The sequence below is a fragment of the Pseudarthrobacter phenanthrenivorans Sphe3 genome (assembly GCF_000189535.1).
Classification (GTDB): domain Bacteria; phylum Actinomycetota; class Actinomycetes; order Actinomycetales; family Micrococcaceae; genus Arthrobacter; species Arthrobacter phenanthrenivorans.
The window spans coordinates 394,961-450,996 of the sequence record NC_015145.1 but is presented as its reverse complement, the minus strand read 5'-3'; the positions used below and the strand labels follow the sequence as shown (position 1 = coordinate 450,996).

Genomic DNA, 56,036 nt, shown 5'->3' with positions numbered 1-56,036 from the left:
TAGTGGACTTGGCCGCGCTGGACTTGGCCGCCGCGGCTTTGCCTGTGCCGGTATCACTGTCGCTGGACTTCGTTGCCGTGGACTTGGTGGTTTTTGCAGCGCCGGACTTGCTGGCGGTGGACTTGGCTGCTGCGGATTTGGCTTCCGTCGAAGTACCGCCGTCAGCTTTGCTGGCGGTGGAACGGCTGGCCGCAGGCCTCTTGCGCGCCGGCTTGGCGGCTTCTTCGCTATCCTCATCACCGGAGTCCGTGCCGCCTTCCTCCGAACTTCCCTCCGCAGCGGCGGCAGCCGGCCCGCCTCCGCGTTTGCGGTCGAGGCTCCGCTTCAAGGCCTCCATCAGGTCGATCACCTCACCCTTGCTGCCTTCGCCGGCCTCCACGCCGAACGTTTCTTCGGTGTCCAGGGCGTCTCCCTGCTCCAGCTTGGCTTCGATGAGCTGGCGGAGCTGCACCTGGTAATCGTCAGTGAAGGCGGCGGGATCAAAGTCCGCGGCCATCGACTCCACCAGGGCGGCGGACATGTCGCGTTCCTGCGGGGAGATCTTGATGGAGGTTTCAAGGGACGGGAAGTCCGCCTCGCGTACCTCGTCCGGCCACAGCAGCGCCTGGAGCACCAGGACATCGTCCTTGATCCGCAGGGCTCCGAGCCGGGTCTTATCGCGCAGTGCGAACTGGACGATGGCCACCCGGTCCGTGTCCTCCAGCGCGCTGCGCAGCAGCACGTAGGCTTTGGGCGACTTGGAGTCCGGTTCCAGGTAGTAGCTCTTTTCGAACATCATGGGCTCAAGCTGCTCGGAGGGGACGAACTGCACCACTTCGATCTCGTGGCTGTTTTCGGCCGGAATCGCCTTCAGCTCGTCCTTGGACAGGATCACCGTCCGGCCGTCCTCCTCGTAGGCCTTCTCGATGTCCGAATAGTCAATGACCTGGCTGCAGACCTCGCACCGCCGCTGGTAGCGGATCCTCCCGCCGTCGGCATTGTGGACCTGGTGCAGACTGATGTCATGATCCTCAGTGGCGCTGTAGACCTTTACGGGCACGTTGACCAGGCCGAACGCGATGGCACCTTTCCAGATGGCTCTCATTCCTCAAGTCAACAGCACGCAGCCCCGGAGGTGAAGACCCGTGCCCGCTGCTAAGGAGCGTGTCCGGGTTGGCGGGAGGGAATTGACCCTCACCAACCTGGACAAAGTGATCTACCCGGAGACCGGAACCACCAAGGCCGATGTCCTGGCCTACTACGCGGCAGTGGGACACGTCCTGATCCCGGCGGCGGCCAACCGGCCGGCCACGAGGAAGCGCTGGGTGAACGGGGTTGGGACGGCAGACAAACCCGGAGAGGTGTTCTTCCAGAAGAACCTCGAGGACTCCGCGCCCGGCTGGCTCCCCCGGGCAGCCATCACGCACAAAGACCGCACCATCTACTACCCCATGGTCAACGATCCCGCCACGCTAGCCTGGTTCGGCCAGATCAACTCCCTGGAAATCCACGTGCCGCAGTGGCAGGTGGATTCCCACGGCAACCAGCTGAACCCTGACCGGCTGGTCCTGGACCTGGATCCCGGCGAGGGCGCGGGAATCGAGGAATGCGTGGAGGTGGCGCTCCTGGCCCGCTCAATCCTTGAGGATGTTGGCCTGGATCCCGTCCCCGTGACCAGCGGCAGCAAAGGCATCCACCTTTACGCCGCCCTGGACCGGAGCCAGACCTCGGACCAGATCTCCGCCTTCGCCCGTGAGCTCGCCCGCGCCCTCGAGTCGGACCATCCCGACCTCGCCGTCAGCGACATGAAAAAGACCCTCCGCAAGGGAAAAGTCCTGGTGGACTGGAGCCAGAACAACGCAGCCAAGACCACCATCGTCCCGTACTCCCTGCGCGGCCGCCCCACCCCCATGGTGGCTGCGCCCCGGACTTGGGAGGAGATCGGTTCCCCCGGCCTCACCCACCTGGACTATCACGAGGTCATGCGGCGGGTGAGGGAGGGCATTGACCCGTTTGCCGCCGTCGTCCGTGCGTCGGGACATTCTGCCGACGACGTGGCGGCACACCGGGAAGACAGCCACGACGGCAACCCCCGCCTGGCCAAGTACCGTTCCATGCGTGATCCCCAAGCCACCCCGGAGCCCTTCAGCGGCGCTGCCGGCAGCGGGGACGCATTCGTAATCCAGGAGCACCATGCCAGCCGCCTCCACTTTGACCTGCGGCTGGAGCACGAAGGCGTCCTGGTGTCCTGGGCCCTGCCCAAGGGCGTCCCGGAGTCCAGCGGAAAGAACCACCTGGCCGTGCAGACCGAGGACCACCCGATGGACTACCTCACCTTCCAGGGGACGATCCCCAAAGGGGAATATGGTGCCGGCGAGATGACCATCTGGGATCACGGCACCTATGACCTGCACAAGTGGATCAACGGCAAGGAGGTCATCGTTACCCTGAAGGGGTCCGAGGGCGGCGGCCTGGGCGGCACCCGGAAATTCGCCCTCATCCACACCGGCCGCGGACAGGGCAAGGAATCTGAAGGGCAATGGCTCATCCACCTCATGGACCCGGAGCATCGTGGCGGCAGGCGGAGGCACGCGTCCCCGCGGGGGGAGCAGGAGGAAGCGGGGCAGCCGGAGGCGGCCGGGGAGCCGCTGCAGGACGAGGCGCCGAAGAACCCGGTGACGACGAAAACAGCGCCGGCAAAGACGGCAACGACGGCGGATGACTCCTCTGCAGTGGCAGCGGCGGGCGCGGCGCCCTCCCCGGAGGACTACCGGCCCATGATGGCAACCTCCGGGGACGCAGCCGACCTACAGGGCAGCAACTGGCAGTTTGAACTCAAGTGGGACGGAGTCCGCGCCATCGTCCTGGGTGACGGCGGCGCAGTACGGATCTTCAGCCGCAACGGCATCGACGTGTCCAGGACCTACCCGGAGTTCACGGACCGGAGCTGCTGGCCGGAGCGGCCGTTCGTGGCGGACGGCGAGATCGTCGCCGTCGGACCTGCAGGACGGCCTGACTTCGGCCTCCTCCAGGGCAGGATGAAGCTCACCCGGCCGGCCGACGTCGAACGGGCCCGGAAAGCCATCCCCGTGCAGCTGATGCTCTTCGACCTCCTGCACGACGACGGCACGGACCTTCGGAGGCTGCCTCTCGCAAAGCGCCGGCAACGGCTGGAGGACTTCTTTACCCCTGCGGGCTGCCCGGCCCAGCTTTCCCCCGTCCTGGAGGAGCAGGTGGAGGACATCCTGGACAGCGCCCGGGAACTTGGGCTGGAAGGGGTGATGGCCAAGCGCACGGACAGCCGCTACGTGAGCGGCCAGCGGACCCGGACCTGGATCAAGCTGAAGGTGGAGCAGACACAGGAGGTGGTGGTGGGCGGCTGGCGGCCGGGCAAGGGCGGCCGGGAGGACACCGTGGGATCACTGCTGGTGGGCATCCCGGACGGAAAGAAGCTGCAGTACGCGGGCCGGGTGGGGAGCGGCTTCAGCGGCCGGGAGCTCGCCGAGCTGCGGCAGACGGTGGACCGCCTGGCCCGGAAGACGTCGCCGTTCCTGGACGTCCCGCGGCCGGATGCCGCGGACGCCCACTGGGTAGCGCCGGAACTGGTGGGCGAGGTGACCTACAGCGAGTGGACCGGAACGGGGCGGTTGCGACACCCGGTGTGGCGGGGGTGGCGGCTGGACAAGGACCCGGCAGAGGTGGTCCGGGAGGGCTGAGATGTCTCGCGGCGCGTGAGTGGTTCCGCGGCACGTGAGTACGTTGGGGCAAAGAAGAACGTGGCGGCACCGGAAGACCGGTGCCGCCACGTTTAGGGTGCGGGTCCTATGCGCGTCCCGGGCAGGCCCTGCTTAGGACGAGTGCGGCATCTGCGGGCGGCTGGTGCGGTGGATCGCGGTCACCGCGGCTCCCTGGCCCATCCGGCCATGGGCTGCACCGCGTTCCTTCGGGTGCCGCCGTTTTCCATTGCCATCCGGCCAGGTGCGTTGGCCGCCCGCTCCCATGGGGGAAAGCGGGGCCGCCGCGCCCGGCAGGTCGGGCGTGTTCATTGCTGCGGCGAGGTGGTCCGCAACCTCGGGGTTGATGGCGGATTTGCGTTTTTCGTCAGCCATTTGTTCTTCCTTTCCACGGTGAAATGAAGGGTCGCCGGCATCGGCCGAGAGGCCTGGGGCCCGCAGGACCTGCCAGCGAATATCTGGGGTTCGGAGCATGCCGTTACCGGCATCCGTTAGACGGGGGACCGTATGCTGCGGCGGAAAGTGCCAGGCCGCAGGCGTGCGCTACAAGAAAGAGTGTGTTCCCATGGCATAACCATAGGCATCGGGGACGCCCCTGTGAACCCCTTGGACCGGTCCGGTCTCCGGCGCGGCAGGTGAGGGGGCAGCTTATGTGCCCGGGAAGGGCACGACGGCGGCTTCCGCAGTCCGGAGGGATGGTTGCGGAGGCGTGGGCGGAGTCACTTTTCCGGCCCGATACCGGCGTAAATGGTGTCCGTGGCGGCCGGAACAGAAAAAGATTCGGTAACAATGGGCGCGATCCCGGTGCATCCCAGTAATGGCGCGGGAAAAACCGGGAAAAGAATTCCTCCAACCCGGCCAATAACGCGCCCAAAAAGCTCGATCCTACGGCATGAAGCGCTCATGCGCCATGGCTTTCGCGTAAAATTGAAGGCCTGCCCGGAGCGGGGCAGCTACAAGTCGCAAGCAAATGACCTCCCCAGGAGTGGCCCAAATGCCCACAGACCGAAGCGTGACCGACTCTTCCACAGGCGTTAACACCGCCTCCGGAACCAACCCAGCTACACCACCAGGCGCACCGGCGCCGGCCCTTGGCAAGGGCCAGCGGAAGCCGAATATCCTTAAGCGCCGCCGGCTCAAGGAGTCGGATGTCAACGTTGTTGACCAGCCCATGCTGAAGAAGGCCCTCGGCGGAACAATCGTGGGCAACACCATGGAATGGTATGACGTGGGCGTCTTCGGCTACCTCATCACCACCATGGGTCCTGTGTTCCTGCCGGAATCCGACCCCACTACCCAGACCCTGTTCCTGCTGGGTACCTTCGCCGCCACATTCATCGCCCGCCCCCTGGGCGGCGTGATCTTCGGCTGGCTGGGTGACAAGATGGGCCGGCAGAAGGTCCTTGCCGCCACGCTGATGCTGATGGCCGCAAGCACGTTCGCCATCGGCCTCCTGCCCGGATACGCGCAGATCGGACTATGGGCCGCCGGGCTCCTGGTGCTCCTTAAGATCATCCAGGGCTTCTCCACCGGCGGTGAGTACGCCGGCGCCACAACATTCGTCAGCGAGTACTCTCCCGACAAACGCCGCGGCTTCTTTGCCAGCTTCCTGGACCTGGGCAGCTACATGGGCTTCGCCATCGGCGCCGCCCTGGTCTCGGCCCTGCAGCTGACGCTTGGCCAGGAAACCATGGAGGAATGGGGCTGGCGGATTCCCTTCCTGATCGCCGGTCCGCTGGGCCTGATCGCCGTTTACTTCCGGAGCAAGATCGAGGAATCCCCGCAGTTCCAGGCCACCCTGGATGCCCAGGAGGACCTTGCGAAGAATGCTGCCGCTTCTGACCAGGCAACGGCCAAGGGGCCGGTGGGAATCGTCAAGGCCTACTGGCGCTCCATCATTGTTGCCATGGTCCTGGTGGCCGCAGCCAACACGGCCGGCTATGCACTCACCTCGTACATGCCTACCTACCTCACCGAGTCCAAGGGCTACGATCCGGTCCATGGCACCCTGCTGACCATTCCCGTCCTGGTGGTCATGAGCCTTTGCATCCCACTGACGGGGAAGCTGTCCGACAAGATCGGCCGCAGGCCCGTCCTGTGGATCGGGGCAGTCAGCACGGTGGTCCTGGCTATTCCGGCCTTCATGCTGATCGGCGTCGGTGAGATCTGGTCCACGCTTGCCGGCCTGGCGCTGATTGCGTTCCCCGTGACCTTCTACGTTGCCAACCTGGCCTCGGCCCTCCCGGCGCAGTTCCCCACCTCCAGCCGGTACGGAGCCATGGGCATCGCGTACAACTTCTCGGTGGCGATCTTTGGCGGCACCACGCCGTTCATCGTCGCAGCCCTCATCGGCGCCACGGGGAACGACATGATGCCCGCGTACTACCTGATGGCAACCTCGCTGGTGGGTGCTGTGGCAATTTACTTCCTGAAGGAGTCGGCCCAGCGTCCGCTGCCTGGATCCATGCCCAGCGTGGACACCCAGGCCGAGGCCCGCGAACTTGTTGCCACGCAGGATGAGAACCCGCTGCTCAACCTGGACGAACTCCCGTTCGACGAACAGGACATCACCGATTCACGCGACGCCGACAAGGTCCCTGCCGGCGCCTAGCGTCCCGCAGGCAGCACTGCGTCCGCTCCCGGTCGCCTTGTAGCCGTTATTGGCCGGCCCGCTCAGAAGGCCCGTCCCGCGTGTTTCCTTGGGGGAACACGCAGGGCGGGCCTTTGGCGTGCCGGTCACAATGACGTTCCATGTCCTGCGGACCCTGGTGGAAATGACCGTCCCCGCCACCCGGTGATAACTTCCAGAAGGCCGGTACGGACAGCAGCAAGGGATGGTGGGCATGGAACGCATCCTCCTGCAGGTCCGCGCGCTGCACCGGCTGGAGCCGGCCAACAACGACCACCTCGCTGCAATGCGGGTGGCCCTCAGCGTTGCGGTTCCGTCGCTGCTCCTCCTGGCAGCGGGCCGCACCGATCTCATCATCTACGCCGTATTCGGCGCGCTCACGGGAATGTACGGGCGGTCGGAGCCGCACCAGCTGAGGCTCCGGCACCAGTCCCAGGCCGCCGTCGTCCTGCTCGGGGGCGTGGCCGTCGGCGTCTTCCTCTCCGTCAACCACCTCCACTCGTGGTGGCTGGTGGGTATGGAAGCGGTCCTCGCGGCTGTGGGATCAGTCTTTGCCGACCGCGTGCGGCTCAGGCCCAACGGGCCGTTCTTTGGAATCCTGGCACTGGGCGCCTGTGCCTCCGTTCCTACCGTGGTGCCGTGGCACGCTGCCATGCTCATCGCGGCCGGGTCCGCCGCGTTCTCCATGCTGGTGGGATTCGGGGGCTGGATCCGCAGCAGGTCCTGGCAGCGCGGCGCCTCGCGGGGGCTTCCTGCCACGCTTGGCGCCGGCGGGCGGGAACAACTGGTCCACGCGGTCCGCTACATGGCGGCCGTAGGTGCCGCGGGCGGCATCGGGGTCCTCAGCGGAAGCGGCCACCCGCACTGGGCCATGGCCGCCGCCGCGGTGCCCCTTGCCGGCGCTGACCTCCCCAGCAGCGTGCGCCGTGGAATCCATCGCATTGTGGGTACTTTCGTGGGCCTGGTGGTGACCGCTGCCGTTATCCTTCCGGTTCCATGGTCCCTGGCGGGGTTGTTCCCTGGAAGGCAGGCTGTGGTGCTGGCGCTCCTGGTGATCGTATTCCAGTTCACCACCGAACTGTTCATGACCCGCCACTACGGCCTGGCCATGGTGTCCTTTACCCCGGTAATCCTGTTAATGACCCAGCTCGCGCACCCCAGCGACCCCGGAGTACTGATCCTGGAGCGCGCCGTGGAGACCCTGGTGGGTGCGCTGGTGGGGATCCTCGTGGTGGTGGCGGTCCGCAGGGCGGGAACCCGCTCCACCGCAGCACTGCTTGGCGTGGGCCCGCTGCTGACGCTATCTTCCTTGCGTCGGTTTCCGGGGCGGTCCCGCCACTAGCCGTGCCGGGGCCACCCTCGCAACAGCGGCCACCACCTTGTACCGCTTGGACGGGATGGACACCGGCTTGCCCCGCTCATTGTCCGCCAGGCCCTCCCGCACCACCCGCTCCGCGTGCAGCCAAGCCCACGACGGCGCCACCGACTTGTCCATGCCCATCCGGTCGTGGAATTCCGTGTGGGTAAACCCCGGGCATACGGCCGTGACCTTGACGCCCTGCTTCCCGTACGCCAGGTTAGCCCAGCGGCTGAAACTCACCAGCCAGGCTTTGGCCGCGGAGTAGGTGCCGCGGGGCAGGAACGCCGCGATGCTGGCCACATTGATGATCCTGCCGCTGCCGCGCTCCAGCATCCCTTTCAAGGCCGCATGGGTCAGCTCCATGGCAGTTTCCCCGTGCAGCTTCAGGTGCTTTTTCTCCTCCGAGATGTGGTTGTCCTCGAAATTGTGCAGCAGCCCGATTCCGGCATTGTTGACGAGGATCCCCACCGGCCGTTGCGGATCGGACAGGCGTCCGACGACGGCGGCCACGCCTGCGTCCTCCGTCAGGTCAGCCGGGAGTACTTCAGCCGTGATCCCGTATCGCCGTTCCAGCGCCGCCGCATTGTCCTCGAGGCGGGCGCGGTTCCGTGCCACCAGGACCAGGTTGCAGCCGGCGGCGGCGAGCTGGCGGGCGAACTCGGACCCGAGGCCTGCGCTGGCCCCGGTGATGAGGGCTGTTGTTCCGGAGATATCGGCAGTCATGCTGCAAGCCTAGCCACCTGCCGCCGCTACCTTCCTGCAAACCGTGCCAGCGGATTCGCCAGCCGCCCGGCCATCTGCAGCCCGCCGGAGGGGTCCGCCAGGTCCAGCATCTGCTGGTTGTTGCGCAGCTGGAGCCGGTTCAGGCAGGACAGGTCAAAATCCTCGGCGAACAGGTCGTGGCGGGTGAACTGCGCCGCGAGGTCCGGGTGCTGGGCCTGGTAGTCCTTGATGGCGCCGGCGACGGTGCGCCAGAACGCCTCCTGGCTGAGTTTGCCGTCCTCATCCAGCAGTGCGGCCAGGAAGCGGAAGATGCAGTCGAAGATGTCCGTGAAGACGGCCAGCGGCTTCTCCCCGTCCGGAATGTCCACCTTGATGCGTAGGACCTCTTCCGGAAGGCTGACCTTGTCCCCCATCACCACGATTTCCTCGGCAATGTCCTTCATGATGGCCCGGACAGGGACCCCGTCCTCAAGGACGAGGATCACGTTCTCGCCGTGCGGCATGAACGCCAGCTCGTACCGGAACAGGCAGTGCACCAGCGGAACCAGGTAGGCCTCGAGGTACCGCCGCAGCCACTCCGCCGGGGCCAGTCCGGACCGCTCGATGAAGGCGGAAACCATGGGCTTACCGGCGGCATCCACGTGCAGGAGCGACGCCATGGTGGCCAGCTGCTGCCCATCCTGCAGCAGTGGCAGCGGGCTTTCGCGCCACAGGGCCGAGAGCATCTTCCGGTAGGGCGAGCCCTTGGCGGAGGCGGCCTCGTAGTAGCTGTTGTGGTAGCCGATTGCGGCACGTTCACCGATCATGGCGAAGCCGCGGCGCTGGAGTGCGGCGTCGGATTCGATCAGCTTCCGCAGCCAGTCATTAATGGCGGGGGTGGCTTTCATGTAGTCCGGCGACAGTCCCCGCATGAAGCCCATGTTCAGCACGGACATGGCGGTCTTGACGTAGTGCCGGGCCGGCGCGCTGGTGTTGAAGAAGGTCCGGATGGACTGCTGCGCCTGGTAGCTGTCCATCCCCGTGCCCAGGTGCACGATTCGCTGCCCGGCGATTTCGGCCGCGAACGTGACCGTGAGCTTGTTCTCCCACTGCCAGGGGTGCACGGGCATCAGGAAGTACTGTTCCGGGATGAGGCCCCGCAGCTGCAGCCGGGCTTCGAAATCATCCAGCAACGGCCCAAGTTCGGTGTTCAGGTGCGCCCGGTAGTCCAGGCCGTGGGTGGCAGTGAAGACGGCGTGGCTGCGGTGCACGGCGATCCATTCCAGTTGCACGGGGGCAGCGCTTTCGGGGGCGAAGGCGTGGTAGTCGCTGATGCCGAAGCCCAGGCGCCCGTTGTTGGCCACGAAGCAGGGGTGGCCTTCGGTCATGCTCCGTTCGATGGCCTGGAAGTCAACGGCCGGGTCCAGTCCGCCGGTAATTCCGGCCGCAAGTTCCGCTGATGAAGGATGCCCCGCCCACTGCTTGTACGCATGGCTGGCCAGGGTGCTGCTGACCTCTTCGAGGTAGACGGGGAGCATCTGGAGGTTGATCCCCAGGGTCTCGTGGAACGCCGTGATGAACTCGAGCACGTCCAACGGGACGCCTGAACCGTCCCTGAAGCACTGGATGGAGGCAGCGTCGATGGACCAGTGGTCCAGTTCCAGGACTTTGGCGTTGAAGCGGTATTCGAGGACGCCGTCGCTGCTGCGGAGCCGGTAGGAGGCGTGTCCGGAAGCGGGCAGTTCCGGAAGGTCCACGGGCTCCGGGGCAGCCACGGGTTCGGGGGCGAGTATCCGTTCGTGGGAGAACTCGGCGAGCGCCTTCCGGAGCAGGTGCCGGTTTGCGTTGTCCCACCGGTCACGGGTGAGGTACGGGGCGGGGGCAGTGGGGACGGACAGGGCAGGATCGAACTGGATGGTCACAGTGAGGCTCCATGTGGTGCGGGGGTTCTGGTGGATTCGAGGCTGGCGGATTCGAGGCCGGTGAAGTGCAGTGCTGCGCGGGCGGCAGCGTAGCCGGTGCGGGTGCAGAAACTCAGGAGCGCCTCCTTGTCCGGAAGCGCCACCACCCCGGCAGGCTGGAAGCCCAGCCGTTCATTCAGGGCGTGGATCTTCGTGTTCCGCACGTCGGGTTCCACCACGATCCGGTCCACGCCGGGCTTGGCGAACAGCCGCTCCAGGACGGCGTCCATCACCGCCGTGGTGTAGCCGGGTTCGGGAGTGTCCCGCGGCGGCGCCACCAGCAGGTGCATTCCCAGGTCTCCGGGGAGGACCGGGTACACCGCGCCCAGCGGCGAGGACGCCGGCAGGTACTCCTCCATCAGGAAGGCGGGGACGCCGCCGTCGAGCCCCAGCAGGGCGTGATGATGGCTGCTGGCCTGGATCCTTGCGTATTCAGCCACCACGTCAGGCACGGTGGCGGACAGCATGCCCCAGAACGAGGCGTAGGGTTGCGTCACCCAGCTGTGGAGGAGCGGGGCGTCGGCCCGGGCGTCCAGGCAGCGGAAGGTGAACCTCATGCCGGCACCCCTGCCACGGCATCGGCCTGCTCTCCACGGCAGCCGGCTTTCCCGGGCTGCTGTCCATAGCCGGGGGCCCCGAACTGCTGGAACGCGATGCTCCGCTCCACCTGGTACACCTCGCGCCCCAGGATTGCCCGCAGGATGCGGGAGTTGCGGTAGGCGCCCATGCCCAGGTCCGGGGTGGCGAAGCCGTGCGTGTGCAGCTCCGCGTTCTGGACGAAGATTTCCCCAGGTTCCACGCCTGTGCTGTAGTCCCGGTCCACGGCGAACCTGCCTGCACTGTCCCGGGCGATGCGGTCCTGGATGCCTGCCAGGAAGTCCGGCTCCTGGTAGGCGTAGCCGGTGGCGAGCACCACGGCCTCGCTGTCCAGGGTGTAGTTGGATCCCTGCTCGCCGTGCGCCAGGTGCAGGGTATGGGTTCCAGCCTCGGCATTCCATGCAGCCGCGGTCAGGGTCGAGTGGGTCAGCAGTTGGGTGTCCACCAGGCCGGAGATGCTCTTGGCATAGAGGAGGTCGTAGATGGCGTCGATCAGTTCGGAGTTGATGCCCTTGTAGAGGTTCTTCTGTGTTTTGTTGAGGTGGTCTCGCTGCTGCTGCGGGAGGGCGTGGAAGTAGTCGACGTATTCTGGCGAGGTCATTTCCAGGGTCAGCTTGGTGTACTCCAGCGGGAAGAACCGGCCGGAGCGGGTGACCCAGTTCAGCCGGTAGCCGTGGGCATCCGCTTCCTGGAGCAGCTCGTAGTAGATCTCCGCGGCGCTCTGGCCGCTGCCGAGGATGGTGATGCTGCGTTGCTGCTGCAGTTCCGCCTTCCGGGCCAGGTACTCGGCGTTGTGCAGGACCACTCCCCCGCTCCCGGCGGCTGAGGCCGCGACGATACCTGCCGCAGCCTCCGGAATATAGGGGGAGGTGCCGGTGCCCAGCACCAGCCGCCGCGCCAGCAGTACCTCAGGGCCCTCCGGACCCGAGAGGGAAAGCCGGTACACGCCGTCCTTGTATGCAGTTTCCAGCACAGCTGTGCCAAAACGAGCGGCGGGCAGCTGCCCGGCCACCCACTGGCAGTACTGGTTGTACTCGGCACGGAGGGGGTAGAAGTTCTCCCGGATGTAGAAGCGGTAGAGCCTGCCGGTCTGCTTGAGGAAGTTCAGGAAAGAAAAGCGCGACGTGGGGTCGGCCAGCGTGACGAGGTCCGCCATGAAGGGTACCTGCAGGTGGGCGGGCTCCAGCATCATCCCCGGGTGCCAGTCGAAGGACCCGCGCTGGTCGAGGAAGACGCCGTCCAGCCCTGCCACGGGCTCGGCGAGCGCTGCGAGGCCCAGGTTGAAGGGGCCGACGCCGATGGCGGCGAAGTCGTGGACCTTGCCCGGGGTGGAGGTGCTCATGCCGCCGCCCCGCTTTCCACCAGTCCGGCACCGGTGCGGCGGAGGAGGCTGATGATCCCGGCGATGTCCTCGAGGGTGGCCTCGGCGTTGAGCAGGGTGAACTTGAGGTAGTGGCGGCCTGCCACCTTGGTTCCGGCCACTACGGCCTCGCCGGAGGCGAAGACGGCGGCGCGGATGGCGGGATTGAGGGCGTCTGCGGCGTCCTCGCTGAGCCGCTCGCCATTGTCCAGCCGGGGCCGGTACCGGAACACGAGAGTGCTGAGCTGCGGCGGCGCGGCGAGTTCGAAGTCGTCGTCGCGGGCGAGGAGCGAGCCCACGCGGGCGGCCAGGTCAATTGCTTCGTCGAACAGGGCGCCGATAGCGTCCGGGCCCATGATCCGGAGGGTGAGCCAGAGCTTCAGGGCGTCGAACCGGCGGGTGGTCTGGATGCTCTTGTCCACCTGGTTGGGGATCTCGGCCAGTGCCGCGCTCTCGGGATTGAGGTAGTCCGCGTAGTAGGTGATGTGGCGCAGCATGCTCCTGTCACTGACCAGGAGGGCGCTGGAACTGACCGGCTGGAAGAAGGTCTTGTGGAAGTCCACGGTAACCGAGTCGGCGAGCCGGGTTCCGTCCAGGAGGTGGCGGTAGCGGCCGGACACCATCAGCCCGCCGCCGTAGGCTGCATCCACATGGAACCAGGCCCCATGGGTGCGTGCCGGGACGGCGAGCTCGGCAAGCGGGTCCACCGCGCCGAAGTCGGTGGTGCCTGCGGTGGCCACCACCGCCATGGGGGTCAGGCCCAGGGCGCGTGCTTGGGCCAGGGCGCCGGCCAGGGCGGAAGGATCCATGCGGTGGTCCGGCGTGCACGGGACGGTGACGACGGCGTCGAATCCCAGGCCAAGCATCGAAGCCGATTTTTGGATGCTGAAGTGGCTGTCTTCCGAGGTGAAGATTCGAAGGGTGTCCAGCAGCGCCGGAAGACGGAGGCTTCTGCGGGACGGATCCTGGCGGAGCCGGGCCACCGCGTGGTTGCGGGCGATCAGCAGCGCCTGGAGGTTTGACTGGCTCCCGCCGGACGTGAAGATGCCGTCGGAGTCGCTGCCGAGGCCGAGGCGTTCTGCCGTCCAGTCAATGAGCCGTCGTTCAATCATGGTGGCGCCTGCGCTCTGGTCCCAGGTGTCCATCGACGAGTTCACCGCAGAGAGGACCGCTTCCCCAACCAGCGCCGGAATCACCACGGGGCAGTTGAGGTGTGCGGCGTACTTGGCATCGTGGAAGTAGATGGCGTCCCGCAGATAGACCTCCTCGAGCTCCTGGAGCGCGGCGGCGGTGTCCGGCAGGGGTGTTTCGAGGTCAACGGCGCCCACGCGGGCCTTCAGTTCGGAAGGCCCGGCGCCGGTGAAGGGGCGGGTGGTCCGCTCCAGCTTGGTGGCCACAGCAGTGACGCCCTGCAGCACCTGCGCTACATAGCGGGGCGAGTTCCGGGCATTGAGGAGCTGGTTCGTCGCACCCAGTGCGAGTTCCACCCGGGAGCCAAAGTCCTGGCCGTCCGGTTCGCCGAGTTCGGGATCCTGGCGGCTGGGCTCCTGCGTGTTGCACGGTTCATCCACATCCAGCTCGTCAAAACGGGGCATCAGGGGCACTGGTCTTCCTTCGGTCGGCGTTTCGGATCAACAAAGGACAGCCTTACTTAGGCTTGCCTTTTAATCAAACTTTTGTGATGTATTTGCCGAACGTGTCGGCGACATGTCGTACGAAGCCGTGAAGGACGGCCCTTGACTGGCGGGACAGGCTGTTTTGCTGCAGGATTTCCGCTTTCGAATTGCCAAGGGCACGCGGGGCCGCAAGGGCGCGGCGCAACAAGGAGTCCGCAGAACCCTTAGATGGACTCGATCCGGGGCGGGGCGGTCCCGGACTTGCCGAAGAATTAGTAAGCATGCTTTGCTTACTGGGTAAATGAACCTCCGCAAGCAGTTCGCGGCGGGGCTGCCAACGCCGGCAGTTCCGTGAAAGAAGCCCAAGGAAGAACATCATGACCACCGCAATAGACCACCAGCTTACGGCGCTTGGGGAGCCCGATACACGAGCAGCGATTTCCCTGAGCACCACCCGGCCCGCGGATATGGGCCTGCTGGACACCCTCACTACACGGGTGCACTGCCGCACCCCGATGCAGCGGGTGGACCCGCAGATACTGCCCGTCCGGCAGCCTGTGTACGTCGACGGAACCAGCGTGGTGGCCTTGGGTACCAGCGAGGTGTCCGAGCAAGTGGAAACCTACCGCTGCGCATGCGGCTTCACCATTGACGCCCCCGTCCTTAGCGGACACGCGCTCGCCAGCTGAACGGGTTGGAGTAAGCTCGCCGGCTGAACGGGCTGGACTAACGGGCTGAACCAGCCGGGCTAAGGGGCCGGGACCGGAGCGGTCCCGGCCCTTGCACGTTCCACCGCCTGGCGGGTGTCCTCCAGCACGAGGTCGGCGTTGATCGCCTCAGCGGCCTTCAGTCCTGCTGCAGCCGCCGTCATTACCTGGGCTGAGACGTCCGTGGCATTCCCCGCAGCCCACACGCCCGGGCATGAGGTTTGCCCGGAGTCATCAGCCGCCAGTCGGCTGCCCGGCCCTTCCTCGAGGCCGTCGGGCTCCAGTCCGATGGCCTGGAGCATATCGGCCTTGCTGACGGTAGCCGGGCTGACCACCAGGACCTCCAGCGGCACTGCGCTTCCGTCGTCGAAATGCACCCCCGCGAGCCGGTCATGCTGAATGTCCAGGCCCCGTACCTTGCCCTCAACCACATGGACATTCCGGGCTTCCAGCTGCTCCGCTTCCCCGGGGCTGAGCCTTATGGCACCGTTGAGCAGCAGGGTGACGTGGGGACTCCACTGGCGAAAGGTCAGCGCCTGGCGGACGGCGTGGGCATCAGCCGCCAGGACGCCCACGTTCCGGTTCCTGATTTCCCAGCCGTGGCAATAGGGACAGTAGAGCACGTCCCTGCCCCAGCGTTCGGCCACCCCGGGAAGGTCTGGAAGGTGGTCGGTGATCCCGGAAGTGATGAGCAGCCGGCGTGCGGAGCGGAATGAGCCGTCATCGAGCGAAAGCAGGAAGTTCCCGTCCTCGCGCCGTCCTGAGTTCACGTAACCTGTGACGGCCTTCCCGCCGAACTCCGCCAGCTCCCGCCGGCCAGCCTCAAGGAGCGCGTGGGGGCTCATGCCCTCACGGGTCAGGAAACCGTGCACCCCTTCTGCCTTCAGGTTCCGTTGCCCTCCGGCGTCGATCACCACCACGGAGCGCAATGCCCTCGCCAGGGCGACGCCCGCGCTCAACCCCGCCGGCCCTCCCCCAATGATCGCCACATCAAACAGCTGTTCCCGGCGGTCCATCCAGGATTCCTTCCGGTGGTGCGCAGCCCTGGGGGCACGCGAAGACAATATGCGTGCGCCCACTGCAAGACCGCGCTCAGGAGGAATTACCCGGCTCCGTTGCCCATAAAACGTGGGGCGGTTGCTTATTTGTGAAGAAGGCTCAGCTGTCGGGCCAGTCAACGCATTGTTCGTAGCCTTCATGCTTGCGCAGGTATCCGGCTATGAACGGGCAATGCGGAATGATCCGCTTTCCCGCTGCCACCACGTCGTCAAGCGCGAAGTGGGCCAGCACCCTGCCCAATCCCTGCCCCTCAAACTCCTTGGCTGTTTCTGTATGGGTGAAGTCGATGTGGCCCGGAAGGTCACGGTAGAAGGATTGGACGGCCAGCGTGCCGCCCACATGCAGCTCGTAACGGTGCTTCGCATCATTGCGCCGCACGGAGACGTCAGGGGTGAACCTATCCTCGGTGGACATCATGTTCTCGGTCATGGTTCGACACTGGCACTACTTCACCCCGCTGGCAATGCCTCCGCCCCCGCTGTCGCTCCTCGGCGATTGGCTGGCACTGCCCGGCTGCCGTGCCTGCACGCCGCGCAGAAGCAGGAGCGCAGCGAGGAAGCAGGCGGCGCCGGCAGCCAGCAATCCCAAGGTCAGGCCGCGCACCGCGCCTGCCACCAGCGGGATAAAGACAACCACGACGGCGGCGGCCACCGGCAGCGCAGGCCGATGGCGGTCCTGGAGCAGCGCCGTCGGACGTTCCTCCAGCCGGCCAAAGGCGGCAACGGCGGGGACCAGCAGGAGGACCAGGGCCACGAGGACAAGGGGCCTGGCCCACCACCACTCCGCAGTTCCCGAGGCAGGTTTGGGGACGGACGTGAGCAGCAGGAGGCCGGACATCGCCACCAGCAGCGGAAGGTGCCACAGGTACACGGTCAGGGAACGCCCGCCGGCCACCGCGAGCAGGGTGCGTACCCAACCCAGGGAGCAGAGCGGAACAAGCGCCGGCCGGGCCAGTTCGATCAGTGCAGCCTGCGCAATGCCCAGCAGGAGGAGGGTCAGGTTGGGCGGATTGAGGTTCACCAGCATGTTCCAGGAATACAACCCCAGCGCGGCGAGGAAACCGAGCAGCAGGTGAGCCCCGAGGATGACCGCCAGCAGGCGGGACCGGGAGAGCCTGGCGAAGCGGCCTTCGGCGGCGAGGAAGCCCAGCTGCTGCACCGCGCACCACAGGAACGCCAGGTTGGCGTAGGCAAGCAACGGCAGCGTTCCCCGGAGGGAGTCCACCGCCACCACCAACGCAGTGAGGGTCCCCATCGCCAGCCAGGGACTACGGGCATGGAAGGCGGCCAGGAGCGGGATGGCCAGCTGCGCCGTCAGGTATGCGGCAAGGAACCACAGCGGCATGGCCGCGCCCCCCGCCATCAACTGCACCACCTGCGGGTGCACCCCCAGCTGTCCGGCGGCCCAAAAGCCTACAGACATGGCCACCAGGAGGGCAGTGGCGGGACGGACCAGCCGCAGGAGCCGGGCGTGGATGAAGTCGGCTGCGGTCCCGCCGCCGGACTTGAGCCGTTGCCAGGACTGGAGACCGGTGGCACCGCCCGTCACGAAGAACAGCGGCATGACCATGAAGACCCAGATAACGGGCTCGAACCAGTCCTGTTCGGCAAGGGTATTGAACGTGGTGACCGTACCGTCCGGATGCAGGACCGGACTGACCATCATGGAATGTCCCACCACTACCAAGGCCAGGCTGACGAACCGGACGAGGTCCACCACTTCGTCGCGACTGCCTGCCATACCGGGCCGCGGGGCCGCCCCCTGCTCCTTTGCGCCGCCCACCATGCCTACCTAACGCACATATTTTCGCTGCTGACAGCTCCATTGTGCGCCCGGCGCGCGCTGGCGTTAAGGAGGGTAGCGGCGAAAATGAGGAGGCAACGAAAGAGGGAGGCCAGGATCATTGCCTGATCCTGGCCTCCCCCTGCTGGTATCAGCGCGTTAGCGTGGCCAGCGTGGTGGTCGCGAAGCCGCGGGCTGAGCTGTTCCAGTGGCCCAGGAGCCCCTGCAGGTTCTCGCCGTCGGCCCGGTGGCCGGGCAGCTGCTCCTGCAGGGTGGAGAGCACGCCGGTGCGGAGCTCGGTATTGAAGTTGACCTTGCCCACGTTCATGGACGCTGCCTTCACCAGCTCTTCGGCCGGAATGCCGGAGGCCCCGTGCAGGACCAGCGGAATGTGCGTGCGCACCGCGATATCCTGCAGCACGTCCCAGCGCAGCTGCGGCTCCCCCTTGTACTTGCCGTGGACGTTTCCGACGGCGACAGCCAGCAGTTCCGCGCCTGTCCGGGCCACGAAGTCCTCCACCAGGGCGGAGTCGGTCAGTCCGTCCGCTACAATTCCCGAATGGTCAGCGCCGGAACCGCCCGTGCCGGAACCGTCGGCGCCGAAGGCGCGGTCCTCGTCCCCGGCCAGCCCGCCCAGCTCGGCTTCCAGCACCACGTCGGGGCCCAGCAGCGAGCGGGCAGCCTGGACCAATGCGACGTTGTCCTCGTAAGGAAGGGACGAACCGTCGGCGAGGACGGAATCCGCCCCCGCCGCAACGGCGTCGGCCATCACCTGAAGGTCCGAGGCGTGGTCAAGCTGCACCGCCACGGGAACGGCTGCTGAGTCGGCCAGGCCGCGCAGGGCTCTGATGAGGCGCAGGCCGTTGGAGGTGGCCGCAGTCTTCGGGGCGACCAGCAGGATGACGCCCCGGCCGGCGTCCTCTGCGGCGGCCACCACGGCCAACGCAGTGGTGAACTCGTAGCAGGTGAAGGCCGGAACCGCAGATCCGTGCTGGAGGGCGGAGGTGACCAGGTGGTCGAGTCGGGTGCGCATCAGACGCCCAGGCCTCCTACCAGGATCCAGACCAGGAAGGTCAGGGCGAAGCCGGCCAGGCCCAGGATGGTGGTGAGGACAGTCCAGGTCTTCAGGCCGTCCGCCACCGAGAGACCCAGGTAGCGGGTGACGATCCAGAAACCGGAGTCGTTGACGTGGCTCAGGCCGAAGGCGCCGAACCCGATGGCGATCAGGACAAGTGCCGTCTGGATCGGCGAGAACCCGCCGTCGGCAACAGAAGCTGCCAGCAGGCCTGAGGTGGTGATAATCGCAACGGTGGCGGAACCCTGTGAGGCACGCAGGATTGCGGCGAGGATGAAGGCCATCACGATGACCGGAAGGCCGGCGGTCTGCAGCCCCTCCGCCAGTGCCTTGCCAATGCCGGAAACGGTGAGCACCTTTCCGAAGACGCCGCCGGCACCGGTGACCAGGATGACGATGGCCGTAGGCGCGAGCGCCGAATCCATGACCTCGCCGGTGTGCTGCGAGGACCAGCCGCGGCGGATGCCCAGGAAGTAGTAGGCCAGGCCCAGGGCTGTCAACAGTGCAATCAGCGGGGCGCCGATAAAGGCAGCGAGCTGGGCGGGGAACGAATCCTTGGGGAGGATGACGGCACCCACGGTGCCAACCATGATCATCAGGATGGGCAGGACGATGAGCGTGATGATCATCGCGGGGCTGGGGGCGGTCTTGACCTGCGTCTTGACGGCAACCTGGGACGTGCCCTGGGCTGCCTCCTGTTCCACCTGCGAGTTGCCGGTTCCGAACAGCCGGAACTGCTCAGCGGTGGCCGGCAGCATGGTGAATTCGCGGCGGTTGAGCTTCCGGGCAACGAAGTAACCCAGGACGCCTACGGGGATGCAGAGTACGAGGCCCAGGATGGTGGTCCAGCCGATATCGGCACCGAGGATCCCCGCGCCGCCCACGACACCGGGGTGCGGAGGAACGACGACGTGGATGGCCAGCATGATGGCGCCCACGGGCAGGCCGATCTTGACGGGATTGACGCCGGCAGCCTTGGCAAAGCCGTAGATGATGGGAATCAGGATGATGAATCCGACGTCAAAGAAGACGGGAATTGCGAGCAGGAAGGCAGCAGCCGTCAGCGCTGCGATGACCCGCTTTGGTCCGAGCAGCTGGGTGAATTTTCCGGCAAGCGACTGGGCGCCGCCGGAAATTTCGATCATCTTGCCCAGCATGGCACCGAGGCCAACCAGGATGGCCACGGAACCGAGCGTTCCGCCCATGCCTTCAGTAACGGTCTTGATGACGTCCGGAAGTGGGATCCCCGCCACGAGCGCCACGGCGACGCTGACCACAAGGAGGGCAAGGAATGCAGGAATTTTGAACTTGATGACGGCCACAAGCAGCAGGGCGACACCTGCTGCTGCTATGGCAAGAAGAGCTAATGCGCTCATCGAGTGTCTCCTTTGACATCGCTGGCTAAGCCTAGCGAGCTGGTTTTCATTGGGGGAATGCTGCGTTGGGGGAAACGCTGGGAGGTACGGCGGCGGCGGAGGGGGGGACCGCCGCCGTCGTACGTTGGGGGGGAGGTACCGCTACTTGGTGCGCTTGGTGGGGGCAACCACTTTGATGACGGCGGAGTCATCGGCGGCGGCGAGGCCCTGGGCCTGGCCCAGGAGGTAGAGCTGCTCGGCGGCGGCGGCAACGGGGGCTGCCAGCCCGGCGGTGCGGGTGGCCTTGCCCACGATGCCCATGTCTTTGACGAAGATGTCCAGGCGGGAGAGGACCTCGGCACCTTCCTCGTTGTAGGCCTCGAGGATGCGGGGGCCGCGGTTGGACAGCATGAACGAGCCGGCAGCCCCGGCTTCGAGGGCGGCGAGGGTCTTGGCCTGGTCCAGTCCCAGCGCGTCTGCGAGGGCCATCGCTTCTGCAGCGGCGGCGATGTGGACTCCGCAGAGCAGTTGGTTGACGGTCTTGAGGGCCTGGCCGTCGCCGGGCTTGTCGCCCACCACGGTGAGGGTGGAGGCCAGCAGTTCCAGGGCCGGAGCAGCCTTTTTGCGGGCTTCGGGGGAAGCGCCGACGACGATCAGCAGGTCGCCTTCGCCGGCGCGCTTGGGGCCGCCGGACAGCGGGGCGTCCACGAGGTCCACGCCGTATTCAGCCAGTTTGGCCACGGTGGCGGGGATGGCTTCGGTGCCAACGGTGCTGCCCAGGATGACGACGGCGCCCGGCTCCAGCACGGAGGCCACGCCGTTCCCGCCGAAGAGGACGTCGTTGAGCTGTTCGCCGTTGCGGACGGCCAGCAGGACGGCATCGGCGCCCTTGGCGGCTTCGCGGGCGGAGGCGAAGGTGGCGATGCCGGCTTCCTCCGCGAGCTTGAGGCGGGCTTCAGCGATGTCGAAGCCATGGACGGTCAGCTGGGAGGCCAGGCGGGTGGCCATGGGCAGGCCCATGGCGCCGAGGCCCAGGACGGTGACGGTGTAGTTGCTGGTCATGGTGTTCTCCTGTGAACGGTCAGAAAGTGGCGCTGAGCTTGCGGGTGACGTCGGCCAGGGACTGGTCGTCCCCCACGTTGCCGGCGAAGACGATGTACGGAATGCCCTTGGCGGTCCCGTCCACGGGCTCCCAGAGCGAGACAATGCCCGGCAGCATGGGTCCGCGGACAATGGCGTGGCGGATTTCCAGGCCGTGCGCGGCGACATCCGAGGAGGTGATGCCGCCCTTGGCGATGACGAACCGCGGCGGGAAAGTCTTCAGGGTGCGGTTCACAACGGCGACGACGGCGGCGGATACAGTGCGCGCGATCCGCAGGCTTTCGGCGGGGTCATCTGTCTTGATGAGAAGGCGGCTGGTGTGGACGATGACGTCGCCGCTGTGAAGGGCCTCGACGACGGTATCGACGGTCTGATCCAGGTGGGCGTCCGCATCCGGGCCGAGGAGCTTTTCGACGTCGATCTCAACGATGCGGGCGGAGCTGTGCTGTTCCGTCAGCACCTTGAGCTGGCGGGTGGTGACGCCGACGTGGGATCCGACGACGATGAGGCCGCCGGCCTCGGAGGGGGTGTTGCCGGCGTAGGCCTCGGCACCGCTGAGTTCGGCGCGGATTTCCTGGCCGATCCGGGCACGGACGAACGGCGGGCCCACGCGGTAAAGGAGCTTCTTGCCGCGCCGCTCAGCTTCTTCCAGGCCGAGGGACAGTGCGCGCAGGTCGTTTTCGGTCACGATGTCCGCAACGATCGGGGTGGAATCCGAGGCAGCGTCGATGGCATCGGCGATGGCGCCGGCTGAGACGGCGGGGTCCTGGGCGGCTGCGCCGGCCCGGATGATGTTCAGGTCCAGCACGATTACGGACTCCGGCGCGAAACGCCCCCGGGACTTCTCTGCAACGTAGTCGGCCATCACGGAGGTGGTGAAACCGAAGGTGGCATCCTTGGCGAATTCCGTCTCGGACACCGCGGTAAGGGTTCCGGCTGCGTCCCCGGTGCCGCGCATGTAGTGGACACCGCCAATGGTGACCCGCCCGGCGTCCGGGAAGGCAGGGACCAGCACAACGCCGTCGGTCTTTTCCCCGCTGACATCGGCCACGGTGGCGGCGATGACGTCCGGCTCGAGCGGGTAGTGGCCGCGGAGGGTGGAATCGCTGCGGCTGACGAAGCCAAGGCTCAGGTCCCCGGGAGACCCCGCCGCGGTGAGCGCGTTGCGCACCACCTCTTCATTGCGGGCAGCGGCTTCAGCAGGGTCCAGGCTGCGGGTATTGGTCAGGACATAAACGGCCGGCTTGGACTGACCGAAGGCCCAGATGAAGTCCTCGACGTCCCAGCGGGTGAGCACAGGCAGATCTGCCACGGACTGCGTTCCGGTGGGGTCGTCGTCGAGCACGACCAGTACGCGCGGGGTTTCCGCGTTGGCGGCGGCCAGGGTGCCGGCCACCAGTTCGGCGGGAATCGGGACCTCGGCCGGGTAGGCGGCCAGAACGTCTGCTTCAAGCGTCACTGTGCACTCCATTGTGTGTGAACCCGTTACACGGATCCGGTGGTAAGTGGAACTGTAAGATGTCTGACATCTTGCATTTGATTGCTAGTGTGGCACAGGACATAACGACGCGCAAGTAGACTTGTCAGACATATCCAATGAGGGAGCAACGGGGGCAGCATGGCGAGGCAATCACTGGTGGGCCAGGTGGCGGACGAGCTCCTGGACCGCATCATTGCCGGTGAGTTCCCACCCGGCGCCACCGTCCCCGGAGAGCATGAGCTCAGCGCCCGGCATGAGGTCAGCCGGATGACGGTCCGCGAGGCCATGAAGACGCTCCAGGCGCAACGGATCCTGAGCGTCGAGCGGGGCCGCGGCACTTTCGTGAACCCCCTCAATCGCTGGGCCTCGCTGGAGGCCGTTTTGCGCGCCGCCTCCGAGGGCAAGAATGAGGCTGATGCCTCCATCCAGCTCATCGAACTGCGGCGCATGCTGGAAACCGGCGCGTGCGAACTGGCGGCGGGAAGGATCAGCGACGCCGACATCCAGACATTGTTTGGCTATGTGGCTGCGATGCGTGCCGCCCACGAGGTCAATGACGTGGCTGCATTCGTGGACGCGGACCTGGCGTTCCATGACCTGATCCTGCACGCCTCCGAAAACGTCTTTGTGGCCGTGCTGTTCGAGCCGCTGCACCGGGTACTGGAAAAGCGCCGCACTGAAACGTCGGCTGTGCGTGAGATCCAGGAGCATGCCATCGGGCACCACCAGAACATCGCCGAGGCGCTGGAATCCCGCGATCCCGTGCGCTCTCGGCAGGCCATGGATGCCCATATGCAGCAGACTCTTGATGACCTCAGGAACCTGGTCCTCGAGGCGAAGTAGCAGCCGGCGCTTGTTTCCGCGTGAAGGGAACTTCCCCAATAAGGGCTGGTCAACGCTCCGCGAGTGCTACTAGTCTTCAAGGACCGCCCGCAACCGGGAGCAACGTTGATCACGAGGAGCGAAGTTGGCCAATCACACGTACAGCATTTCTGAAATCGTCGGCACATCCACTCAGGGCGTGGACGATGCAGTCCGCAACGGGATAGCCAAAGCATCCCAGACTCTTCGCAACCTTGACTGGTTTGAGGTCAAGGAAATCCGGGGCCACCTGGCAGAGGGCAACATCGCCGACTGGCAGGTCACCATCAAGATCGGTTTCCGGCTGGAAGAACACTAGCTGGCTCCAGTCCACCTGACCCGCAGCAGACGTCGCGAAACCTGTTTCCACACGTCAGCTGCGGGTCAGTTGGCGCTTAAAGGGGACCTAGTTGGCTGAAACGGCGCCAGCCGACCGGCGACGCCATACGGTAGGAACGCCGTCGAACGCGGGAAACACGTGTCCTTCAAAGAAGGACAGCACCGTGTGCGGGTCGTGGTCAGGACTCCACAGGCCGGAGGCGGGGCAGTGGGAGCCAGTGGCTGTGGAGGGGGCACCCGCGGCCGCAGCCTGGCGTTCCTTGAGCAGTGCGATGCGTTTCATCGTTGAGACCATCCTTGGTGGAGAAAACCTGGTTCCTCCAGCCTATGAAAAGTGCAGTCTTCCCCCAATGGGCTCGTGGCCATAATTGGGCGCTCCTGCTGGACAAAAGTACAACGGCTCCGGCGGCTGTCACTCCCTGGTTTCCGCAGTAGCCGGGGACGAGTTTCGGCCGAATTCCCGTTCGACCGCCGGTCCGGGCGCTCCCAAGCTGCCGAGGAGTGCAAGGGCATCGGCCGACGGCGAACCTGCCCGGGCGGAATACAGCCTGAGCGTCTGGTCAGGATCGTCCGGGAGGGCGAGGTTTTCAAAGTTCAGCTCCAGGTCCCCCACTGCAGGATGGTGCAGCCGCACGCTTCCTGCCGACCGCGTGGCCACCCGATGCCCCGCCCACCATTGGCGGAAGTGCTCGCTGTGCACCGCGAGCTCGCCCACCAAGTGGTTTGCCTGGGCATCGTTCGGGTGCCGGCCCACGTCCAGCCTTAAGGCTCCGGCGGCTTCCGCCGCGACTGTTTTCCAGTCGCGGAAGAGATCGCGGGCAGAGGGATCAAGAATGAGCCAGCGGGTCAGGTTCCGTTCAGCGGCAGGCAGTGCGGCAAAGTCGGTGAACAGCAGGAAGGCCATCCTGTTTCCGGCGAGGACATCACTGCGCCGGCCCAAGACCATGGCCGGCACATCGCCCATGCCGTCCATGAGTTGGCGAAGCGCCGGACGGACAGCCTGCGCCACCGGAGCGCCGGACCTCGCGGATCCGGCACAGTTTTCCAGCAGGTCCATCATGTGCGCGTGCTCGCTGCCATCCAACCTCAACGCCCTCGACACGGCTTCAAGGACCGTCCTCGAAGGATGGATGTTCCGGCCCTGCTCCAGTCTGACGTAGTAGTCGGTACTGACTCCCGCCAGCCGTGCAACTTCCTCGCGGCGGAGGCCCGGAACCCTGCGGGCACCGGAGGTGGGCCCCGCGCCGGCATCCTCTGGGCTTAGGCGGGACCGCATGGCTTTGAGGAATTTTCCGAACTCGGCGCTTTGACCCATGGAGACCATTGTGCCCGGCATGGTGGTTCGCTTCTACAACGAAGGTAGGACTGGGAGTCCTAGGAAAAACAGAATCAGGTTCTACTGCTGACTTCCCGGCCAAAAGTGCATAGGCTCGAAAGCGAGCCAGCGGAAACCGCTTTCTCCTGTCGAGCCACCGGCACCCACACCCCAGCACGTTTCAAGGAGCCCTAATGTCAGAGCTGACACTGAACAATGGCGTCACCATCCCGCAACTCGGTTTCGGTGTGTTCCAAGTGCCGCCGGAAGATACCCAGCGGACCGTGGAGGACGCCCTCGAGGCCGGTTACCGCCACATTGACACGGCTGCGGCCTACCGCAACGAAGCTGGAGTAGGGGCAGCCATCGCCGCCACGGGTATTCCCCGTGAGGATATTTTCATCACCACCAAGCTCCGCAACGGCGAGCAGGACCGGGCCCAGGAGGCGTTCCAGAACAGCCGCAAGGCACTGGGCCTGGACTACGTCGACCTCTACCTCATCCATTGGCCGGTTCCCTCCCAGGATCTGTACGTGCAGGCCTGGAAGGAGATGGAGCGGCTCTACGAGAACAAGCAGATCCGTGCTATTGGTGTCTCCAACTTCCTGGCCGACCACCTGGACAACCTACTGGGGTCAGCGGAAATCGTCCCTGCCGTGAACCAGATCGAACTGCACCCCAGCTACCAGCAGGCGGAACTGGCGGACAAGTGCCGGAAACTCGGTATTGCAGTGGAGGCCTACAGCCCCCTGGGCCGTGGCGCGGACCTGAACGGCAATGCAGTAACCAGCATCGCGAACGCCCACAATGCCACCACCGCCCAGGTGGTGATCGCGTGGCACCTGGCAGCAGGAAACATCGTCATACCGAAGTCCAGCCAGCCTGCCCGCATCCGCGAAAACTTCGCCGCCTCAACACTCACCCTCTCAGGCGAGGAGCTCGCCGCCATTACCGCACTTGAGTCGGGAGCGCGCCAAGGCTCCGATCCCGCAGTGGCCGCCTTCACCCAGATGTAGTTTCGACAGGCTGCACCACCGAAAGGATTCACCAATGCAGTACACCCACCTGGGCCGCTCCGGCCTCCAAGTCTCCCGGCTCTGCCTCGGCACCATGAACTTCGGCCCGCAGACCGAGGAGTCCGACGCGCACGCAATCATGGACTCAGCCCACGCGAACGGCATCAACTTCTTCGACACCGCAAACGTGTACGGCGGCGCCGGCCACCGCGGCTGGACCGAGGAAATCATCGGCCGGTGGTTCGCCAAGGGCGGTGAGCGCCGCGAGCACACCGTCCTCGCCACCAAGCTGTACGGCACCATGACGGACCGGCCCAATGAGTCCAAACTGTCGGCGCTGAACATCCGCCGTGCGCTGGACGCCAGCCTTAAGCGGCTGCAGACGGACTACATCGACATCTACCAGTTCCACCACATCGACCGGAACACCCCGTGGGACGAGATCTGGCAGGCAGTGGAAGTGGCCGTCCAGCAGGGCAAGATCCTCTACTCAGGCAGCAGCAACTTTGCGGGCTGGCACATTGCCCAGGCGCAGGAAGCCGCCGGCAATCGGAACTACACGGGCCTGGTCAGCGAGCAGTCCATCTACAACCTGTTCATGCGCCAAGTGGAACTGGAAGTGATCCCGGCCGCTCAGCAGTACGGGCTGGGACTCATCCCTTGGTCCCCGCTTCAGGGCGGACTCCTGGGCGGGGTGCTGAAGAAAGAGCGCGACGGCGTCCGGCGCACCGAGGGGCGGGCTGCGGAAACGCTCAAGAAGCACGAAGGCCAGATCCGGCAGTACGAGGACTTTGCCGACGAGCTGGGCCACGAACCCGGCGACATCGCCCTCGCCTGGCTCCTGCACCAGCCCGCCGTCACGGCGCCCATCGTGGGGCCGCGGACGCAGGAACAGCTCGATTCCGCGATCCGGGCCCTGGACGTCACGCTCGACGCCGACGCCCTCAAGCGGCTCGACGACATCTTCCCCGGCCACAAGACGGCGCCGGAGGACTACGCGTGGTGAACCCCAGCGCGGAAACCGATCAGGTGGCGCCCAGAAGCATCCTCTTCGTCGGCGGCACCGGGGTCATCAGCACTGCGGCAGCAGAACGCGCCGTGGCACTGGGACACCGGCTGACTATCCTCAACCGGGGCCGGTCCACGAGGCCGGCCCCGGAAGGGGTGGAAATCCTCCCCGCGGACGTACGGGACGCCTCCGCGGTACGCGCTGCCCTGGCAGGACGGACTTTCGACGCCGTTGCGGACTTCATTACCTACACGCCGGACCAGGCCAAGGCCAACCTGGACCTCTTCACCGGCCGGGCAGGCCAGTATGTCTTCATCAGCTCCGCCTCCGCTTACCAGAAGCCGCCCACCCTGCTTCCGATCCGCGAGTCCACGCCCCTGAAGAACCCGTTTTGGCAGTACTCCCGGGACAAGATTGCGTGCGAGGAACTGTTCTACGCGGCCTACCGGGAACAGGATTTCCCGCTCACCGTGGTGCGCCCGTCGCACACCTATGACCGCACCAAGATCGCCATGGTGGGCGGCTGGACTGACATTCACCGGATGCGGGCCGGGTTGCCCGTCCTGGTCCACGGGGACGGCACTTCACTGTGGACCCTGACCCACAGCCGCGACTTCGCCAAAGGGTTCGTGGGGCTGCTGGGCCGGCCCCAGGCAGTGGGTGAGAGCTACACCATCACCTCCGATGAGTTCCTGCCCTGGAACCAGATTTACCAACTGTTCGCCCGGGCGGCCGGTGTGGCAGAACCGGAACTGGTGCATGTGGCGTCAGAAACCATCGCCGCCTGCAGTGAGGACCTGGGAGCGAACCTGCTGGGCGACCGCTCACACTCGGTGGTGTTCGACAACTCCAAGATCAAGTCCTTGGTCCCGGACTACTGCGCCACCATCCCCTTTGCTGACGGAGCCCGTGAAATCCTGGCCTGGCATGACGGACACCCCGAGCTGCAGATGGTGGACCAGGATTACATGGAGTTGAGTGACCGGCTGATCAAGTGGGCCCGCAGCCGCGCGTAAAGACAGCCTCTGGGCAGCCAGCGGCCCACCAATCTACAACGTTCTAAATACCTTCTTTTCACGGCGGCCGCAAGGCTTGTTTTGTCCTGCCCACCGCCGCTAAGTTACTGAGGAAGCGTTTTCCCGTCCTCGATTTGAAAGGATTCATTGATGAATCCGCAGCGTACTCCCGCACGCCTGCTGTCGGTCACCGCCGTCGGTATCGCCCTCACCTTCAGCTGCCTCGCTGCCCCGGCCTCCGCCGTCGAACGTTCTCCCAAGCCTGGTGCCCCAGGCGTCCAGCTGGACCACCTGGACCGCGGACTGGTGGCGGCCAAGACCTCCGAGGGCGTCTTCCTCAGCTGGCGCCTGCTCGGCCATGAGGCTACCGGTTCCTCCGCCACCGGCCTCACCGGAACCAACTTCAATGTCTACCGGGACGGCCAGAGGCTGGCCACCGTCACGGACAGCACCAACTTCCTGGACCCCGCTGGAACCGCGGCGTCGGAATACCAGGTGCGGGCCGTCGTCGGCGGCGTTGAGCTGGACGAAAGCGCAGCAGCCACCCCCTGGGGCGGAAGCTTCAAGGACATCCCGCTGAAGAAGCCGGCAGACGGCGTCACCCCTGCCGGCCAGGCCTACACCTACAATGCCAATGACGCCTCAGTGGGCGACGTGGACGGCGACGGCCAGTACGAGTTCATCGTGAAATGGGATCCGAACAACTCCAAGGACGTCTCCCAGATCGGCTACACCGGCAACACGTACGTGGACACCTACACGGCGGACGGCACGCTGCTACACCGGATCGACCTCGGAGTAAACATCCGCTCAGGCGCCCACTACACCCAGCTTCTCGTCAACGACTTCGACGGCGACGGCCGGGCGGAAATGATGATGAAAACGGCTCCCGGCACCAAAAGCACAAGCTTCAACTCCGATGGCTCGGTTGCTTCCGAGAACTTCATTTCGCTGCTGCAGTCAGACACCTACGCCGGCTACTCCAACTCCGACGATTACCGGATGAGCGCCGCGGACTACTACCAGCATATGGTCAGGACGTTCCAAGGCTGGACCGAGCACCCGGAGGTGAAGGCCGGCAACTGGCCGGCAACCTTGGAACAAGCCTTCGGCATCGCCCCGAAGTACCAGTACCCCTTGTCCCAGAGCGACGCGGAGGCCCTGACGGACTACTTCATAGACGTCTACGCCCCGTCACGCAGCGCACGCAACAACCTCCGCACCTTCGAAGGGTTTATTGTCTCCGGCCCCGAATACCTCTCGGTGTTCGACGGCGCCAGCGGCAAGGAGCTGAAGACCGTTGCCTACGAGCCCGGACGGCACGACGACGGTCTGATGTGGGGCGACTATGCGATGTCCCGCATCGAACCCGGCAACCGGGTGGACAGGTTTCTCGCAGGCGTCGCATATCTTGACGGCAAGAAGCCGGCGGCGGTCTTCGCCCGCGGCTATTACACGCGCAGCACCCTGGCGGCCTACACCTGGGACGGTGCCAACCTTTCCCCCGTATGGAACGTGGATTCCGGCTGGACCCCCATGACCAACCCGTTCAACGACGGCCCGCACGGCCGCAACGGCACGGATCCGGAGTTCGGAACGCTTACCACCCAGGGGTTCCATTCCCTCAGCGCCTCTGACGTTGACGGCGACGGCAAGCAGGAAATCGTCTACGGTTCCGCCACGATCGACGACGACGGCTCGCTCCTCTACAGTTCCTTCGACACCCTGCCCGCCGGTAGCGCCACACCCGGCGAGGAAGCACGCCTGGGCCACGGCGACGCCATGCACGTCACGGACATCGACCCCAACCGCCCCGGCAAGGAGATCTTCACCGTTCATGAGGGCGGCACTTATGCACCCTACGGCTACGCCATGCGCGACGCGGCCACGGGTGATGTGCTTTTCGGCGCGTACTCAGGGAGGGACACAGGCCGCGGCATGATCGGTGACGTCGACCCCACCGTTCCCGGCATCGAAAACTGGGCCGTTGGCATGCAGTCGGCAGATGGTGACAAGCTCTCCACGTCCGCTCCGGGTACCAACATGAGCATCAAGTGGGCAGCAGACATGACCACGCAGATCATCAACGGCTCCGGGGAACAGACGCCGACTATCGACTACTGGAAGCGTGGCCGGCTACTGACCGCAACGGACACCCGCACCAATAACGGCACCAAGGGCACCCCCAGCCTCGTAGCGGACGTCGTTGGTGACTGGCGCGAGGAAATGCTGGTGCGGACAGCGGACAGCTCCGCACTGCGGATGTACCTCAGCACCGAGGTGACCAACCACAAGCTCTACACCCTGATGCACGACCCGCAGTACCGCGCCGAGGTGGCCCGGCAGAACACCAGCTACAACCAGCCCTCCTACACGGACTTCTACTTCGCCTCGGACATGGATTTTGCCGGTGTCCCACTGCGGGCTGCATGGCTGCCGGGCAGCGTGAAGGCGCTGGAGCACGTGGTAGAGGACCTCGTGGAGTCCGGCGATATCGCGGGGCCGGTGGGCAGCCAACTAACGGCCAGCGTGCAGCAGGCGGCAAAAGCTGTGGACGACGGCGATGCCGCCAAGGCAGCCCAGGCCATCCAGCGCTTCGTGGACTTCCTCGCGCAGCAGAAGGGGCCGGATGCCGTATCGGACACCGCCAGGGTGTCCTTGGAGTACAACGCGGAAAATATTCTGCAGGCTTTCGGAAGCTAGGAGCATCTGACGGAGAGACTGGTGACATGACACGAGCACCACTGATCAAGCTCAACGATGGATATTCGATCCCCCAAGTAGGCCTTGGCACCTGGCCGCTGGACGACGACCAGGCGGCCACCGCCGTCGTGCAGGCCCTGGAAGCCGGGTACCGCCATATCGACACTGCCGTGAAGTATGGCAACGAACAGGGTGTGGGCAACGGGATCCGGGCAAGTGGAGTGGACCGCGGGGAGGTATTTGTCACCACCAAGCTCGACGGCCAGTTCCAAGGCAACGACCGCGCCGTGGAAGGACTGGAGGGGTCGCTGAAGCGGCTGGGCCTGGATTACGTGGATCTGCTGCTGATCCACTGGCCTTTGCCGGCGCGGGACGAATTTGTCTCCACGTGGAAGACGTTCGAACGGTTGCAGGGCGAAGGAAAGGTGCGGTCCATCGGTGTCTCCAACTTCAAGCCGGCGCACCTGGAACGGCTGATGGCGGAGACGGCGGTGGTTCCGGCAGTGAACCAGATCCAGCTGAGCCCCGCGATCACCCGCAGCGCCGAGCGGGACTTCCACCGCAGGCATGGGATCATAACGGAGTCCTATAGCCCGTTGGGGGGCGCGGGTGCGGGCCTGCTCAGCGCTCCAATCCTTTCCCAACTGGCCGAGAAGCACGGAAAAACACCGGGTCAACTGGTCCTTCGCTGGCATGTACAAAACGGAATTGTAACGATTCCGAAAACTGCCAATCCTGACCGGATGAGGGAAAACATCGACATCTTCGATTTCGCCCTTGATCCGCAGGATCTAGCGGAACTTGCCATCCTGGACGAGGGTCCTGGCGCGGGCAACGATTCGGACGTAACGGGGCACTGATTCGGGCCTGAAATGGGACTTTTCCAGCATCCGGGGTTGGCAAATAGATAGTAAGCATGATTACTATTGGGGCAGAAGGATGAAGTGTCGCCGGGATCCGGGGACCTCCTTTACTTAGGAAGAGGAACGAAAAATGGGATTTATTGCATTTCTGATTCTCGGACTTATTGCTGGTGCGATCGCTAAGGCAATCCTCCCGGGCAGGCAGGGTGGCGGCTGGCTCATCACCCTCGTCCTGGGCGTCGTTGGAGCACTCCTCGGCGGCTGGATCGGCGGAATGATCTTCGGCACGGGGCTGCAGGAGTTCTTCTCGCTGCAGACCTGGCTGCTGGCCATCGGCGGCGCACTTATCGTGCTGCTGGTGTACGGCATGGTCACCAAGCGTGGCGCGCGCGGCTAATACGCGTGCACGCCAGGAAACCGGCCTGGGGACAAGATCCCCAGGCCGGTTTTCATTTCTTCCGGCCAGCTGGCCGGGACGGAAAACTTCTCATGAAGCAGGAGTTCATTGTGAAAAACAAACTTCTTTTGGGCGTCGGGATCGCCGCAGGGTACGTTCTCGGATCGCGGTCCGGCCGGGCGGCCTATGACAAGCTCAAGGCACGCGCCGCGGGCATCTGGGACAGCAAGCCCGTGCAGGACAAAGTGTCGGTGGCAACGGAGGCCATCAAGGAAAAGGCCCCCGAAGTTGCCGATCAGCTCACGGAGGCAGCCCGCCGCGCAGGCACCGTCATCGGCTCCGCCATGCACCGCGACGGGGCGTCCGGGGATACCAAGTCCACGTCCGACGGCGACGCTGCGGCAGGCGCGGCCGGCACCACGGGTGCGGGTACTTCGGGCGGCTTTGGCTCAGCCGGTACCGCCGGCACCACGGATACCCTCGGCACTTCAGCCACGCTGGGTACCTCTGGAACAGGGACTACGGGAACGGGAACTTCCGGAACGGGGACTTCCGGCGCGGGGACTTCTGGCACGCTGAATGATGCCAGTGACCTGGGCGAGGACCATATCCCGGCGCACAGCACCCATCCCGAGACCACCAACCTGGGCACAAATGACGAGACCGAGTCCAAGCCTTAGCAGGCCAACTCTTTCTGGCGCATGACGCGGGCTCCCGCTTGACAGCGGGAAACCCGTCCGTCTGTGCTACAACTAAATGGTTTTGCTGGCCGTCGCGATCCTTGGGGGACGCGGCGGCCAGCGGCGTCTCAGGCGTCCACCCCCCGCAGCGCTGCCCAGGTGTCGGCATCGTCCAGCTGTCAGCTCGGAACGTGATCCCGCGGGCCGGACGGGCCAGTCCTACTTATCCACATAGCCGGCCCCGGAGCCAGGGATTGTCTGCCCCCTGCACCAGAATTGGTCTATGGAAGCCATTGGGGATCAGTTCGGGGAGTACGGCACGGATACGGCAGTGCTCACCCGACCCGCTTCTCCGGGTGATAATTCTCCAGGCGACCGCCCCGCACCTGGCGGACTGGACGGATGCTCCCCCTGCCAGCCAGGCCGCCATATTGCCGTCGGGGAGGATGCCCCGTCCCCCTCCCCAACCACCGCCTTCCGACCAGAAGACACAGCCTCCCATTCCACAGCCGCTGCAATTTCAGATCTTCCGCTTCAAACGGACACCGGCGGGGCTCCCAGGGGATGCATCAGCCTTGGAGTAATCAGCTCGCTCCTGGCCTCCGCTGCTGCTGCCGCTCCGGCCGCCCTTGCTGCAGCCGATTATGTTGAGGCATCGTATTTTGCCGGGAAGGCTGAAGAGCTCGCGCGGTCTGTCGAGTACCTTCAACTGCTGGCCGCCGGCACCGTGGACCGGACCCGAGCTGAGGCGATCGCAACCGCAGACGCTGCCAGGGTTTCACGTGCCCGGACACGCAATGTGTGGGTCACCGGGTGGGAAAGCGCGGTGGAAACCCTAAACGAAACAGATGCCGACTGGCCGGGTCCGCTCGCGGAGGCAGCCCCGACGGCAGAGACAAGCATCGCAATATCCTCCGGAGAAGGGACCCCGACAGCCAGCGCCACGCCAGGCGGGGCAGGTACTCCGGCAGCAGCCAGGACCAACCCGGCCATAACATCGCCGGCGGATGACGGGTGCAGGAACACCGCGGAATTCCTCCGGCTCCGGCTCCGGATTCCCCTCCGTGAAGCCCGCCGCCGGTTGGCCCTCGCGCACCAGGTCCTCAGTTGCACCAGCCTTACCGGCCAGCCGATCCCACCGGCCCGGCCCCACCTCGCCGCCGGCCTGACCCCCGCTTCCAGCGAGACAAGCAAAGATGCAGCTTCGGATGCTGGCACACGCATAGGCACGGATACCAGTACCAGCGCCAGCGAAGGCATCGGGGAAAGCGTTTTAGCTCCCGCGGTCTCCTCATACGCGGGCACGATCATTACCGCCGTCTTAGACCGGCTCCATCACCGCACCACCACGGAGGTCCTTGACCGGATCGAACAGGACCTTACGAAAGCCGCGGCAGCAGCAGACCCGGATTTCGTTGCCCGTCTCGCACAGCGCTGGACCGACACCGTCGATGCGGACGGCACCGAGCCCAGTGAAGAAGCCCTCCGTCACACCCAGGGTGCATTCATACGCAAGCCCCGCTACGGCCTGCATCACTTGGAAATCTTCGCCACAACGGACCAGTACGAGCACCTGCTCACAGTGATGAACGCCGCCACCAATCCCCGCACCGGTACCCAAGCCGCAGGCGGCGCCGCAGTCAGTGCGGGCACCGGCGAGCACACTGGTGGGTCTGGGGCATTACCTGCTTTGGGTAACAGCAGTGGCGAAACCGGAGCAGGGAGCGGGAACAACCTCGACCTTGAGCGCCGCACCCGCTCCCAAAAACAACTCGACGGCATTATCGGCGCCGTCAAAGCTGGAATGGCCACCAACAAACTGCCGAGCGCCGGGGGCAACCGGCCACAAATCATGGCCATTATCAACCAGGAGGATCTCTTCCCCCAGACCGCCCACCCGGCCCCCGCCAGTACCAGCAGCACCGCCAGTACCGGCCCAGACAGCAGCTCAAGTACCAGCCCCACCACCAGAACAGACGCCGGTTCGGGTGCCACAGCCAGCCAGGCCACCGGCGGGGAAACAGCCAGCCAGGCCACCGGCGGGCAAACAGCCACACATCCAAGAACAACTGCCAGCACGGGGACCGGAAACTTTGTCTTCACCGGACCGGTCGCGGCCGCAACCCTGCGCAAGCTCGCCTGCGACGCCGAGATTATTCCCGCTGTTCTGGGAAGCGAGGGTGAAATCCTGGATCTCGGACGGAAAACCCGGCTCTTCACCCCAGCCCAGCGGCTCGCCCTCACCGCCCGCGACCAAGGCTGCAGCTTCCCCAACTGCACCATCCCGGCTCCATGGTGCGAAGCCCACCACATCACCTACTGGTCACACGGCGGGCCCACCACCACGAGTAACGGCGCACTCCTGTGCACACACCATCATCACCTCGTCCACAAAGAACAATGGACCATCAGCGTCCATAACGGCATCCCCTGGTACACACCCCCACAGCACATTGACCCACATCGAAAACCGCAACAAAACCACTACTTCAAACCGCCTCCGCCGCCACCGTGATTGCAGCAGCTTAACTATGGACACGTGATTATGGACATCGATCCGTCGCGTCCCGGTAGCAGCTTGAAGACAGGAACTTGGGGCTTGGAGGCTAGGCTTTGGAGGCTAGGCTTTGGAGGCTAGGCTTTGGAGGCTAGGCTTTGGAGGCTAGGCTTTGGAGGCTAGGCTTTGGAGGCTAGGCTTTGGAGGCTAGGCTTTGGAGGCTAGGCTTTGGAGGCTAGGCTTTGGAGGCTAGGCTTTGGAGGCTATGGCTACGGCTACGGCTACGGGTGAGGGGTTCCCACCACAACAGTCCCGTCCAGTTCCCCGGAGTGAACCACCCGGACAGCCAGTCCCGCGGCAGTCAGGAGTGCGGCAGTCGACTCACTCTGGTGCCTGCTCGTCTCTATGAGTAAATGACCGACAGGGGCAATCCACTCGAGTGCACCGGCGGAGATCCGCCGATGGAAATCGAGTCCGTCCGCCCCGCCGTCGAGTGCTGTGTGTGGTTCGAACACCCGGGCTTCCGGCGGCATCGCCGCTATCGCCCCTGTGGGGACATAAGGGGCGTTGACAGCGAGTACTTGCACGCGGTCGCGGAGCCGTAGCGGCAGGGCTTCAAAGAGATCTCCTTGGTGTACATGTGCTCCGAAGGCATTCACATTCCGGCGCGCGCACTCCACTGCTGCCGGATCAATGTCAGCCGCATGCAGTTCGATATCGGGGCGTCGCCGGGCAATGGCTGCCCCCACGGCCCCTGAACCGCAACAAAGGTCCACAACGACGCCCCGCGAGGCTGAGGAAGCGTGATGCAACAGCCTCACAGCCTCGTGGACCAGCAACTCGGTCCGGCGCCGCGGTACGAATACACCCGCGTCCACGCTGATACGGCCCCCGTCGAACCCCGCCCAGCCAAGAATGTGTTCAAGGGGCACGCCGTTCACCCGGCGATCCACCCACCCGGCGAGCGCCCCAGGGCCTGGGGCTTCATCCATCAGAAGGCGTGCCTCATCCTCAGCGTACACACAACCGGCCGTCCGCAACACGGAAGCGACCGCAGCCACCGACTGAAGCGCGGAAGTGGATCTGGACGCTGGCACCACCACTTCCCTTCCCCGAGCAGCCGTGCACCCTCAACTGCTGACGCTGACGCAGCTCAACAGGTGGCCCCGCACCTAAAACAATCAACCACGGAGGCCAACAGCGAGCCGGGCCTTTCCACGGAGCCACGGCACTGCGACGCCTCAGCAGAACCCAATGCTATTCCGCATTTCCACCGCAACACAGCAGTTTGTTGGCAGGATGGAGTCATGACAGCCCCTTCCGAGCAGCCCATCATCTGGACCGGCACCTACACGGCAGACGGAGGAGGCCGTGCCGAAGGAATCGGAGCCCTCGCCGAGAACCCGGACGGAAACCTCGAATGGCTGGGAACCGCGGTAAAGGCAGACTCGCCGTCGTTCATTTCTGTCCACCCCACATTGCCAGTGGTGTACGCGGTTGCCGAACAACGGAAGATGGTGCGGTCCTTTCGCCGGAGTGGCGCTTTTGGGCTGGAACCCCTGGGGGACCCGCAACCGGCCGGCGAGGCAACGTGCCACGTGGCGGCAGACCCGCAGGGCCGGTTCATCACTGCTGCCTGCTGGGGTGACGGCCAGGTCCTGCTGTACGAACTCGACGGCGAGGGCGGGATCGCCGGGCGCTTCCCCGCCGCGCCGTCCGCGGACCCGCACGCCAGCCTCAACCCCGGTGAGCCCCGGCAGAGCCGGGCCCACGCCAGCCTGATGCTGGCCGACGGCCGGATCATGACCACAGACCTTGGCCACGATGTCATCCGCATCTGGAACTACGTTCCGGGAACCGGCCTGGTGGCTGACCATGAGGTGGCCCTGCCGTTCGGCAGCGGGCCGCGCCATTTGGTGCAGCACCGCAGCGGGAACGTGTTCGTGGTTTCCGAATATTCGGTGGAGGTGTTCGTGCTGAGGCCTGAAGCCGGGACGTTCGAGCTTGTATTCCGCGGTCCGGCCACTGCCGGGGGCAGCCTCGCGGATGATTCCGCTGCGGAAATTTGTCTCGGGCGCCGAGGGCACTTCGCCTACGTGGGAGTCCGGGGCTCCAACATCATCAGCACCTTGGAGGTACGGGACGGTGGAACAGAGCTTCTGCCCGTTAAAGACACCCCAAGTGGCGGAAACTGGCCGCGCCACCATCTGGTCCGGGGAAGCTGGCTGCACGTAGCCCACGAGCGGTCGGACAACATCGCCACCTTTGCCCTGGATGCAGTAACCGGCCTCCCGGGCCCGCTGGTCCACGACCTTCAGGCACCGTCCCCAACCGCCTTGGTACCCGCCGGCTAAAGCCATCTGCAACCCGCTTGAGCCGAACGGCGTTGCCTAAACACTGGAGTTATTCAGTGCAAGCGCTTACAGTTGTGAGGTGCCTCACAGGCAAGCATGCTTCCCTGTTTGGTCTCACACATAAAAGCCGCCTATTTTCCTCGGCAAGCCTGTTCAGCAGCGCCGCTACCAGGAGGTCTCCCACCTTGATATTCCGCACCCGCATGAGCGCGCCCGCACGCGCCCGGAGATCAGCAATTTCGCTGGCATCTCCGTACCCACCGCCCGGCCCAACCGCTTCCACAGCCTTCCGTACCACAGCATTTCGTTCGGCTGCCGGACTACTCGCAGCCACCGTCGCCGTCAGTGCGGCAGTCCTTCCGGCCCAGGCCGCACCCGGCCCCAAAGACCCCGGCACGGCCCCGGCCCTCCACTCGCTCCGGGCTCCCGTCACGGACGAGAACTTCTATTTCGTGATGGCAGACCGTTTCAGCAACGGCAGCGCCGTAAATGACGACGGCGGCCTGGGCGGCGATCCGATGGTTTCCGGCTACGATCCCACCAAAAAGGGCTTCTACAACGGCGGCGACCTCAAGGGTCTGCTGGACAAGATCGACTACATCCAGGGCCTGGGAACCACTTCCATCTGGCTCACCCCCAGCTTCAAGAACAAGGCGGTGCAGCCCGAGGATAAGTCAGCGGGGTACCACGGGTATTGGATCACGGACTTCACCCAGATCGATCCGCACCTGGGAACTAATGACGAACTCAAAGCGCTCATCGATGAAGCCCACAGCCGCGGCATGAAGGTCTACTTCGACATCATCACCAACCACACCGCGGACGTGATCGGCTACGAGGACAGCGAGGGGGAAGGCGCCCGCAAGGGATATGTCTCGAAGGATGAAGTCCCCTACAAGACCGCCGGTGGCGACGAGTTCGACGACAGGGACTACGCCGGCCAGGAGACCTTCCCGGAACTGGATACGGAGACGTCCTTCCCCTACCAACCCCGCCTGGAGGCGGGCGAAGAGAACCTGAAAGTCCCCAACTGGCTGAACGATCCCACGCTCTACCACAACCGCGGCGACACCACCTTTGCCGGTGAAGACGCCTATTACGGTGACTTCTTCGGCCTGGACGATCTGTTCACCGAGCACCCCAAGGTTGTGGACGGCATGAAGGACATCTACCAGGCCTGGATCCGCGACTTTGGCGTGGACGGCTTCCGGATCGACACCATGAAGCACGTCAACAATGAGTTCTGGCAGGAATTCGGCCCCGACGTCCTCCGCTACGCGAAGGAACAGGGCAAGGACGAATTCTTCATGTTCGGCGAAGTCTTCGACACCACCAAGAGCTTCACCTCCCAGTTCACCACCCGGAACCAGATGCAGGCTGTCCTGGACTTCCCCTTCCAGGAGGCAGCGCGCAGTTTCGCCTCCAAGAGCGCAGACACCCGAAACCTGGAAACCTTCTTTGCCGGCGATGACTGGTACACCGATGCGGACTCCAACGTCTACCAGCTGCCCACCTTCCTGGGAAACCACGACATGGGCCGCATCGGCAGCTTCATCGCCGCGGACAACCCAGGCTCCAGTGATGAGGAGCAGGTGGCCCGCGACCAACTTGCCCACGAGCTGATGTACTTCTCCCGCGGCAACCCGGTGATCTACTACGGTGACGAGCAGGGCTTCACCGGCCCCGGCGGGGACCAGGATGCACGGCAGACGCTTTTCGCCAGCCAGGTTCCGGAATACCTTGACGACGACCTGCTGGGTACGGATGCCACGCACGCCACCGACAACTTCAACACCGGGCACCCGCTCTACAGCAAAATCAGCGAACTGGCCGCGCTCACCAAGGAACACCCGGCACTTCGCGACGGCGCCCACCAGCACCGCTATGCATCCGGGGGTCCGGGGGTCTACGCCTTCTCCCGCACGGATGCAGGGGACCAGCGCGAGTACGTGGTGGCCCTGAACAACAGCGAACAGGCCCAGACCGCAGAAGTGCCCACCTACATCGCCAAGCGCAACTACACGCGCATATACGGTGATGCGGCAGCTGAGGCGAAGACCTCGGAGGACGGCAAGCTGACGGTCACCGTTCCACCGCTTTCGGCAGTGGTGTACGAATCCTCCGGCCGCATCCCGCACTCCAAGGTAGCTCCCGCCGTCGTCCTCCAGGACCCTGCTGCCGCCCCCGGCGACAATGGGCGTCTCAAGGTGACGGCCGACGTCGGCGGTTCCTCGTTCTACGAGGTTACCTTCGAAGCCAGGACAGCAGGCGGGGAATGGCTGCCCATCGGCACGGACGACACCGCGCCGTACCAGGTGTTCCATGACGTTGCGGCGCTGGACGCCGGAACGCCCTTGGAATACCGCGCCACGGTGCTGGACAACGGCGGGCACACTGCAACTTCGCAGTCACGCTCCGCCAGCGTTCCTGCTCCGGCTATCACGCTGCAGAAGCCGGAAGAGGGAAGCAGCGCAGAGGGCACGGTGGAACTCAGCGCCACTGTGGACCCCGAAAAGGCCAGCAACGTAGTGGCATTCGAGCGGAGCGTGGACGGCGGCGAATGGACCGGGGTGGCTACCGATGATTCCTCGCCCGTGTATTCGGCCAGTGATGACATCACCAGCCTCGCTGACGGCACCAAGGTGGCGTACCGGGCAGTCATGACCGGCCCCGGATTCAACGTGTCCAGCGAGACCCGGACCATCACGGTGGGCGAGGCACCCCAGCCGGACTCCGTCACTGTGGCCGGTTCCCTGAACCAGGCCATGGGCTGCGCAAGCCAATGGGATCCAGCCTGCTCCCAGGCCATGATGACCCTTGACCCGGTGGACAGGATCTGGCGGCTCACGGTGGATCTACCTGCCGGCCAGTACGAGTTCAAGGCGGCGCTGAACGGCGGCTGGGACGAGAACTACGGCGCCGGCGGCCAGTTCAACGGGCCGAACATCACGCTGGACCATCCCGGTGGTCCCGTCACGTTCCGCTACGACAACAGCACGCACCTGCTAAGCGCGGTGTACGCCTCGCAGCAGCCCGGCGCGGTTGCGGCTGCCGGAAGCATGAACAGCGAACTGGGCTGCGCCACGGACTGGGAACCGTCCTGCGACCAGGCACAGCTGGTGCTGGACCCGGCGGACCTGGTGTGGAAGCTGGCTGCGGACCTTCCGGCCGGGACGTACGAGTTCAAGGCCGCGCTGGACCGGTCCTGGAACATAAACTACGGCGCGGGCGGAGAGTCGCCCGGAGCGAACGTCGTGTATGAGCACGACGGCGGGCCGGTCACCTTCCGCTACGACCACTTCACCCATGTGATCAGCGCCGGCTAGGAATCCGGCAGGCACCAATCGCAAAGCGGGGTCACTCCCAGCCCATCCTGATGCACCGGATAGGCCGGGAGTGGCCCCGCCTTTGCGTTTTCCAGGGACCCTGCGGCCTTCCGGGGGACCGTGCGGGCAGCAGGGTCCCCGCGGCGGGCCGGTCAGCCGGAAACGGGATGCCCGAGGCTGGCAAGGAGCCGCCGGATGGCATCCTCCGCAACCGGAGGGGCACCGAATACTTCGCGTTGGCGCGTGGTGTCAGCAACGTAGCGTCCGGACTGGAACCAGGCGATCATGGCAGCCAGATCGGCAGCCATCGGCGTGACCGGCTTCAACACGAACCCGGCAGCCCTCAGGACGGCCACGGGGACTGAACGGACCTTGATCCTCCGTCCGGTCAGCCGTCCTGCGATGGCGGCGAAGTCCTGCATGCCGAGGGGACGGTCCCACCCTATGTCGATGCGCTGCCCCTCTACGCCCGCGGCGTCCACGGCGTCAGCGAGGTAGCCGGCCAGATCCGGGGTCAGCACGAACGTCAGCGGAATCCGGGGCGAACCGAACCACATAACCTGGCCTTTGGTGACGGGGTCGCCTCCGAAGCCGGTCACCTGGTCCAGGAAAGCGCCCGGCCGCAATGCGACGAAAGGAACGCCCAGCTGCTCGAGCCGGTCCTCCATCAGCTTCTTGTGCCAAAAATGTGGGACATCAGGCGTCTGGTCACAGGTCAGGATGCTGGTCAGCACAAAGCGCCGGACTCCGGCACGGGCGGCCGCCTCTGCCAGATTCGAGTTGCCTACGGTATCCGTTTTGGAGGTATCCCCTTTTCGGTGCCTTGTGTAGCCAGCAGCTGAGGTGACCACGGCGTCCACCCCTGCCATGGCGCGGTCCAGCGATTCCGGGTCCAGCATGTCGCCGCGGGCAATGCCCACACCGGCCGCTTCGAGCTTAGCGGCGTCCGAACCGGGCCGCACCAGGGCGCGCACGGGCTTGCCCCGGTTGATGAGCTCCTGCACCACCTGGCTGCCCAGCATGCCCGTGCCGCCCACCACCAGGACAATTCCACCACTCATAGCTGCCTCCTCGCTGATTGACTAGCCGTGCAGGGCCTCCTCCACCGCCTTCAGCAGTGAGTTGAACCGGGTGTTGGCGGGGAGGTCGTCCAGGAACACGGGTTTGCCGTCAGGGCCGCCCAGCGGAACCTGCCAGTTCGGGTAAAGCGCTTCGGAAGTGCCAGGCTGGTTCTGGACCCGCCGCTCCCCCACCGCGTCGACCAGGGCTACGCCCAGCAATACCGACGGCGTCTGGGTCAGCAGGAGGTGCAGCGCCTCGATGGTCTGTTCTTCCGTTTCTCCCGGCCCGCCGGCCGCTTTCCCAGGCAGGTAGCCACGCTCCCGCACCAGCGCCAGCATCTTTTCCAACGCTGCGTTGTGCTCGGCGCGTTCCTCTTCCTCGGACCGTTCCAGCAGTCCCAGCCCGCTGCGCAGCGCCACGTGGTCGCCCGCGAGATAGCCGGCGGTGGGCGGCAGGTCGTGGGTGTTGACGCTGGCGAGTGCCTGCGTCCGGTACTTTTCCGGCGCAAGGGGCGAGTCGCCGTCGTACTCGAACCACAGGATGGACGTGCCCAGGATGCCGCGGGCGGCCAGGTAGTCACGCACCCACGGCTCGAAGGTGCCCAGGTCCTCGCCAATCACCACGGCGCCGGCGCGCTGAGCCTCCAGGGCCAGGATGCCGATCAGGGCCTCGTGGTCATAGCGGACGTAGGCGCCGTCTCCCGGGGCGTTTCCGACCGGAATCCACCACAGCCGGAAGAGGCCAAGGATGTGGTCCACCCGGATGCCGCCGGCGTGCCGGAGCACCGTGGCCAGCATGTTCCGGAACGGCTGGTATCCGGCCTCAGCCAGGCGGGCCGGATGCCATGGCGGCTGTCCCCAGTCCTGGCCCTGCTGGTTGTACATGTCGGGCGGGGCGCCCACGCTGGTGGCGGGAGCCAGTACATCTCGCAGCGTCCAGGCATCGGCACTGCTGTGGTCCACTCCCACGGCAAGATCGTGCACCACGCCCAGCCTCATGCCCGCACGCAGCGCCGCCTTCTGGGCCTCCTCCAGCTGCTCATCGCAGATCCACTGCAGCCACCGGTGGAACCCGATCCTGTCCGCGAGCTTTTCCCGCAGCGCCTCGGCCTTCGCTGTGCCCAAGGCAGAAGAAGGGTCCTTCCACAGCGGATCGCCCGGGGCGACATCCTCACGGATGGCGGACCACAGGGCAAAGTCGTCCAGTCCACGCCCGGAGATCCTGCAGAACTCATCAAAGGCCGCCTGCCGCGCCGGGGACCGGCGTGCGTGGTACAGCATCTCCAGGGCCTGGAGTTTCGCCGCATAGACGGCGTTCCGGTCCAGCCGGCCGCCCTCCCTGTTCAAACTGGAAACTTCCTCGTGCAGCTTTTCCACTGCGGCGCGCTTGCGCGGCTTCAGGTAGGCCAGCTCGGGGATGGCCTCCACCCGGATGTAGAGCGGATTGAAGAAGCGGCGGGTGGACGGCGAGTAGGGCGATGGCTGCACCGGAGGGACCGGCTCGGCCGCGTGGAGCGGGTTCACCAGCACGTAATCGGCGCCGCGGGCTCCGCTCAGCGCAGCAAGGTCTGCAAGGTCGGAGAAGTCACCGATTCCCCAGGACCTGCGGGAGCGCACGGAATAGAGCTGCGTAGCCAGTCCCCAGCCCCGCCGCTGTTCAAGCGGAGCCGCCGTGGTCAGCCGCCGCGGCGTCACCACCAGCACGGCTGAAGCCTTCACGCTGCCGGCCTCGGCGGTCATGGTATGCCAGCCCAGCGGTAAGTCCTCCGGGAGGGCGAAGGTGGCACGTCCTGTGGCGACGCCGTCGACATCCACAGACTGTACCTGGACGTCCTGCTGCACCCCTTCCAAGGTGCCGCCCTCATCTTCCAGGGCAATGGTGAGGCTGACAGCTGCGCCCTCGGGCACATGGACCGGGACCAGCGCCGGCTCGCCCTGCTGGATGACGACGGCGGGAGGCAGCACCCGCCGCCAGGGCGCAAGTTCCGCTTCGGCCAAGGCCGCCTCGATGGCCTGGTTGGTGTCCGCTTTCACGCCCAGGGCAGCCAGGACCTTGATCAGGGTAGCCTCGGCCACGGAATGCGGCAGCCCGTCCCAGCCCTGGAAGGAGGTGCCCACTCCATGCGCGTCCGCCAGCCTTTGCAGCAGGTGCGGGTCAACAGTCCCGGCGGCAGCAGCGGCGTTGCCTGATGGAACGCGCGGAGGATCTGCTGGCGTGCCTGGACGATCTGAATGCTGCTGGTCTGAAGCCGTCATGCGTGTCCGCCTCGTTTGGTGATGTGGCCCGAACTTTCAGTGCTGCCTGTTGCTGCATGTTGCACCGGGCGCTTGCACCCCCGCGCACAACCGTTGGTTCAGATTATTGCAGGGCAGCGCGGAGACGAAACCGGGTGCGTAGCACTGCGGTCGCCTGGAGTCTGCACGGCAGTGGGAGTCCCCGTCCTACGGATCGAAGTGCGTGGTCACGGCGCCCGAACTCACCCGCGCCAGGACGTCCGCTGCCAAGTCCCTCAACTTCTGGTTCCGGTGGCTGGACGCTTTGGTCAGCAGTGCCATGGCCTCCTCCTGCGAACAGCGGTTCTGGGCCATGATGACACCGCAGGCGAGGTCGATCGTGGTGCGGTTTTGCATGGCTGCCGAAAGGTCCTCCGCAAGGTTCCGGGCATCGGCGATCTTGAGTGCCAGCCGCAGCGACCTGCCCGCCAGGTCGGCAAAGCCCTCTGCCTTGCGGATCACTGCGTCGGAGAAGACGCCGGGTTCGGAGGCGAAGAAGTTCAGGGCCGCAGCCTGGCTGTCATCCAGGGCGAGGGGAACACCGAGCACGGCGCGGCAGCCGTTGTCGGCCAGGATTTTCCGGTACTCAGGCCAGCGCGGATCAGTCTGCACATCGGCCAGGACCACAGGCTTCATGGTTTCCAGCGATGCCAGGCACGGCCCGTCCCCCAGGACCTGTTCCAGCCTGTCGAGTTCCCGGGCCCTGTCGCTGCTGCCTGCCACTGTGGCGCTTCGCTTGCGCCGCCGCAGGGTTACACCGCATTCGATGAGCGAACCGGCCGAATCACTGAGGGTGGAAGCTGCCACGCCGGACAGCTCCGCCAGGAAGCCGCTCACGTTGGTGCTTCCGATGACCAGGTCATGCAACTTCACGAACTGATCTTCGTTATGGGGAGTGTCCATCCCCTCAATATAGGCCGGATCGCTGGCCGGTCGCGCTCCACAATTCGTCATCATGGAGGCCGGCGTTACCTCGTGCGAAGAAAAGAGAAGGGTGGAGGCCCAGTGGCTGGCCACCACCAACCAACGGGAGCCATCATGGCTTGATGAGGCCCCTCAACACTGCAGGCCACGGAGCCGCCTCCCAGACCGATTTCACCAGGCTGCTGCAGGCGGCGGGTGTTACCTCACTGGTGGACGTCCGGATCGGTCCCGGCAGCAGGAAGCACCCGCACTTCGGTAAGGACCTGATGGCGGAGTGGCTTCCGCGTGCCGGCATCAGCTACCGCTGGGAACAGCGGTTGGGCGGGTTCCGCAAGCTTCCTCCCGATTCCCCGGACACCGCCCTTCGCAATGACTCTTTCCGTGCCTACGCCACATACATGCGAAGCCCGGACTTCCTTGCTGCGGTGGACCAGCTGGTAGCAGCCGCCCAAGCTCAGCAGACAGCGATCATGTGCAGTGAAACCGTTTGGTGGCGCTGCCACCGCAGGCTCATCTCGGACTATTGCGTCTTGCTCGCAGGCCTGCCCGTGGAACACCTGATGCCACCGGAAAAAGCTGTCCCGCACGTTCCCACCCAAGGCGTCAGGGTGCTCGGGAACGGGCTGCGCTACGACGTCCACGATTGAGGGTTTCCCACGCCCAGCTAAGACCCTTGACTCAGAGCGGCAGGAATCCTAGCGTCAATAGCGGTATCGCTTCCCACGAAATTCAGGGGCATCCAATGCCAATGTCCGAAGAGGAACGGAGGCTGCTCAAAGAGCTGGAGCTGGGGCTGATCGCCGATGACCCCCACTTGGCCATGGAGCTGCTCTCCGGCTACCCCGCGCCCCGGTTCAGGGCCGACCTCTTTTTCGGCGGGCTCGCCTGTCTGGCCGGGCTTGTGCTGCTCATTGCCGGCGTTAGCGGCCAGCTCATCCCCCTGGTAGTCCTGGGCTTTTCACTCGTGGGACTGGGCGCCGGCCTGTTGCTCGGCAAGCCTTTCCCCGCCCGGGGAGGGCGCCGGGAGCGGCCCACTGGTTGACTGCCGCGGCGTCAGGATGAACAGGCCAAGGATCACGACGGCGGCGCCAAGCCAGCCAAGGGGCGGCAGCCGCTCCCCCACCACCAGCACGGCCAGCACTGCCGCCACCACCGTTTCCAGCAGCGAAATCCCCGTGGCTGTGCTGGCCCTGATCCTTGCCAGTCCCCAGCCGAACAGGACGTAGCCGGCAAACATCGGGACCAGGGCCATGTACGCTCCCACAGAGAAATTGGTCCAGGACTCCAGCAGCGGCCTGCCGGTCAGGGCAAGCACGGGCATCAGCAGGAACCCGCCGGCCCCGAAGATGCTCCCCATGGCTGCCCTGGAGGAGGCGCCTCCGCCAATGAGGCGATGCGCAGCCCAGGAATACAGGGCATAGGTGACGCCGGCGACGAGGCCCAGCGCTATTCCGGCCATGAATGACCACCCGTTACCAGTGGTCCCGGCAGGGGGCGCCTGCCCTCCATGGCCGGCGAAGGACAGCATGGCGGCACCCGCCACCCCTACGGTTGCGCCCGCCATCCACTGCCGGGTGAGCCTTTTGCGGTCCGCGAACCGTTCAATCAGCGCGGCCGCTACAGGCGCCGAACCGATCGAGATCACGGTGCCCACAGCAACGCCGGACAGGCGCATGGAGCTGTAGAAAGCCAGGGGATAGAGGGCCACCGCAGTAGCCCCCAGGGACACCAGCCGCCACCGTTCCAGCAGGACCGGCCGCTGGGCCACGATGGCATTGGCCGCGTACAGTGCCTGGAGCAGCCCGCCAAGTCCCATGGCTACCGCACCAATTGCCAGCGCACTCACGTCCGGCGCAAGCGTGGCCGCCGTGCCCGTGGTGCCCCAGAGGACGGAAGCTGCCACCACGAACAGGGCCCCCCAGAGCTGGGCCTTTCTGTTGCCTGTTCCTGCGCTCACAGCTCGTCCAGAAGCCTGGCGGCAATGATCCGGGCGTCCTTGAGGCTGGCATCACTCCCTTCGAGTCCGGCCCGTGCCATGGCGCCCTCCAAGAGGAACGCCAGGTGCCTGGCGACTTCCGCGGCGCGTCCTTCCTCACCCGAAAGCAGTTCGGCAATATGCCCGGCCAGCAGGGCCTCCACTTCCTCTTTGTGCTTCCGCACCGCCGCCCTCCCCGGGGCGCCGGCCGGGAGTTCCGCTGCCGCGTTGAGCAGCCCGCAGCCCCTGAACCCGTCCGGGTAAGCGGAATTGGCATGGTCCCGGTAGGCATCGAAGACAGCCAGGACGCGTTCGCGCGGAGTACGGGCGCTGTCCAGCCGCCGGTGGTACAGGCCGAGCCACTCCCCGTGCCGGGCCTCGAGGTATGCCGCCAGCAGGTCCGCTTTGGAGGTGAAGTTGTTGTACAGGCTTTTCTTCGCCACCCCGGCTTCGGCCGTGATGGCGTCAATGCCCGTTGCCGCCACCCCGTTGGCATAGAAGAGCCGGGCAGCAGCGTCAAGCAGCAGCATCCGGGCCGGACGCTTCTTCGCCGCCGGTGTTTTTACGGCCTCAATCCCAGTAGGCACAGCCTGGCCTTTCATCAAAAAGTAGTTAGACCAGTCTACCTACTGCCTGACGGGAATATCCGCGGGCACCTGCCTGTTGTCGCTCTGTTCAGACGAACTGCATACAGCCGACAGGAGAACGCATCAATGTCAGTTGACTACGACGCTCCGCGGGTAACGCCCGAGGAAGAGCCGAATACCGGCCTCGAGGAGCTGAAGACCGAGAAGTCGGGCCGAAGGGAGGCCATTGCCGATGTCGACGAAACCGACCTCGCCGACAGCTTTGAGCTGCCCGGTGCCGACCTCTCCAACGAGGAGCTCCTGATCCAGGTGGTTCCGGTCCAGGCCGACGAATTCACCTGCATGTCCTGTTTCCTGGTCCATCACCGAAGCCAGCTGGCAAGGGAGAAGGACGGCAAGAAGTACTGCAAGGAGTGCGAGTCCTAGAGGAGTGCCATGTCCGGCGGAAGCGGCGGTGGGACGCTTCCGCCAAGGAATCACGCACCGCACGTCCACCACGGCCTTCAGCAGTTACATCCTGCTGATGGCCTTCGGCCCGTATCGGTGATCCTGACCAGAAAGAGTTTCCACCTTCCACCCATCCAAGAGCTTCGCCGCCCCGAACTCCTGGGGAGAAAGTCTTTCCAGGGGAAGGATGCAGCGGTGGATGCAGCGGACCAACAGGACCTGACCGGCGCGGTGATCCAGGCGCACGGCCTGGACCTCGGCCAAATCTGGCTGGAGTACATCGCCTTGGGCGGCGACGCTTCGGAACAGGACATCAGGGACTACAGCGCCGGTTCGGCTGGCCTGCCACCCAAGGACCGTGATGCTTTGGCGCAGGCTGTCAATGAGCATTGTGCGGACGCAAACCTCCCAGGCCGTGCGCCGTTTACTGACTCGCTTTTGAGCCAGGTCCCGCCAAACGTCCGCGACCCTTATTCGTCGAAGTAGGTGAAGGTCCCGGCGCTGCCGGAAATTGATGCGATCACGGCGGCCGCCACGTCCTTGAGCTTCAGGTTCCGCGTATTCGAGGCACGCAGCAGCACGCTGAAAGCGTCATGCTGGCTGCAGCGGTTCTGGGCCATGATGGCCCCCGTGGCAAGGTCGATCACAGTCCGGGTTTTCATTGCAGTGCTCATACCGTCCCTGGTGTCCTGCAGCCTGCCAATCTGCAGCGCCAACCGAAGGGTCTTGGACACCTGCGCGGTGAAAGCCTGGGCGATTTGGATATCTTTGTTGCTGAAATGACGGGGCCGGGAGCTGTAGAGGCTGAGGGCCCCGGTCGCTTCCTCACCCAGGGCAAAAGGCAGGGAGATTACGGACCGCAGTCCCTCGCCCGTAAGCGCCGTGATGTACTCGGGCCACCGCTTTTCCTGGCCCACATCGGCAATCAGCACCACATCTGCGGTCCGCATTGCCGCCAGTGCCGGACCATCCCCGTGCTTGTTTTGGAGCTGCTCCGTGACCCGAAGGCATGGGTTGCTTGCATCGATGGCGGTTGACTTCTTTTTCCTTGCCACCGCTACGCCGCAAAGAACCTCACGCTCAGGACTGCTCAGCCTGTCAGCCGAATACCGTGCAAGGTCCCGAAGGAAGTGCTCCACATCCGTGCTGGCCAGCACCAGGTCCTGAAGCTGCGACGCTACATCGGCGAAAATTTCCTCATTTTCGGCTTGGGCGCGAACCATCTGGATTTCCCCCTCCGTACGGCTGAATGGCCATGAACGTTCACACGGAACGTCGTGGCCGCTCACTGCCGAACGGTAAATGCCAGCCTACCCCCGGGAAAGTCATATCCCGTCAAACGTTACAGCCGCCGGCCGGCGGCCTGGGCTACCCAGCCGCCAGGGAGTTGAGCTTGTCCCGGATTCCGTTCAAGGCCGGATCCCGCAGGGACATGAAAGCCGGCTTGAGGAGTGGCTGGATAATTTTTGCGGGTCCGTTGATGCTGAACTCGGCCGTATATTTCACCACGGAGCCCTCGCCGGCAGGGCTGACATCGATGGAATCAAAGGCAGTGACCGTCTTGTTCCTGCCCCGGAGCTTGATGTGGTTCTGCGTCAGCTCAATGACCTCATACTCCAGGGACTGGCGCTTTCCCCGGAATTCGGACTCGGCGTGGTAACGGTGTCCTACGGCTACCGGACCGGGCGTCAGCTTCTCCATCACGGGAGTGCTGGGGTCCCACTCGCTGGTGTTTTCGAATTCGCTCATATAGGCGAACGCCTGATCCGCAGGCAGGTTGGTTTCAACGCTTCCGGTGACTGTAATCATCACCCCAGTGTAGGAACAGCCACCCGGGATGCACAGCCCCGGCAGCCCCGGCGAAAACCACCGGGGCTGCAGGAGTTGGCCGGGTAACGCCGGGGTCAGCTGACCTGCAGGCCGCCGTTGATGTCGTATGTGGCGGCGGTGATGTAGCCGGAATCCGCCCCCAGAAGGAAGGAAATCAGGGCGGCCACTTCCTCGCGGGTACCCACCCGTCCCATCATGATCCCCTCGGACATCTGGGCCTTGCGTTCTTCAGTGAGGGTGCCGCCCATGATGTCGGTATCGATGGGTCCCGGGGCAATCGCGTTGACGGTGACGCCGAACTCGCCCACTTCACGGGCAAGGGCCCTGGTGAATCCGATGATTCCGGCCTTTGAGGCGCTGTACGCCACCTTGGAGTAGGTGCCGCCACCGCGCTGGGCTGAAATCGAGGAGATGCTGACAATGCGTCCGAGCTTGCGCTCGATCATTCCTTTGAGTACGCGCTGGGACACAATGAAGGTTCCGCGCATGTTGATCGCGAAGACCTTGTCCCATTCCTCCACGGTGGTCTCCATGAAGGGCGTGGGCGAGCTGATCCCGGCCAGGTTGGCCAGGGCGACGATGGGCGGCAGCGAGTTTTCGATTTCGCTGATGGCACGGTCCACGGAGGCGGCGTCGGAAACATCCGCCCCAACCCCGATAGCCTTCACAGCCCGGTTCGATCCGATCTCGGCAGCGGCGGCTTTTGCGTCCTCGGCATTGATGTCCAGGATGGCGACTGACCAGCCCTCGCTGGCCATCCTGTCTGCGGCGGCACGGCCGATGCCGCGGGCCGACGCAGCCCCTGTCAGGACGACGGTTCGTTCAGCGGGAAAAGAAGTGGTTGTCATCGGAGTATCTTTCGTTCGGGTTCCGGGTCAGGAGACTTTGGCCGCGTTGACAGCCGATGCGGCTGCCACTGCGGGGTCGAGGGCCGCATCACCCTCAGGACGTTTGCGGGCATACAGGTACGTGGCCACTGCTGTGACGCACAGGCAGAAGGACAGGAAAAGCAGTCCGCTCTGGTTGTTGCCGGTGGCGTCCTTCAGCAGACCGACGGCGTAGGGCGCCACAAAACCGCCCAGGTTGCCAAGGGAGTTGACCAGTGCCAGCCCGGAAGCGGCGGCTGCACCGGTGAGTGCGGCGGAGGGCATGGACAGGAACGGGGCAATGGCACCGTAGATGCCCATGGCGGCAGCGGTGAGTGCGATCAGGGCAAGGATGGGGTTGACCGGAAGCAGGTAGCCCGCTGCCAGCAGGCCCATGCCGGCCAGCACCATGCTGACGGAGGTGTGCCAGGCCCGCTTGCCTGTCCGGTCCGCCCGCTTGCTCCAGAAGTACACGAACACTGCTGCGATGGCATAGGGAACGAGGACAATGAAGCCCACCTCGGCGGTGGAGAACTTGCCAAGGGCAGCCACGATGGTGGGCATCCAGAGGCCCAGGCCGTAGATGCCGCAGACCAGGCCGAAGTACAGCGCCGAGTAGATGAGGGTGCGTTTGTCCTTGAGGCCGGCAAGGAAGTTGTGGTTCCCGACCTTGGACTTGGCGGCAAGCTCGGCTTCCATGGTGGTGGCGAGCCATTCGCGTTCTTCAGTGTTGAGCCATTTGGCGTCCCGGGGGCGGTCGGTCATCAGGATGGGGGTCAGCAGGCCAAGCAGGATGGCGGGGATACCTTCGATGATGTAGAGCCACTGCCAGCCGTGCAGACCCAGGATGCCGTCCATCTGCAGCAGGAGGCCGGAGACCGGCGCGCCAAGGGCGTTGGAAATCGGCTGGGCAAGAATGAAGATGCCCAGGACCGTGACGCGCTGGGCAGCGGGGAACCAAAGCGTCAGATAGAAGAGGATCGCCGGGAAGAAGCCGGCCTCGGCCGCTCCGAGCAGGAACCGGATGATGTAGTAGGTGCTTTCACCGTTTACCAGCGCCATGGCAGTGGCAAAGATGCCCCAGGTAATCAGGATTCTTGCAAGCCATTTGCGGGCTCCGAAACGGTACATTCCGGCATTGCTGGGCACCTCCAGCAGGGCGTAGCCCAGGAAGAAGATACCGGCGCCAAGCCCATAGGCGGCGGCGCTGAGGCCGATATCCTCGCTCATGGTCAGCTTCGCGAAGCCCACGTTGTTGCGGTCAAGGTAGGCAATGAAATACAGCAGGACAATCAGCGGCATAATGCGGCGGCGGACCTTGCGCAGGGTGCGCTCGCCGAGTTCGCCCAGTGCCGCGGACGGCATGGAGAGTGAAGTCATCATCGACCTTCTGTCTGGCGGAAGCGCACGTTGCAGGCTTCCGAGGGGAATAGGGGAATCCGTCTAGTTGAGTCTGATGTCAGACATCTGACGGAAGAACATGAGGAAAATCATAGGAGCGTGATCGGGATTACGTCAAGCCCGGGCTGGGAAGCGCCAGACAGCAGCTGCCGCAGGCTTCCACCCGCTTTTGGGGGCGCTGCTGGGACCTTGCGAATTAGGCGTCGGGCTGGTGCTGGTGCACGTAACGCTCGTAGTCGCGGTAGGTCTGTTCCATGTGGTCATCCATGACACGGCGGGAGAGCTCAGCGTCGCCGGTGAGGATACTGTCCATGACCTTCTGATGGTGCTCGATTGCGTGAAGCTGGATCTCCGGCACAGCGGAGGTCTCCCGCCTGGTGATGTAGAGGAGCTGCCCCAGTTGCGCAAAGAGCGCCCGTACGAAGGGGTTGCCTGAGGCTTTTAGTACCGCGTCATGAAACGCGATGTCCGCTTCCACAAAACGATCCAGGTCTCCGGACTCATGGAAGCGCTTCATATCCTCGATGCACTGCCTCATCTGTTCTGCATGCTCAGGTGTATGCCGCTTGGCGGCGAGCGATGCCGCACCGGTTTCCACCATGCGGCGCATTTCGATCAGGCCCACGGAAACCTGGTCGGCGGCGTTTCCGTGCGAGGCGGCCTTGAAGATGGCATCCAGGCCGGTCCAGTTGTCCGATGGGTTGACGAAGGTCCCCCGGCCGGCCTTCACGTACAGGATGTTTTGGGCCCGCAGCACCTTGAGCGCCTCGCGGACCGTGAGCCTGCTGACGCTGTAGGCCTTGGCGATGTCGGCCTCGGGCGGGATGGCATCGTGGGCTTTGAGTTTGCCGTCGAGGATGTCGTCGAGCAGGCCGTCGACGAGATCGTCAACGAGTGTCCTGCGGGCCATCCCAGCTCCTGCCATTGGTCTTGCCCGCCGACGCGGGCCGCTTTAAACATTACTGTTGAATGCCGTCGCGGTGGCATTGTGGCGCGGCGCTAGGGCCTGCCGCCAGGCAATTCCGCCGGCGGACGCAGGGCAGCCGCCATTTTGTAACACAGCTTTCCGTCCAATTCGGTGGGGCGAATCCACACCTCGTAGCCTTCGGCGGCAGAGAACAGGGCCCTGTCCCCTGCCGCATCCGCAGCCAGCCAAACCGCGGAGGAATCCTGCATGGCATCCGGTAGCGCAAATGCCGCAATGGCCGCGTTCCCCAGCCCTGAGGTGCTGTTGCGGAGCTGGCAGGTTTCGAAATCCGTCAGGACCTTGACCTTGCCTGCCGAAGCCGACGCGGGGTCAAACGTGTAGTCAATCCATTTCTTGGCAAGGCTGGAAATCGCTGGAGGGCTCCATCCGGATGTCCATCATGTTCGCGGGCCTGGAGAAAGGCGTCAGCAACATGAGCCTGGACCGGCACAAAGCCTTCCTCCCGTCCGGGAACGCTCCCGGAAACAGCATTCCGGGAATCCCTGCGCGTTATTGACCGTTAACTTACTGCGCGGTAAATTGCCGCAGCGTTGACGAGGGAATGAATGAACGCAAAGTTTGTGTCGGTAGAGGACGACGCCGGAAAGGTCACCCGGTACGTCAGGCATGCCAACGGGGGCGGGCTCGTTGCCCCGGGAGCAGCGGTCCCCGAGAGCACGCGCGTCGGTCCCATGACCTATGTGGAGAGCGGGGCCCGGATTGGTGCCGGAAGCCGGATTGGCCACGGCAGCTGGGTCGACCACGACGCCACGGTCGGCGACCGGGCTGTGATCGGTGACGGCGTCCGGATCGGCCGGGGAACGGTCATCGGAAACAAGGTGCACGTCGGGAGCCATTCGCGGATCGGCTCGGGCGTCCTGATCGAACACGGCGTCCACCTGGATTCGGACTCCACCGTGCCCGACGGCGGACAGGTCCTTCTGGGGTCCCGCACCTCGGAGCGCATCCACGGCAAGAACAGGCCGCATGCACGCGGCAAGGGGCGGATCGCGGCGTAACCCTCCGCCTCGCTTTAGGCAGCAGGCTTCCGGCCGGACCGCCTCCTCCACGCCGCCGCGCCCCACACCGCCGGCAGCACGGCCACGAGCAAGAGGCCGGCGTCGCCAAGGTCGATGGATCCGAACCAGGCCGTGACCGGGTCTTCGAGGGCAAAGGCTGCGTTGGCGAAGCCGCCCAGGGTGATGGCCGCAATGAAAAGCGCCGACACCGCGGAGATGCCGGTGACCAGGGCGTTGAAGCCGACTTTCCGCTGCGGGTCATCCAGCGCGGAGCGGTACATCCGCATCATCACGGCGCCGTTCACGGAATCGCAGAGCGTCATGGCGGCAGTGAATGCAAGGGGCAGCGCCAGCAGGGCGAAGGGCGGCACTCCGGCCAGCGAAGCCGCCGCGGCCATCATCAACAGCCCGATGGTGGTGGCGGTGTCAAAACCCAGCCCGAACAGGAAACCGACCACGTAGATGTTGCGCGGCCGCCGCACCCTGGACAGTGGTTTGGCGAGGAGCCGGGCCACCAGTCCCTGCGGTTCAAGATCGGCGGGATCGATGACGGCTCCGGCCTGCGCCCGGCGGTAGGCGCGGGCGGAGCGGGCAAAGGCAGAGCCGTTGAAAAGGCCCATGGCCAGCAGGAACAGTCCGGACACGCCGCTGCCGATCAGTCCGAGCACCACGTTGCCGGTGGAGCCTTCCGCCATGTACTCCCCCACCTCGGCGGCGCCGGCAAGCACCAGCACCCCGGCCAGCGTGACCACCGAACTGTGCCCCAGGCTGAACGCGAAACCAACACTGACCGGATCCTGCCGTTTCGCCACGAAGGTGCGGGTCGAGTTGTCGATGGCCGCCAGATGGTCCCAGTCGTAGCTGTGCTTGACGCCGGCGAGGTAGGCCGTGAGGACCAGCCCCCAGCTGAGCACCTGTGTCCCGGACGTTCCCGCGTTGCCGGCAAGCAGAAGTACGACGGCGGCGGCATGCAGGGAGGCCACCGCACCAAACATCCACAGCAGGCGGGTCCCCAGCGGCAGGGCCTCCCGCTCACGGTAGAGGGCGGAGATGGCAGCCATCAGTGCTTCCTCAGATCCAGCGGGTCCTGCCCGTACCAGCGCTTCCGCAGGAGGTTGGCACAGGCGGCGAGCAGGCGGTTGAGCTCGCCCGTGCTGTTGGACAATGAGCGCAGGACCAGCCCGGTGGTTCCCCCGATTTTGCGGGTGAGGGAGACACCGGTCAATGCATCGTGTGCTGTGGCCACCAGGTGCAGGTCGTCGGCGAGCGCCTGGTCCACCCGGGCATCCACCACGATCAGCGACCCGAGGTGGCTGTACCCCTCCATGAACCCCAGCCCGGTAACGTCCCCGGCGGTTGGACGGATGAGCAGGTTGTCCAGGGCCAGGAGTTCGGACTTAACGCCATCCGCCACCCGGATCTCGTTCCGCAGCCGCACTTCCTCGTACCGGAAGGCAGCCCCGTCCGGCGACCAACCGGGCGTCACCACTTCCGCCATCACCAGGCTCGACGACGGCCGCAGCGTCACGGAAGTCCGCTGCCGGTAGCTGGCCTCCCGGTAGGCAATGAGCTGGTCAGGCATGAGTTCCAGCCGTGCCCCCTCCCCCAGCCGGACAGCCATGCGCTGCTCAGCAAAGGACCCGGGAGTCCGGTACACCTTCGTAGCCGACTGGGTGGTCAGCAACAGGTCAGCACCATCCCCCACCTCAACATCAACAAGAAAGAGATCCGCCCCCAGATAAGCCCCGCCAGGATTCACAACGACATAACAAACCTGCCCGGAGTCATCGAGATAATGGGGCCGCAGCAACC

50 protein-coding genes and 1 pseudogene (2 of these 51 running past the window's edge) are annotated in these 56,036 nt (G+C 65.1%); 21 read left to right on the top strand and 30 right to left on the bottom strand.

What is annotated here, in order from left to right; all coding sequences use genetic code 11:
- On the bottom strand, positions 1 to 1,084 hold the 5' portion of the coding sequence (ku, locus tag ASPHE3_RS02115; RefSeq protein WP_013599583.1) for a non-homologous end joining protein Ku. Its footprint begins 125 nt before the window's first position; the window shows 1,084 of its 1,209 coding nt (coding positions 1–1,084); the start codon lies at positions 1,082 to 1,084; its stop codon lies off the left edge, out of view.
- A gap of 40 nt (positions 1,085 to 1,124) precedes the next feature.
- Between ku and ASPHE3_RS02110 the strand changes: the two genes are divergently transcribed.
- On the top strand, positions 1,125 to 3,695 hold the full coding sequence (locus ASPHE3_RS02110; protein WP_041651878.1) for an ATP-dependent DNA ligase: 2,571 nt from the start codon (positions 1,125 to 1,127) through the stop codon (positions 3,693 to 3,695).
- A gap of 132 nt (positions 3,696 to 3,827) precedes the next feature.
- Here ASPHE3_RS02110 and ASPHE3_RS02105 read toward each other — a convergent pair whose 3' ends face one another.
- A complete protein-coding gene (locus tag ASPHE3_RS02105) occupies positions 3,828 to 4,088 on the bottom strand; it encodes a hypothetical protein (RefSeq protein ID WP_013599581.1) in 261 nt (86 codons plus the stop codon).
- 619 nt (positions 4,089 to 4,707) lie between these two features.
- Here ASPHE3_RS02105 and ASPHE3_RS02100 point away from each other — a divergent pair.
- Complete coding sequence (locus ASPHE3_RS02100) at positions 4,708 to 6,324, top strand: MFS transporter (protein ID WP_013599580.1); 1,617 nt, start codon at positions 4,708 to 4,710, stop codon at positions 6,322 to 6,324.
- Between the two features lie 232 nt (positions 6,325 to 6,556).
- On the top strand, positions 6,557 to 7,684 hold the full coding sequence (locus ASPHE3_RS02095; RefSeq protein WP_041652490.1) for an FUSC family protein: 1,128 nt from the start codon (positions 6,557 to 6,559) through the stop codon (positions 7,682 to 7,684).
- Here the strand turns inward: ASPHE3_RS02095 and ASPHE3_RS02090 are convergent.
- The 5 genes from ASPHE3_RS02090 to ASPHE3_RS02070 are packed head-to-tail and all read right to left on the bottom strand — an operon-like array spanning position 7,643 to position 13,917.
- Complete coding sequence (locus ASPHE3_RS02090) at positions 7,643 to 8,425, bottom strand: SDR family NAD(P)-dependent oxidoreductase (protein WP_013599578.1); 783 nt, start codon at positions 8,423 to 8,425, stop codon at positions 7,643 to 7,645. The genes ASPHE3_RS02095 and ASPHE3_RS02090 overlap by 42 nt on opposite strands.
- Before the next feature lie 26 nt (positions 8,426 to 8,451).
- Positions 8,452 to 10,326 (bottom strand): IucA/IucC family protein, encoded by a 1,875-nt coding sequence (locus tag ASPHE3_RS02085; protein ID WP_013599577.1) that lies wholly within the window; start codon positions 10,324 to 10,326, stop codon positions 8,452 to 8,454.
- The gene (locus tag ASPHE3_RS02080; protein WP_013599576.1) at positions 10,323 to 10,922 is read right to left on the bottom strand and encodes a GNAT family N-acetyltransferase; all 600 of its coding nucleotides are present in this window, start codon (positions 10,920 to 10,922) and stop codon (positions 10,323 to 10,325) included. The genes ASPHE3_RS02085 and ASPHE3_RS02080 overlap by 4 nt, the downstream gene beginning before the upstream one ends.
- The gene (locus tag ASPHE3_RS02075; protein WP_013599575.1) at positions 10,919 to 12,304 is read right to left on the bottom strand and encodes a lysine N(6)-hydroxylase/L-ornithine N(5)-oxygenase family protein; all 1,386 of its coding nucleotides are present in this window, start codon (positions 12,302 to 12,304) and stop codon (positions 10,919 to 10,921) included. The genes ASPHE3_RS02080 and ASPHE3_RS02075 overlap by 4 nt, the downstream gene beginning before the upstream one ends.
- Positions 12,301 to 13,917, bottom strand: coding sequence for a pyridoxal phosphate-dependent decarboxylase family protein (locus ASPHE3_RS02070; RefSeq protein WP_081459881.1), 1,617 nt, complete (start codon positions 13,915 to 13,917; stop codon positions 12,301 to 12,303). Before ASPHE3_RS02070 ends, ASPHE3_RS02075 begins: the two co-directional genes overlap by 4 nt.
- A gap of 398 nt (positions 13,918 to 14,315) precedes the next feature.
- On the opposite strand from ASPHE3_RS02070, the gene ASPHE3_RS02065 reads away from it, so the two are divergent.
- Complete coding sequence (locus tag ASPHE3_RS02065) at positions 14,316 to 14,627, top strand: hypothetical protein (RefSeq protein WP_013599573.1); 312 nt, start codon at positions 14,316 to 14,318, stop codon at positions 14,625 to 14,627.
- A gap of 59 nt (positions 14,628 to 14,686) precedes the next feature.
- Here the strand turns inward: ASPHE3_RS02065 and ASPHE3_RS02060 are convergent, their stop codons facing one another.
- The 7 genes from ASPHE3_RS02060 to ASPHE3_RS02030 all read right to left on the bottom strand — a co-directional run bounded on the left by ASPHE3_RS02060 (position 14,687) and on the right by ASPHE3_RS02030 (position 22,476).
- The gene (locus ASPHE3_RS02060) at positions 14,687 to 15,661 is read right to left on the bottom strand and encodes an NAD(P)/FAD-dependent oxidoreductase (RefSeq protein ID WP_013599572.1); all 975 of its coding nucleotides are present in this window, start codon (positions 15,659 to 15,661) and stop codon (positions 14,687 to 14,689) included.
- 142 nt (positions 15,662 to 15,803) lie between these two features.
- Positions 15,804 to 16,133 (bottom strand): GNAT family N-acetyltransferase, encoded by a 330-nt coding sequence (locus ASPHE3_RS02055; RefSeq protein ID WP_013599571.1) that lies wholly within the window; start codon positions 16,131 to 16,133, stop codon positions 15,804 to 15,806.
- A 15-nt stretch (positions 16,134 to 16,148) separates the two neighbouring features.
- On the bottom strand, positions 16,149 to 17,444 hold the full coding sequence (locus tag ASPHE3_RS02050) for an acyltransferase family protein (protein WP_148258069.1): 1,296 nt from the start codon (positions 17,442 to 17,444) through the stop codon (positions 16,149 to 16,151).
- Positions 17,445 to 17,637: 193 nt separating this feature from the next.
- Positions 17,638 to 18,519, bottom strand: a complete 882-nt coding sequence (locus tag ASPHE3_RS02045; RefSeq protein ID WP_013599569.1) for a class II fructose-bisphosphate aldolase — start codon at positions 18,517 to 18,519, stop codon at positions 17,638 to 17,640.
- Positions 18,519 to 19,937 carry a GntP family transporter gene (locus ASPHE3_RS02040; protein WP_013599568.1) on the bottom strand — a complete coding sequence of 473 codons (1,419 nt, stop codon included), beginning with the start codon at positions 19,935 to 19,937 and terminating at the stop codon, positions 18,519 to 18,521. Before ASPHE3_RS02040 ends, ASPHE3_RS02045 begins: the two co-directional genes overlap by 1 nt.
- A 141-nt stretch (positions 19,938 to 20,078) precedes the next feature.
- On the bottom strand, positions 20,079 to 20,978 hold the full coding sequence (locus ASPHE3_RS02035; protein WP_013599567.1) for an NAD(P)-dependent oxidoreductase: 900 nt from the start codon (positions 20,976 to 20,978) through the stop codon (positions 20,079 to 20,081).
- Between the two features lie 19 nt (positions 20,979 to 20,997).
- Complete coding sequence (locus ASPHE3_RS02030; RefSeq protein WP_041651875.1) at positions 20,998 to 22,476, bottom strand: four-carbon acid sugar kinase family protein; 1,479 nt, start codon at positions 22,474 to 22,476, stop codon at positions 20,998 to 21,000.
- A 159-nt stretch (positions 22,477 to 22,635) separates the two neighbouring features.
- Between ASPHE3_RS02030 and ASPHE3_RS02025 the strand changes: the two genes are divergently transcribed.
- Positions 22,636 to 23,340, top strand: a complete 705-nt coding sequence (locus tag ASPHE3_RS02025) for a FadR/GntR family transcriptional regulator (protein WP_013599565.1) — start codon at positions 22,636 to 22,638, stop codon at positions 23,338 to 23,340.
- A 124-nt stretch (positions 23,341 to 23,464) separates the two neighbouring features.
- Complete coding sequence (locus ASPHE3_RS02020; RefSeq protein WP_013599564.1) at positions 23,465 to 23,677, top strand: dodecin; 213 nt, start codon at positions 23,465 to 23,467, stop codon at positions 23,675 to 23,677.
- 87 nt (positions 23,678 to 23,764) lie between these two features.
- Here the strand turns inward: ASPHE3_RS02020 and ASPHE3_RS02015 are convergent, their stop codons facing one another.
- Together ASPHE3_RS02015 and ASPHE3_RS02010 are read right to left on the bottom strand one after the other, a co-directional pair.
- Entirely contained in the window at positions 23,765 to 23,980 is a 216-nt protein-coding gene (locus ASPHE3_RS02015) for a hypothetical protein (protein WP_013599563.1), read from the bottom strand.
- 129 nt (positions 23,981 to 24,109) lie between these two features.
- Entirely contained in the window at positions 24,110 to 25,012 is a 903-nt protein-coding gene (locus ASPHE3_RS02010; protein ID WP_041652484.1) for a helix-turn-helix transcriptional regulator, read from the bottom strand.
- Between the two features lie 194 nt (positions 25,013 to 25,206).
- On the opposite strand from ASPHE3_RS02010, the gene ASPHE3_RS02005 reads away from it, so the two are divergent.
- The 8 genes from ASPHE3_RS02005 to ASPHE3_RS01970 all read left to right on the top strand — a co-directional run bounded on the left by ASPHE3_RS02005 (position 25,207) and on the right by ASPHE3_RS01970 (position 35,211).
- A complete protein-coding gene (locus ASPHE3_RS02005) occupies positions 25,207 to 26,028 on the top strand; it encodes an aldo/keto reductase (RefSeq protein ID WP_013599561.1) in 822 nt (273 codons plus the stop codon).
- 34 nt (positions 26,029 to 26,062) lie between these two features.
- Positions 26,063 to 27,034, top strand: a complete 972-nt coding sequence (locus tag ASPHE3_RS02000) for an aldo/keto reductase (RefSeq protein WP_013599560.1) — start codon at positions 26,063 to 26,065, stop codon at positions 27,032 to 27,034.
- Positions 27,028 to 28,053, top strand: a complete 1,026-nt coding sequence (locus tag ASPHE3_RS01995) for an SDR family oxidoreductase (RefSeq protein ID WP_013599559.1) — start codon at positions 27,028 to 27,030, stop codon at positions 28,051 to 28,053. The genes ASPHE3_RS02000 and ASPHE3_RS01995 overlap by 7 nt, the downstream gene beginning before the upstream one ends.
- Positions 28,054 to 28,203: 150 nt before the next feature.
- On the top strand, positions 28,204 to 30,756 hold the full coding sequence (locus ASPHE3_RS01990) for a rhamnogalacturonan lyase (RefSeq protein WP_013599558.1): 2,553 nt from the start codon (positions 28,204 to 28,206) through the stop codon (positions 30,754 to 30,756).
- 26 nt (positions 30,757 to 30,782) lie between these two features.
- The gene (locus tag ASPHE3_RS01985) at positions 30,783 to 31,616 is read left to right on the top strand and encodes an aldo/keto reductase (RefSeq protein WP_013599557.1); all 834 of its coding nucleotides are present in this window, start codon (positions 30,783 to 30,785) and stop codon (positions 31,614 to 31,616) included.
- 133 nt (positions 31,617 to 31,749) lie between these two features.
- Positions 31,750 to 32,016 (top strand): GlsB/YeaQ/YmgE family stress response membrane protein, encoded by a 267-nt coding sequence (locus ASPHE3_RS01980; RefSeq protein ID WP_013599556.1) that lies wholly within the window; start codon positions 31,750 to 31,752, stop codon positions 32,014 to 32,016.
- A gap of 110 nt (positions 32,017 to 32,126) precedes the next feature.
- Positions 32,127 to 32,696: a hypothetical protein gene (locus ASPHE3_RS01975; protein ID WP_041652479.1), complete on the top strand. Its 570-nt coding sequence runs from the start codon at positions 32,127 to 32,129 to the stop codon at positions 32,694 to 32,696.
- Between the two features lie 283 nt (positions 32,697 to 32,979).
- A complete protein-coding gene (locus ASPHE3_RS01970) occupies positions 32,980 to 35,211 on the top strand; it encodes an HNH endonuclease signature motif containing protein (protein WP_013599554.1) in 2,232 nt (743 codons plus the stop codon).
- Positions 35,212 to 35,474: 263 nt separating this feature from the next.
- Here the strand turns inward: ASPHE3_RS01970 and ASPHE3_RS01965 are convergent, their stop codons facing one another.
- Positions 35,475 to 36,185, bottom strand: coding sequence for a putative protein N(5)-glutamine methyltransferase (locus ASPHE3_RS01965; protein WP_254362961.1), 711 nt, complete (start codon positions 36,183 to 36,185; stop codon positions 35,475 to 35,477).
- Positions 36,186 to 36,500: 315 nt separating this feature from the next.
- Between ASPHE3_RS01965 and ASPHE3_RS01960 the strand changes: the two genes are divergently transcribed.
- Both ASPHE3_RS01960 and ASPHE3_RS01955 read left to right on the top strand, forming a co-directional pair.
- Positions 36,501 to 37,547 (top strand): lactonase family protein, encoded by a 1,047-nt coding sequence (locus ASPHE3_RS01960; protein WP_013599552.1) that lies wholly within the window; start codon positions 36,501 to 36,503, stop codon positions 37,545 to 37,547.
- A gap of 203 nt (positions 37,548 to 37,750) precedes the next feature.
- Positions 37,751 to 40,873: an alpha-amylase family glycosyl hydrolase gene (locus ASPHE3_RS01955; RefSeq protein ID WP_081459812.1), complete on the top strand. Its 3,123-nt coding sequence runs from the start codon at positions 37,751 to 37,753 to the stop codon at positions 40,871 to 40,873.
- Between the two features lie 152 nt (positions 40,874 to 41,025).
- Here the strand turns inward: ASPHE3_RS01955 and ASPHE3_RS01950 are convergent, their stop codons facing one another.
- From ASPHE3_RS01950 to ASPHE3_RS01940, 3 genes are all read right to left on the bottom strand, one after another.
- Positions 41,026 to 41,934 carry an SDR family oxidoreductase gene (locus ASPHE3_RS01950; RefSeq protein ID WP_013599550.1) on the bottom strand — a complete coding sequence of 303 codons (909 nt, stop codon included), beginning with the start codon at positions 41,932 to 41,934 and terminating at the stop codon, positions 41,026 to 41,028.
- A gap of 21 nt (positions 41,935 to 41,955) precedes the next feature.
- Positions 41,956 to 44,190: a 4-alpha-glucanotransferase gene (gene malQ, locus ASPHE3_RS01945; protein WP_013599549.1), complete on the bottom strand. Its 2,235-nt coding sequence runs from the start codon at positions 44,188 to 44,190 to the stop codon at positions 41,956 to 41,958.
- A gap of 186 nt (positions 44,191 to 44,376) precedes the next feature.
- Positions 44,377 to 45,111: a GAF and ANTAR domain-containing protein gene (locus tag ASPHE3_RS01940; RefSeq protein ID WP_013599548.1), complete on the bottom strand. Its 735-nt coding sequence runs from the start codon at positions 45,109 to 45,111 to the stop codon at positions 44,377 to 44,379.
- 143 nt (positions 45,112 to 45,254) lie between these two features.
- On the opposite strand from ASPHE3_RS01940, the gene ASPHE3_RS01935 reads away from it, so the two are divergent.
- Positions 45,255 to 45,779 carry a DUF488 domain-containing protein gene (locus tag ASPHE3_RS01935; RefSeq protein ID WP_013599547.1) on the top strand — a complete coding sequence of 175 codons (525 nt, stop codon included), beginning with the start codon at positions 45,255 to 45,257 and terminating at the stop codon, positions 45,777 to 45,779.
- 95 nt (positions 45,780 to 45,874) lie between these two features.
- Positions 45,875 to 46,174: a DUF3040 domain-containing protein gene (locus ASPHE3_RS21360; RefSeq protein WP_246084737.1), complete on the top strand. Its 300-nt coding sequence runs from the start codon at positions 45,875 to 45,877 to the stop codon at positions 46,172 to 46,174.
- Here ASPHE3_RS21360 and ASPHE3_RS01930 read toward each other — a convergent pair.
- A complete protein-coding gene (locus ASPHE3_RS01930; RefSeq protein WP_013599546.1) occupies positions 46,091 to 47,089 on the bottom strand; it encodes a DMT family transporter in 999 nt (332 codons plus the stop codon). The genes ASPHE3_RS21360 and ASPHE3_RS01930 overlap by 84 nt on opposite strands.
- Positions 47,086 to 47,637 carry a TetR/AcrR family transcriptional regulator gene (locus tag ASPHE3_RS01925; RefSeq protein ID WP_013599545.1) on the bottom strand — a complete coding sequence of 184 codons (552 nt, stop codon included), beginning with the start codon at positions 47,635 to 47,637 and terminating at the stop codon, positions 47,086 to 47,088. The genes ASPHE3_RS01930 and ASPHE3_RS01925 overlap by 4 nt, the downstream gene beginning before the upstream one ends.
- Before the next feature lie 183 nt (positions 47,638 to 47,820).
- On the opposite strand from ASPHE3_RS01925, the gene ASPHE3_RS01920 reads away from it, so the two are divergent.
- The gene (locus tag ASPHE3_RS01920; protein ID WP_013599544.1) at positions 47,821 to 48,120 is read left to right on the top strand and encodes a DUF4193 domain-containing protein; all 300 of its coding nucleotides are present in this window, start codon (positions 47,821 to 47,823) and stop codon (positions 48,118 to 48,120) included.
- 216 nt (positions 48,121 to 48,336) lie between these two features.
- The gene (locus tag ASPHE3_RS01915) at positions 48,337 to 48,627 is read left to right on the top strand and encodes a hypothetical protein (protein WP_041651872.1); all 291 of its coding nucleotides are present in this window, start codon (positions 48,337 to 48,339) and stop codon (positions 48,625 to 48,627) included.
- Here ASPHE3_RS01915 and ASPHE3_RS01910 read toward each other — a convergent pair.
- The 6 genes and pseudogenes from ASPHE3_RS01910 to ASPHE3_RS22530 all read right to left on the bottom strand — a co-directional run.
- On the bottom strand, positions 48,612 to 49,364 hold the full coding sequence (locus tag ASPHE3_RS01910; protein ID WP_013599542.1) for a GAF and ANTAR domain-containing protein: 753 nt from the start codon (positions 49,362 to 49,364) through the stop codon (positions 48,612 to 48,614). The two genes, ASPHE3_RS01915 and ASPHE3_RS01910, sit on opposite strands and share 16 nt — an antisense overlap.
- Positions 49,365 to 49,509: 145 nt before the next feature.
- On the bottom strand, positions 49,510 to 49,950 hold the full coding sequence (locus ASPHE3_RS01905) for an SRPBCC family protein (protein WP_013599541.1): 441 nt from the start codon (positions 49,948 to 49,950) through the stop codon (positions 49,510 to 49,512).
- 95 nt (positions 49,951 to 50,045) lie between these two features.
- A complete protein-coding gene (locus tag ASPHE3_RS01900) occupies positions 50,046 to 50,819 on the bottom strand; it encodes an SDR family NAD(P)-dependent oxidoreductase (protein ID WP_013599540.1) in 774 nt (257 codons plus the stop codon).
- Positions 50,820 to 50,846: 27 nt separating this feature from the next.
- Positions 50,847 to 52,220, bottom strand: coding sequence for an MFS transporter (locus ASPHE3_RS01895; protein ID WP_148258068.1), 1,374 nt, complete (start codon positions 52,218 to 52,220; stop codon positions 50,847 to 50,849).
- Between the two features lie 214 nt (positions 52,221 to 52,434).
- The gene (locus ASPHE3_RS01890) at positions 52,435 to 53,148 is read right to left on the bottom strand and encodes a FadR/GntR family transcriptional regulator (RefSeq protein ID WP_013599538.1); all 714 of its coding nucleotides are present in this window, start codon (positions 53,146 to 53,148) and stop codon (positions 52,435 to 52,437) included.
- A 332-nt stretch (positions 53,149 to 53,480) separates the two neighbouring features.
- Positions 53,481 to 53,567 (bottom strand): annotated as a pseudogene (locus tag ASPHE3_RS22530) (D-erythrulose-4-phosphate isomerase 1); the annotation flags it as partial.
- Positions 53,568 to 53,771: 204 nt separating this feature from the next.
- Between ASPHE3_RS22530 and ASPHE3_RS01885 the strand changes: the two are divergent.
- Positions 53,772 to 54,224, top strand: coding sequence for a transferase (locus ASPHE3_RS01885; protein WP_013599537.1), 453 nt, complete (start codon positions 53,772 to 53,774; stop codon positions 54,222 to 54,224).
- Between the two features lie 14 nt (positions 54,225 to 54,238).
- Here the strand turns inward: ASPHE3_RS01885 and ASPHE3_RS01880 are convergent, their stop codons facing one another.
- Together ASPHE3_RS01880 and ASPHE3_RS01875 are read right to left on the bottom strand one after the other, a co-directional pair.
- Entirely contained in the window at positions 54,239 to 55,285 is a 1,047-nt protein-coding gene (locus ASPHE3_RS01880) for a HoxN/HupN/NixA family nickel/cobalt transporter (RefSeq protein WP_013599536.1), read from the bottom strand.
- Positions 55,285 to 56,036, bottom strand: partial view of an urease accessory protein UreD gene (locus ASPHE3_RS01875; protein WP_013599535.1) — the 3' portion only. 151 nt of this gene lie beyond the right edge of the window; the window shows 752 of its 903 coding nt (coding positions 152–903); its start codon lies off the right edge, out of view; its stop codon occupies positions 55,285 to 55,287. Before ASPHE3_RS01875 ends, ASPHE3_RS01880 begins: the two co-directional genes overlap by 1 nt.

What these genes read in the sequence shown, in the direction of transcription:
- ASPHE3_RS02045 (WP_013599569.1), bottom strand. Translation starts at nt 18,519, where the DNA reads ATGCGCACCCGACTCGACCACCTGGTCACCTCCGCCCTCCAGCACGGA.
- ASPHE3_RS21360 (WP_246084737.1), top strand. Translation starts at nt 45,875, where the DNA reads ATGCCAATGTCCGAAGAGGAACGGAGGCTGCTCAAAGAGCTGGAGCTG.
- ASPHE3_RS02055 (WP_013599571.1), bottom strand. Translation starts at nt 16,133, where the DNA reads ATGACCGAGAACATGATGTCCACCGAGGATAGGTTCACCCCTGACGTC.
- ASPHE3_RS02010 (WP_041652484.1), bottom strand. Translation starts at nt 25,012, where the DNA reads ATGGGTCAAAGCGCCGAGTTCGGAAAATTCCTCAAAGCCATGCGGTCC.
- ASPHE3_RS02025 (WP_013599565.1), top strand. Translation starts at nt 22,636, where the DNA reads ATGGCGAGGCAATCACTGGTGGGCCAGGTGGCGGACGAGCTCCTGGAC.
- ASPHE3_RS01960 (WP_013599552.1), top strand. Translation starts at nt 36,501, where the DNA reads ATGACAGCCCCTTCCGAGCAGCCCATCATCTGGACCGGCACCTACACG.
- ASPHE3_RS01895 (WP_148258068.1), bottom strand. Translation starts at nt 52,220, where the DNA reads ATGATGACTTCACTCTCCATGCCGTCCGCGGCACTGGGCGAACTCGGC.
- ASPHE3_RS02040 (WP_013599568.1), bottom strand. Translation starts at nt 19,937, where the DNA reads ATGAGCGCATTAGCTCTTCTTGCCATAGCAGCAGCAGGTGTCGCCCTG.
- ASPHE3_RS02065 (WP_013599573.1), top strand. Translation starts at nt 14,316, where the DNA reads ATGACCACCGCAATAGACCACCAGCTTACGGCGCTTGGGGAGCCCGAT.
- ASPHE3_RS02060 (WP_013599572.1), bottom strand. Translation starts at nt 15,661, where the DNA reads ATGGACCGCCGGGAACAGCTGTTTGATGTGGCGATCATTGGGGGAGGG.
- ASPHE3_RS01935 (WP_013599547.1), top strand. Translation starts at nt 45,255, where the DNA reads ATGAGGCCCCTCAACACTGCAGGCCACGGAGCCGCCTCCCAGACCGAT.
- ASPHE3_RS02050 (WP_148258069.1), bottom strand. Translation starts at nt 17,444, where the DNA reads ATGGCAGGCAGTCGCGACGAAGTGGTGGACCTCGTCCGGTTCGTCAGC.
- ASPHE3_RS01970 (WP_013599554.1), top strand. Translation starts at nt 32,980, where the DNA reads ATGGAAGCCATTGGGGATCAGTTCGGGGAGTACGGCACGGATACGGCA.
- ASPHE3_RS01950 (WP_013599550.1), bottom strand. Translation starts at nt 41,934, where the DNA reads ATGAGTGGTGGAATTGTCCTGGTGGTGGGCGGCACGGGCATGCTGGGC.
- ASPHE3_RS01985 (WP_013599557.1), top strand. Translation starts at nt 30,783, where the DNA reads ATGACACGAGCACCACTGATCAAGCTCAACGATGGATATTCGATCCCC.
- ASPHE3_RS02075 (WP_013599575.1), bottom strand. Translation starts at nt 12,304, where the DNA reads ATGAGCACCTCCACCCCGGGCAAGGTCCACGACTTCGCCGCCATCGGC.
- ASPHE3_RS01940 (WP_013599548.1), bottom strand. Translation starts at nt 45,111, where the DNA reads ATGGACACTCCCCATAACGAAGATCAGTTCGTGAAGTTGCATGACCTG.
- ASPHE3_RS02000 (WP_013599560.1), top strand. Translation starts at nt 26,063, where the DNA reads ATGCAGTACACCCACCTGGGCCGCTCCGGCCTCCAAGTCTCCCGGCTC.
- ASPHE3_RS02100 (WP_013599580.1), top strand. Translation starts at nt 4,708, where the DNA reads ATGCCCACAGACCGAAGCGTGACCGACTCTTCCACAGGCGTTAACACC.
- ASPHE3_RS02105 (WP_013599581.1), bottom strand. Translation starts at nt 4,088, where the DNA reads ATGGCTGACGAAAAACGCAAATCCGCCATCAACCCCGAGGTTGCGGAC.
- ASPHE3_RS02090 (WP_013599578.1), bottom strand. Translation starts at nt 8,425, where the DNA reads ATGACTGCCGATATCTCCGGAACAACAGCCCTCATCACCGGGGCCAGC.
- ASPHE3_RS01990 (WP_013599558.1), top strand. Translation starts at nt 28,204, where the DNA reads ATGAATCCGCAGCGTACTCCCGCACGCCTGCTGTCGGTCACCGCCGTC.
- ASPHE3_RS02080 (WP_013599576.1), bottom strand. Translation starts at nt 10,922, where the DNA reads ATGAGGTTCACCTTCCGCTGCCTGGACGCCCGGGCCGACGCCCCGCTC.
- ASPHE3_RS01910 (WP_013599542.1), bottom strand. Translation starts at nt 49,364, where the DNA reads ATGGTTCGCGCCCAAGCCGAAAATGAGGAAATTTTCGCCGATGTAGCG.
- ASPHE3_RS02070 (WP_081459881.1), bottom strand. Translation starts at nt 13,917, where the DNA reads ATGCCCCGTTTTGACGAGCTGGATGTGGATGAACCGTGCAACACGCAG.
- ASPHE3_RS01900 (WP_013599540.1), bottom strand. Translation starts at nt 50,819, where the DNA reads ATGACAACCACTTCTTTTCCCGCTGAACGAACCGTCGTCCTGACAGGG.
- ASPHE3_RS02005 (WP_013599561.1), top strand. Translation starts at nt 25,207, where the DNA reads ATGTCAGAGCTGACACTGAACAATGGCGTCACCATCCCGCAACTCGGT.
- ASPHE3_RS01880 (WP_013599536.1), bottom strand. Translation starts at nt 55,285, where the DNA reads ATGGCTGCCATCTCCGCCCTCTACCGTGAGCGGGAGGCCCTGCCGCTG.
- ASPHE3_RS01925 (WP_013599545.1), bottom strand. Translation starts at nt 47,637, where the DNA reads ATGCTGCTGCTTGACGCTGCTGCCCGGCTCTTCTATGCCAACGGGGTG.
- ASPHE3_RS01920 (WP_013599544.1), top strand. Translation starts at nt 47,821, where the DNA reads ATGTCAGTTGACTACGACGCTCCGCGGGTAACGCCCGAGGAAGAGCCG.
- ASPHE3_RS01885 (WP_013599537.1), top strand. Translation starts at nt 53,772, where the DNA reads ATGAACGCAAAGTTTGTGTCGGTAGAGGACGACGCCGGAAAGGTCACC.
- ASPHE3_RS01905 (WP_013599541.1), bottom strand. Translation starts at nt 49,950, where the DNA reads ATGATTACAGTCACCGGAAGCGTTGAAACCAACCTGCCTGCGGATCAG.
- malQ (WP_013599549.1), bottom strand. Translation starts at nt 44,190, where the DNA reads ATGACGGCTTCAGACCAGCAGCATTCAGATCGTCCAGGCACGCCAGCA.
- ASPHE3_RS02095 (WP_041652490.1), top strand. Translation starts at nt 6,557, where the DNA reads ATGGAACGCATCCTCCTGCAGGTCCGCGCGCTGCACCGGCTGGAGCCG.
- ASPHE3_RS01980 (WP_013599556.1), top strand. Translation starts at nt 31,750, where the DNA reads ATGGGATTTATTGCATTTCTGATTCTCGGACTTATTGCTGGTGCGATC.
- ASPHE3_RS02015 (WP_013599563.1), bottom strand. Translation starts at nt 23,980, where the DNA reads ATGAAACGCATCGCACTGCTCAAGGAACGCCAGGCTGCGGCCGCGGGT.
- ASPHE3_RS01955 (WP_081459812.1), top strand. Translation starts at nt 37,751, where the DNA reads ATGAGCGCGCCCGCACGCGCCCGGAGATCAGCAATTTCGCTGGCATCT.
- ASPHE3_RS01965 (WP_254362961.1), bottom strand. Translation starts at nt 36,185, where the DNA reads ATGGATGAAGCCCCAGGCCCTGGGGCGCTCGCCGGGTGGGTGGATCGC.
- ASPHE3_RS02035 (WP_013599567.1), bottom strand. Translation starts at nt 20,978, where the DNA reads ATGACCAGCAACTACACCGTCACCGTCCTGGGCCTCGGCGCCATGGGC.
- ASPHE3_RS01890 (WP_013599538.1), bottom strand. Translation starts at nt 53,148, where the DNA reads ATGGCCCGCAGGACACTCGTTGACGATCTCGTCGACGGCCTGCTCGAC.